Annotated in this window: 54 protein-coding genes and 1 tRNA gene (2 of these 55 cut by a window edge); 32 read left to right on the plus strand and 23 right to left on the minus strand. The window is 65.5% G+C overall.

Going from position 1 to position 56,107, the window contains the following annotated elements; all coding sequences use genetic code 11:
• On the minus strand, positions 1-61 hold the beginning of the coding sequence (locus ACCQ07_RS11835) for a YciI family protein (RefSeq protein ID WP_029819551.1). The gene continues 239 nt to the left of window position 1, outside the view; the window shows 61 of its 300 coding nt (coding positions 1-61); its start codon is at positions 59-61; its stop codon lies off the left edge, out of view.
• A 228-nt stretch (positions 62-289) separates the two neighbouring features.
• Here ACCQ07_RS11835 and ACCQ07_RS11840 point away from each other — a divergent pair, with 228 nt between their 5' ends.
• From ACCQ07_RS11840 to ACCQ07_RS11850, 3 genes are read left to right on the plus strand one after another with little or no spacing between them, the layout of a single operon-like run.
• A complete protein-coding gene (locus ACCQ07_RS11840; RefSeq protein ID WP_372172794.1) occupies positions 290-1,318 on the plus strand; it encodes a segregation and condensation protein A in 1,029 nt (342 codons plus the stop codon).
• A 13-nt stretch (positions 1,319-1,331) separates the two neighbouring features.
• Positions 1,332-2,534 carry an SMC-Scp complex subunit ScpB gene (gene scpB, locus ACCQ07_RS11845; protein ID WP_057681896.1) on the plus strand — a complete coding sequence of 401 codons (1,203 nt, stop codon included), beginning with the start codon at positions 1,332-1,334 and terminating at the stop codon, positions 2,532-2,534.
• A complete protein-coding gene (locus tag ACCQ07_RS11850; RefSeq protein ID WP_372363351.1) occupies positions 2,527-4,170 on the plus strand; it encodes a pseudouridine synthase in 1,644 nt (547 codons plus the stop codon). Before scpB ends, ACCQ07_RS11850 begins: the two co-directional genes overlap by 8 nt.
• Before the next feature lie 341 nt (positions 4,171-4,511).
• On the opposite strand, the gene ACCQ07_RS11855 is transcribed toward ACCQ07_RS11850, so the two are convergent.
• Entirely contained in the window at positions 4,512-4,949 is a 438-nt protein-coding gene (locus ACCQ07_RS11855) for a hypothetical protein (protein ID WP_003487019.1), read from the minus strand.
• Positions 4,950-5,112: 163 nt separating this feature from the next.
• Here ACCQ07_RS11855 and ACCQ07_RS11860 point away from each other — a divergent pair, with 163 nt between their 5' ends.
• Positions 5,113-5,883 (plus strand): glutaminyl-peptide cyclotransferase, encoded by a 771-nt coding sequence (locus ACCQ07_RS11860; protein WP_280514568.1) that lies wholly within the window; start codon positions 5,113-5,115, stop codon positions 5,881-5,883.
• Positions 5,884-5,955: 72 nt separating this feature from the next.
• Here the strand turns inward: ACCQ07_RS11860 and ACCQ07_RS11865 are convergent, their stop codons facing one another.
• Positions 5,956-6,756, minus strand: coding sequence for an amidohydrolase (locus tag ACCQ07_RS11865; protein ID WP_011347683.1), 801 nt, complete (start codon positions 6,754-6,756; stop codon positions 5,956-5,958).
• A gap of 155 nt (positions 6,757-6,911) precedes the next feature.
• Positions 6,912-8,060 (minus strand): pyridoxal phosphate-dependent aminotransferase, encoded by a 1,149-nt coding sequence (locus ACCQ07_RS11870; protein ID WP_031422969.1) that lies wholly within the window; start codon positions 8,058-8,060, stop codon positions 6,912-6,914.
• A gap of 226 nt (positions 8,061-8,286) precedes the next feature.
• Between ACCQ07_RS11870 and ccmA the strand changes: the two genes are divergently transcribed.
• The 11 genes from ccmA to ACCQ07_RS11925 all read left to right on the plus strand — a co-directional run bounded on the left by ccmA (position 8,287) and on the right by ACCQ07_RS11925 (position 17,520).
• Positions 8,287-8,931 carry a heme ABC exporter ATP-binding protein CcmA gene (gene ccmA, locus ACCQ07_RS11875; RefSeq protein WP_008573812.1) on the plus strand — a complete coding sequence of 215 codons (645 nt, stop codon included), beginning with the start codon at positions 8,287-8,289 and terminating at the stop codon, positions 8,929-8,931.
• Positions 8,928-9,623 (plus strand): heme exporter protein CcmB, encoded by a 696-nt coding sequence (gene ccmB, locus ACCQ07_RS11880; protein ID WP_372363352.1) that lies wholly within the window; start codon positions 8,928-8,930, stop codon positions 9,621-9,623. Before ccmA ends, ccmB begins: the two co-directional genes overlap by 4 nt.
• A gap of 94 nt (positions 9,624-9,717) precedes the next feature.
• Positions 9,718-10,470 (plus strand): heme ABC transporter permease CcmC, encoded by a 753-nt coding sequence (gene ccmC / locus ACCQ07_RS11885; RefSeq protein ID WP_008573810.1) that lies wholly within the window; start codon positions 9,718-9,720, stop codon positions 10,468-10,470.
• Positions 10,467-10,637 (plus strand): heme exporter protein CcmD, encoded by a 171-nt coding sequence (locus ACCQ07_RS11890; protein WP_008573809.1) that lies wholly within the window; start codon positions 10,467-10,469, stop codon positions 10,635-10,637. The genes ccmC and ACCQ07_RS11890 overlap by 4 nt, the downstream gene beginning before the upstream one ends.
• Positions 10,634-11,104 carry a cytochrome c maturation protein CcmE gene (gene ccmE / locus ACCQ07_RS11895; protein ID WP_029819560.1) on the plus strand — a complete coding sequence of 157 codons (471 nt, stop codon included), beginning with the start codon at positions 10,634-10,636 and terminating at the stop codon, positions 11,102-11,104. Before ACCQ07_RS11890 ends, ccmE begins: the two co-directional genes overlap by 4 nt.
• 171 nt (positions 11,105-11,275) lie before the next feature.
• Entirely contained in the window at positions 11,276-13,213 is a 1,938-nt protein-coding gene (locus ACCQ07_RS11900; RefSeq protein ID WP_008573807.1) for a heme lyase CcmF/NrfE family subunit, read from the plus strand.
• On the plus strand, positions 13,206-13,808 hold the full coding sequence (locus tag ACCQ07_RS11905) for a DsbE family thiol:disulfide interchange protein (RefSeq protein WP_008573806.1): 603 nt from the start codon (positions 13,206-13,208) through the stop codon (positions 13,806-13,808). The genes ACCQ07_RS11900 and ACCQ07_RS11905 overlap by 8 nt, the downstream gene beginning before the upstream one ends.
• Positions 13,805-14,236 (plus strand): cytochrome c-type biogenesis protein, encoded by a 432-nt coding sequence (locus ACCQ07_RS11910; protein WP_031422978.1) that lies wholly within the window; start codon positions 13,805-13,807, stop codon positions 14,234-14,236. The genes ACCQ07_RS11905 and ACCQ07_RS11910 overlap by 4 nt, the downstream gene beginning before the upstream one ends.
• Positions 14,236-15,249 (plus strand): tetratricopeptide repeat protein, encoded by a 1,014-nt coding sequence (locus ACCQ07_RS11915; RefSeq protein WP_071118377.1) that lies wholly within the window; start codon positions 14,236-14,238, stop codon positions 15,247-15,249. The genes ACCQ07_RS11910 and ACCQ07_RS11915 overlap by 1 nt, the downstream gene beginning before the upstream one ends.
• Before the next feature lie 302 nt (positions 15,250-15,551).
• Complete coding sequence (metX, locus tag ACCQ07_RS11920) at positions 15,552-16,754, plus strand: homoserine O-acetyltransferase MetX (RefSeq protein ID WP_071118378.1); 1,203 nt, start codon at positions 15,552-15,554, stop codon at positions 16,752-16,754.
• Between the two features lie 151 nt (positions 16,755-16,905).
• Positions 16,906-17,520 carry a DUF1294 domain-containing protein gene (locus tag ACCQ07_RS11925; protein ID WP_071118379.1) on the plus strand — a complete coding sequence of 205 codons (615 nt, stop codon included), beginning with the start codon at positions 16,906-16,908 and terminating at the stop codon, positions 17,518-17,520.
• 72 nt (positions 17,521-17,592) lie between these two features.
• Here the strand turns inward: ACCQ07_RS11925 and cydC are convergent, their stop codons facing one another.
• Together cydC and cydD are read right to left on the minus strand one after the other, a co-directional pair.
• Positions 17,593-19,278, minus strand: a complete 1,686-nt coding sequence (gene cydC / locus ACCQ07_RS11930; protein WP_372363353.1) for a thiol reductant ABC exporter subunit CydC — start codon at positions 19,276-19,278, stop codon at positions 17,593-17,595.
• Complete coding sequence (gene cydD / locus ACCQ07_RS11935; protein ID WP_209261587.1) at positions 19,275-21,011, minus strand: thiol reductant ABC exporter subunit CydD; 1,737 nt, start codon at positions 21,009-21,011, stop codon at positions 19,275-19,277. The genes cydC and cydD overlap by 4 nt, the downstream gene beginning before the upstream one ends.
• Positions 21,012-21,162: 151 nt before the next feature.
• Here cydD and ACCQ07_RS11940 point away from each other — a divergent pair, with 151 nt between their 5' ends.
• The 5 genes from ACCQ07_RS11940 (at position 21,163) to ACCQ07_RS11960 (ending at position 25,637) form a co-directional block, all read left to right on the plus strand.
• Positions 21,163-22,785, plus strand: a complete 1,623-nt coding sequence (locus ACCQ07_RS11940) for a cytochrome ubiquinol oxidase subunit I (protein ID WP_218488434.1) — start codon at positions 21,163-21,165, stop codon at positions 22,783-22,785.
• A 16-nt stretch (positions 22,786-22,801) separates the two neighbouring features.
• Positions 22,802-23,953, plus strand: a complete 1,152-nt coding sequence (gene cydB, locus ACCQ07_RS11945; protein WP_011347694.1) for a cytochrome d ubiquinol oxidase subunit II — start codon at positions 22,802-22,804, stop codon at positions 23,951-23,953.
• An 88-nt stretch (positions 23,954-24,041) separates the two neighbouring features.
• Positions 24,042-24,152: a cytochrome bd-I oxidase subunit CydX gene (cydX, locus tag ACCQ07_RS11950; RefSeq protein WP_008573380.1), complete on the plus strand. Its 111-nt coding sequence runs from the start codon at positions 24,042-24,044 to the stop codon at positions 24,150-24,152.
• Positions 24,153-24,211: 59 nt separating this feature from the next.
• Positions 24,212-24,288 (plus strand) — tRNA-Pro (locus tag ACCQ07_RS11955).
• A gap of 83 nt (positions 24,289-24,371) precedes the next feature.
• Complete coding sequence (locus ACCQ07_RS11960; RefSeq protein ID WP_372363354.1) at positions 24,372-25,637, plus strand: CynX/NimT family MFS transporter; 1,266 nt, start codon at positions 24,372-24,374, stop codon at positions 25,635-25,637.
• Here the strand turns inward: ACCQ07_RS11960 and ACCQ07_RS11965 are convergent.
• A complete protein-coding gene (locus ACCQ07_RS11965) occupies positions 25,618-27,531 on the minus strand; it encodes a CocE/NonD family hydrolase (protein ID WP_071117447.1) in 1,914 nt (637 codons plus the stop codon). The two genes, ACCQ07_RS11960 and ACCQ07_RS11965, sit on opposite strands and share 20 nt — an antisense overlap.
• A 323-nt stretch (positions 27,532-27,854) precedes the next feature.
• Here ACCQ07_RS11965 and ACCQ07_RS11970 point away from each other — a divergent pair, with 323 nt between their 5' ends.
• Entirely contained in the window at positions 27,855-30,266 is a 2,412-nt protein-coding gene (locus ACCQ07_RS11970; protein ID WP_372363356.1) for a glycoside hydrolase family 95 protein, read from the plus strand.
• A gap of 100 nt (positions 30,267-30,366) precedes the next feature.
• On the opposite strand, the gene ACCQ07_RS11975 is transcribed toward ACCQ07_RS11970, so the two are convergent.
• From ACCQ07_RS11975 to ACCQ07_RS12030, 12 genes are all read right to left on the minus strand, one after another.
• On the minus strand, positions 30,367-31,611 hold the full coding sequence (locus ACCQ07_RS11975; protein ID WP_008573386.1) for a glutamate-5-semialdehyde dehydrogenase: 1,245 nt from the start codon (positions 31,609-31,611) through the stop codon (positions 30,367-30,369).
• A 159-nt stretch (positions 31,612-31,770) separates the two neighbouring features.
• Positions 31,771-32,925, minus strand: a complete 1,155-nt coding sequence (gene proB / locus ACCQ07_RS11980; RefSeq protein ID WP_136732623.1) for a glutamate 5-kinase — start codon at positions 32,923-32,925, stop codon at positions 31,771-31,773.
• A gap of 13 nt (positions 32,926-32,938) precedes the next feature.
• Positions 32,939-33,199, minus strand: a complete 261-nt coding sequence (locus ACCQ07_RS11985; protein ID WP_008573390.1) for a YciI family protein — start codon at positions 33,197-33,199, stop codon at positions 32,939-32,941.
• Entirely contained in the window at positions 33,196-34,494 is a 1,299-nt protein-coding gene (locus tag ACCQ07_RS11990) for an argininosuccinate lyase (protein WP_011347702.1), read from the minus strand. Before ACCQ07_RS11990 ends, ACCQ07_RS11985 begins: the two co-directional genes overlap by 4 nt.
• 173 nt (positions 34,495-34,667) lie before the next feature.
• Positions 34,668-35,618, minus strand: coding sequence for an N-acetyl-gamma-glutamyl-phosphate reductase (argC, locus tag ACCQ07_RS11995; protein WP_014090340.1), 951 nt, complete (start codon positions 35,616-35,618; stop codon positions 34,668-34,670).
• On the minus strand, positions 35,615-36,226 hold the full coding sequence (locus ACCQ07_RS12000) for a GNAT family N-acetyltransferase (protein ID WP_008573396.1): 612 nt from the start codon (positions 36,224-36,226) through the stop codon (positions 35,615-35,617). Before ACCQ07_RS12000 ends, argC begins: the two co-directional genes overlap by 4 nt.
• Positions 36,227-36,231: 5 nt before the next feature.
• A complete protein-coding gene (locus ACCQ07_RS12005) occupies positions 36,232-37,575 on the minus strand; it encodes an acetylglutamate kinase (protein ID WP_136732625.1) in 1,344 nt (447 codons plus the stop codon).
• Between the two features lie 44 nt (positions 37,576-37,619).
• Positions 37,620-38,720, minus strand: coding sequence for an acetylornithine deacetylase (locus tag ACCQ07_RS12010; RefSeq protein ID WP_008573399.1), 1,101 nt, complete (start codon positions 38,718-38,720; stop codon positions 37,620-37,622).
• A 5-nt stretch (positions 38,721-38,725) separates the two neighbouring features.
• Complete coding sequence (locus ACCQ07_RS12015; RefSeq protein WP_057681908.1) at positions 38,726-39,178, minus strand: GNAT family N-acetyltransferase; 453 nt, start codon at positions 39,176-39,178, stop codon at positions 38,726-38,728.
• Between the two features lie 242 nt (positions 39,179-39,420).
• On the minus strand, positions 39,421-40,659 hold the full coding sequence (locus tag ACCQ07_RS12020) for an argininosuccinate synthase (RefSeq protein WP_029819579.1): 1,239 nt from the start codon (positions 40,657-40,659) through the stop codon (positions 39,421-39,423).
• A 51-nt stretch (positions 40,660-40,710) separates the two neighbouring features.
• Positions 40,711-41,742, minus strand: a complete 1,032-nt coding sequence (locus ACCQ07_RS12025) for an N-acetylornithine carbamoyltransferase (RefSeq protein ID WP_008573404.1) — start codon at positions 41,740-41,742, stop codon at positions 40,711-40,713.
• A gap of 312 nt (positions 41,743-42,054) precedes the next feature.
• Entirely contained in the window at positions 42,055-42,549 is a 495-nt protein-coding gene (locus ACCQ07_RS12030) for a hypothetical protein (RefSeq protein ID WP_029819580.1), read from the minus strand.
• Positions 42,550-42,726: 177 nt separating this feature from the next.
• Here ACCQ07_RS12030 and cysS point away from each other — a divergent pair, with 177 nt between their 5' ends.
• The 3 genes from cysS (at position 42,727) to ACCQ07_RS12045 (ending at position 46,101) form a co-directional block, all read left to right on the plus strand.
• Complete coding sequence (gene cysS, locus ACCQ07_RS12035; protein ID WP_057681909.1) at positions 42,727-44,151, plus strand: cysteine--tRNA ligase; 1,425 nt, start codon at positions 42,727-42,729, stop codon at positions 44,149-44,151.
• Between the two features lie 265 nt (positions 44,152-44,416).
• The gene (locus ACCQ07_RS12040) at positions 44,417-44,854 is read left to right on the plus strand and encodes a SufE family protein (RefSeq protein WP_008573408.1); all 438 of its coding nucleotides are present in this window, start codon (positions 44,417-44,419) and stop codon (positions 44,852-44,854) included.
• A complete protein-coding gene (locus tag ACCQ07_RS12045) occupies positions 44,851-46,101 on the plus strand; it encodes an MFS transporter (protein WP_008573410.1) in 1,251 nt (416 codons plus the stop codon). The genes ACCQ07_RS12040 and ACCQ07_RS12045 overlap by 4 nt, the downstream gene beginning before the upstream one ends.
• A gap of 214 nt (positions 46,102-46,315) precedes the next feature.
• Here the strand turns inward: ACCQ07_RS12045 and dksA are convergent, their stop codons facing one another.
• Positions 46,316-46,804 (minus strand): RNA polymerase-binding protein DksA, encoded by a 489-nt coding sequence (gene dksA, locus ACCQ07_RS12050; RefSeq protein WP_223866281.1) that lies wholly within the window; start codon positions 46,802-46,804, stop codon positions 46,316-46,318.
• A gap of 58 nt (positions 46,805-46,862) precedes the next feature.
• Here dksA and ACCQ07_RS12055 point away from each other — a divergent pair, with 58 nt between their 5' ends.
• The 8 genes from ACCQ07_RS12055 to eutC all read left to right on the plus strand — a co-directional run bounded on the left by ACCQ07_RS12055 (position 46,863) and on the right by eutC (position 54,540).
• Positions 46,863-47,441 carry a hypothetical protein gene (locus ACCQ07_RS12055; protein WP_029819583.1) on the plus strand — a complete coding sequence of 193 codons (579 nt, stop codon included), beginning with the start codon at positions 46,863-46,865 and terminating at the stop codon, positions 47,439-47,441.
• Positions 47,441-47,734 (plus strand): membrane protein insertion efficiency factor YidD, encoded by a 294-nt coding sequence (gene yidD, locus ACCQ07_RS12060; protein WP_011347711.1) that lies wholly within the window; start codon positions 47,441-47,443, stop codon positions 47,732-47,734. The genes ACCQ07_RS12055 and yidD overlap by 1 nt, the downstream gene beginning before the upstream one ends.
• Positions 47,731-49,080, plus strand: coding sequence for a dihydroorotase (locus ACCQ07_RS12065; RefSeq protein ID WP_014090348.1), 1,350 nt, complete (start codon positions 47,731-47,733; stop codon positions 49,078-49,080). Before yidD ends, ACCQ07_RS12065 begins: the two co-directional genes overlap by 4 nt.
• Positions 49,080-49,922, plus strand: a complete 843-nt coding sequence (locus ACCQ07_RS12070) for a M23 family metallopeptidase (protein WP_014090349.1) — start codon at positions 49,080-49,082, stop codon at positions 49,920-49,922. The genes ACCQ07_RS12065 and ACCQ07_RS12070 overlap by 1 nt, the downstream gene beginning before the upstream one ends.
• Before the next feature lie 118 nt (positions 49,923-50,040).
• The gene (locus ACCQ07_RS12075) at positions 50,041-50,541 is read left to right on the plus strand and encodes a VOC family protein (protein ID WP_051370116.1); all 501 of its coding nucleotides are present in this window, start codon (positions 50,041-50,043) and stop codon (positions 50,539-50,541) included.
• Positions 50,542-50,957: 416 nt separating this feature from the next.
• Positions 50,958-52,322, plus strand: a complete 1,365-nt coding sequence (gene eat / locus ACCQ07_RS12080) for an ethanolamine permease (protein ID WP_031423029.1) — start codon at positions 50,958-50,960, stop codon at positions 52,320-52,322.
• Positions 52,319-53,728, plus strand: coding sequence for an ethanolamine ammonia-lyase subunit EutB (locus ACCQ07_RS12085; RefSeq protein WP_372363357.1), 1,410 nt, complete (start codon positions 52,319-52,321; stop codon positions 53,726-53,728). Before eat ends, ACCQ07_RS12085 begins: the two co-directional genes overlap by 4 nt.
• Complete coding sequence (gene eutC / locus ACCQ07_RS12090; protein WP_071117929.1) at positions 53,725-54,540, plus strand: ethanolamine ammonia-lyase subunit EutC; 816 nt, start codon at positions 53,725-53,727, stop codon at positions 54,538-54,540. Before ACCQ07_RS12085 ends, eutC begins: the two co-directional genes overlap by 4 nt.
• 54 nt (positions 54,541-54,594) lie before the next feature.
• Here eutC and ACCQ07_RS12095 read toward each other — a convergent pair whose 3' ends face one another.
• The 3 genes from ACCQ07_RS12095 to ACCQ07_RS12105 all read right to left on the minus strand — a co-directional run.
• Complete coding sequence (locus ACCQ07_RS12095; RefSeq protein WP_008573429.1) at positions 54,595-54,885, minus strand: hypothetical protein; 291 nt, start codon at positions 54,883-54,885, stop codon at positions 54,595-54,597.
• Positions 54,886-54,978: 93 nt separating this feature from the next.
• Positions 54,979-55,860 (minus strand): MBL fold metallo-hydrolase, encoded by an 882-nt coding sequence (locus ACCQ07_RS12100; RefSeq protein WP_372363359.1) that lies wholly within the window; start codon positions 55,858-55,860, stop codon positions 54,979-54,981.
• A 119-nt stretch (positions 55,861-55,979) separates the two neighbouring features.
• Positions 55,980-56,107, minus strand: partial view of a pyridoxamine 5'-phosphate oxidase family protein gene (locus tag ACCQ07_RS12105; protein WP_008573434.1) — the 3' portion only. Its footprint extends 376 nt past the window's final position; only the last 128 of its 504 coding nucleotides appear in the window; the start codon falls outside the window, past its right edge — the gene reads right to left on this strand; the stop codon is at positions 55,980-55,982.

A 56,107-nucleotide genomic window follows, 5' to 3' on the forward strand; every position in this document is an offset into this window, starting at 1 on the left:
GCGCCTGCTGCCGTGCCGCCACTGCGTCGGCCCGGTCATATCCCTCGATTACGTACCACACACGCCACCTCGCCCAAGACTGGAAGATCACCGCACCGATTCTAGCCGCGTCGGCGCTGGACACCGCCCCCGTGCACGCATTACCCTTGGCACCACTGCACACGCAACCGGACGCAGCGGCCCGTCGGCCCAGGCGCAGCGCTCTTCCCGACGACCGATTCGCTGCCCACCGCCGGTCCGCGTAGACGACCTCCTCGCTGTTCCGTCGCCGCATGCCACGCGGCGGACGTTGTATGTGGATTTGTGGGATCGTGCCGGCACAGGCACGACATTGATCGCAATAACTCAAGGCAAAGCCCTGCAGGCGCGGCTTAAGACCGCCGCCGGCGACCGCAAGACCGATGTCGACCTGATGAATTCCGAACTCGCGCACGTCGCGACTCCGCCAGCCACGAGCGCGACGCCACAGCAGCAGGAAATGCCGCTGGCGGTGGTGCATGGGCAACCGGTGCTGCAGATTCCGCAGGATCTGTATATCCCGCCGGATGCGCTGGAAGTCATCCTGGATGCCTTCGAAGGCCCGCTGGACCTGCTGCTGTATCTGATCCGCCGCCAGAACCTGGACATCCTGGACATCCCCGTCGCCGAGATCACCCGGCAATATGTGGACTACATCAATGTGATGCAGGAGCTGCGCTTCGAACTGGCAGCCGAATATCTGGTAATGGCGGCAATCCTGGCCGAGATCAAATCGCGCATGCTGTTGCCGCGCCCTCCCAGCCAGGATGGCGAAGAAGAAGATCCGCGCGCCGAGCTGGTACGCCGCCTGCAGGAATACGAACGCTTCAAGCAGGCCGCCGAGGATCTGGACACCCTGCCCCGCATGGGCCGCGACAGCGCGCCGGTGCAGGCGCATCTGCCCGAGCGCGCAGCGGTGAAGCTGCCGCCGCCGGTGGAGCTGAAAGAAATGCTGATGGCGCTGTACGACGTGCTCAAACGCGCCGAGCTGTTCACCGGCCATGCGATCAAGCGCGAGGCGCTGAGTGTGCGCCAGCGCATGGGCGATGTGCTCAGCCGCCTGGACGATGGCAAGTTCTACCGTTTCGAATCGCTGTTCACTGCCCAAGAAGGCAAGCTCGGCGTGCTGGTCACCTTCCTGGCGCTGCTCGAACTGGCCAAGGAGCAGTTGCTGGACATCGTGCAGGAAGCGCCGCTGGCGCCGATCTACGTGAAGTCGCTGGCGTTGGGCAATACCAATGCGCCGTTGCAATTCTCCAGCGAATTCGACGATAGCGATGCCGCCAACGAACCTATCTGAAGCCGATCACCGAATGGATCAAGCGCTGATCACCCGCATTATCGAAGCCGCCCTGTTGGCGAGCAGCCAGCCGCTGACGCTGGCGCAACTGCAGGGCCTGTTTCCGGAAGAAGAGCCGGCACCGCCCGGCAGCGTGGAGCGCGCCCTGGAACTGCTACGCGAGGCCTGCGCCGAGCGCGGCGTGGAACTGGTCGAAGTGGCCTCCGGCTTCCGCTTCCAGGTCAAGGCCGATGTGCATGGCTGGGTCGCCCGGCTGTGGACCGAGCGCCGCACCAAGTACACCCGCGCCACGCTGGAGACCCTGGCGCTGATCGCCTACCGCCAGCCGATCACCCGCGGCGAGATCGAGCAGGTCCGCGGCGTGGCCGTCAGCAGCAACATCATCCAGGCGCTGGAAGAGCGCGAATGGATCCGCGTGGTGGGCCACCGCGACGTGCCCGGCAAGCCGGCCCTGTTCGGCACCACCAAGGGCTTTCTGGATTATTTCGGGCTCAAGCGATTGGACGAGCTGCCGCCATTGTCTGAGTTGAAGGACATCGCCGAGCTGGAACCGCAGCTGCCGCTGGACCGCGACGGGCAACTGGATGGCGCCGTGCCCGCGGCGGCAGCGATGGACGCGGCGCGGGATCAGGCCGATGCAGATCAGGCTGACGCCGAGGGCGGCGATACGGCTGCGGGTACTGACGATGCGGATGCTGGCGGTACCGACGCGGATGTGGAAGCCAACGCTGGCGCTGCGGCTGACGACAGCGGCACCGGCGCTTCGCAAGATAGTTTGGAAACGGACGAGGCCGACGCCTCGGCGAACCCGGCCAGCAACACCGAAGCACCGGGCGATCACCAGGCCGACGCCGAGCACGATACCGGAATTGAAAGTGACGCCGACGCCGACCTGCATGCACAGCAATCGCCTGACGATGCCGCAGTCGACCAGCAACACCACGGTCTCGATGAGGCGATCGACACCGAAGCGGTCGACGAAGTAAACGACCAGACACCGCAACACCCCGAGCATGGCTCGGCGCACGAGAAGAACACGCAGGACCCAGACGACGCCCGTGAGGGCGACCCCGACACCGCGCCGGGAACGCGCGCGGATGCAGTGAACGAAGACGAAGACAACGCCGTCGCGACGACGACCGTGGCTGTTGACGAAGCCGATTCCGACCCAGAGGCCGACCCGCAACGCGGCGGCCGGAGCCAGACACATGAGTGACACCCCCCGCAAGCTGTCGTTGAACAAGCTTTCTCTCAAGCGCGACAGCGCGCCCGAAGCGCCCAAGCTGGAAGAGCGCCTGCACAAGGTGCTGGCCCAGGCCGGCCTGGGTTCGCGCCGCGCGCTGGAACAGCGCATCGCCGACGGCCTGATCAAGGTCAATGGCGCCGTTGCGCAGACCGGCATGTCGGTGCGCAGCGGCGACAAGATCGAGTTGGACGGCCGCAGCTTCGTGGCCAGCGCGCTGACCGAGCCCTCGCGCGTGCTGATCTACAACAAGCCCGAAGGCGAAGTGACCACGCGCGAAGATCCCGAAGGCCGCCCGACCGTGTTCGAGTCGCTTCCGGTTTTGAAGGGCTCGCGCTGGATCGCCATTGGCCGCCTGGACATCAACACCACCGGCCTGCTGCTGCTCACCACCGACGGTGAGCTGGCCAACGCGATGATGCACCCCTCCTACGAGGTCGAGCGCGAATACGTGGTGCGCGTGCGTGCGCCGGAAGGCGAAGAAAAAGTCTCCGATGCCATCATCGAGCGCCTGTCGCGCGGCGTGCTGCTGGAAGACGGTGGCGCCAAATTCGACGAGATCGAACGCATCGGCGGTACCGACTCGCACGACTGGTTCCGCGTGGTGGTCAAGGAAGGCCGCAACCGCGAAGTGCGCCGCCTGTGGGAATCGCAGGGTTGCCAGGTCAGCCGCCTCAAGCGCAGCCGTTACGGCAAGATTTCGCTGCCGCGCGAGCTGCTGCGCGGGCACTCGGTGGAAGTGGCGCAGGACAAGGTCGACGCCTTGCGCGCCGAGCTGAAACTGGAAGAAGGCGCGCCGTCGGCACTGACCCTGCAGCCGGTGATCGGCCAGCGCCGCGCCGCCAAGTCGACCGTGCACGTCTCACGCGATGGCCGCAGCAATGCCTACGTCAACGGCCAGACCTCTGGCGCGGATGAAGGCCGCGAACTGCGGCGTTTCGACAACTTGCGCGAAGATCGCGGCCGCGGCGGTCGCGGCAAGCCCGGCGGTTTCAGGGGCGGCCTGACAGTCAGCGGCGAAGCGGCCGCCAAGCAATCGCAGCAGCGCCCGTTCAAGCAGCGCGGCCCGGCCAAGGGCGACCGCGGCGCGTTGCCAGACGGCAACCCGGCCGCGTTCCGCAGCTGGTATGTGCCAGATGGCGTGAGCACCGGCCCGAGCGGCCACCGCAATGCCGGCCCGAGCGGCCCGGGCACCGGTCAGGCACGCCCGTATGCCAAGAAAGGACCGGGTGGTGCGCGACCGGGCGCTGGCGGTCCAGGCGGCGCCCGCCCGGGTGGTCCGGGACGCGGCGCTGGCGGCGGACAGGGTCAGTCGCAGGGCCAGGGGCAACGCAAGCACCCGTATGGCCAGCCGGGCAACGCACCGAGCTTCCCCTCCGATCACGCCAACCCGGGCTTCAGCCCGTACGGTGCCGCACGCCCTGCTGGTCGCCCGAGCGGTGGGCGACCGGGTCCGGGTGGTAATCGCGGCCCCGCGTCTGCCAACCGTGGCCCCGGCGGTCCCGGTGGCGGCGCTCGCGGCCCGGGTGGCGCACCGCGTGGCCCCGGCGGCCGTCCGCCGGGCGGCGGCAATCGTCGTCCTCCCGGCGGCGGTAATCGCGGTCGTTGAGCGTCAACCGATCCGCGTATAAAAAACGGCCCTGCAAAGGGCCGTTTTTATGTGGAGGACGGTATAGGACATCGACTGAAGCAGAGAAGCTGCCGCGTATCCGGTCGTGCAGTCGTTTAACGAAAGCCCCCCCCCCTTGCAGCGCCATCGCGATGCAGACACTGCACGCACCGCTTGAATGAGCGCGATCCGATGCTGCGACCTGGCTCGGCCCCACGACTGCGCGGCCTTCGGGTGGGCACGACCGTTGCTCGACATCGACACCTGCCACCTGTGCACTCCGGTGTTGGGCGCGCAGTGCACGCCCATCCGGGGACAGCTCGCTCAGCTTGTTACCGCTCTTACTTGCGACGCTCGATCACGAAGTTACCCACGTTGACACCCAGGTCCACGCCCTCGCCTGTGCCTGCCAGCGCAAGCGAGATATCGCCCTTGGTGACGACCTGTGCGGTACTGGACTTCACGACGCCCGCGTGCGCTTCGGCGGCGGCATACGTGCCGAACAGGTCGTTGAGGCTATAGGCACCGCTGAAGGTGCCGCGGCCGCCGACGATCTTGGATTTACCGACCGTCAGGCCACCGCCTTTGCTGGAGATCTTGACCGGAATGACCGCACCGTTATCGCACTTGATGGTGCCGGTACCGCTGGCGGTTTTGTAGAACACCGACCAGCCGGACAAGTTGAACGACAGCTGGCAATCGATGTTGCCGGCGGCCTGCGCCTGCGGAGCCAGCGTGGCGGCGCCAAGCAGCGCGATGAGCGAAAGTGACTTGATCATGTGAGCAGTGCCAGTGGTGGACGTGGCGCGAGACTAGCAGCGCCGATGTGGCAGCCGCGACAAGATTCCAGCGCGGCGCAGGCGTTTGTTCAGCGGGGTCTTAGCTAAGTCCGACAGGGCAACAGAGCTGCCGCCTGCGGCCGCGACATGGGATGATTGCCGCATGCCACGCACCGTCTACAGCCTGCTCGCCAGCGCACTGCTGCTGCCCGCCCTCGCCCACTGCGGCGAGGCGATTCCCACCCAGGGTTACACCGTCGTCAAGACCTATCCGCACGACACCGCTGCCTTTACCGAAGGCCTGTTCTATCTGGACGGGCATCTCTACGAGAGTACCGGCGAGCTGGGCCAGTCCAGCGTGCGCAAGGTCGATCTGGACAGCGGCAACGTCCTGCAGCAGGTCAATACGCCGCCGCCTTTCTATGGCGAAGGCATCGTGGCCTGGAAGGATCGCCTGATCCAGCTGACCTGGCGCAATCAGCGCGGCTTCGTCTACGACCTGGCCACGCTGGCACCGCGTACCCAATTCACCTATTCCGGCGAGGGCTGGGCGCTGACCAGCGATGATCGCCAGCTCTATATGAGCGACGGAACCGCCAACATCCGCCGGCTGGATCCGCAGAGCCTGAAACAGATCGGCAGCATCGAGGTCACCGCCCGCGGCAAGCCGCTGGACAACCTCAACGAGCTGGAATGGGTCAAGGGCCAGTTGCTGGCCAACGTGTGGCTGACCACCCGCATCGCACGCATCGACCCCGCCAACGGCAAGGTCATCGCCTGGATCGACCTCAAGGCACTGGTGCCAGACCCGGACACCTTGACCGACCACACCAATGATGTCCTCAACGGCATCGCCTACGACGCCGAGCACGATCGCTTGTTCGTCACCGGAAAGCGCTGGCCGAAGATCTACGAGATCAAGCTGGCTCAATAGCCGGGATTGGGGATTGGCGACAGCGGCCGGGCTTGCAACTGCCCGGCAGCAGCTTGTGCCGATCCCGGATCGCTAATCCCCAATCTCGAACCGATCTGCATCCAACATCGCGGGAAAACGGGCGCGGTGCTCGGCCAGCGCAGTTGCGCTGATGGTGGTGGTGACCACCTGCTCGCGTTCGCGGATTTCCACCTGCGGCTGACCGAGGAAATCGATCACCGCGCTGTCGCCGGCGTAATGCAGTTGGTTGCCATCGATGCCAATCCGGTTGACCGCCGCCACGAAGCACAGGTTTTCGATCGCGCGTGCGCGCAGCAACGTCTTCCACGCGTAGGCGCGGGCGGACGGCCAGTTGGCGACGAACACTTGCAGATCAAAATCCATCTGCCCCGGGCGTTCGACATCGAAGCGGTTGCGGCAGAACACCGGAAACCGCAGGTCGTAGCAGACCTGCGGATTGATCCGCCAACCCTTCCATTCCACCGTCAGCCGCTCGCGCCCGGCCGCATAACGCAGATGCTCGTTGCCGAAGCGAAACAGGTGGCGCTTGTCGTAGTACTGCAACGCCCCATCGGGCGTGGCCCAGAGCAGCCGGTTGAATACCCCGGCGTCGGTACGCAACTGAACGCTGCCGGTCACCGCTGCACCCAGGCGTGCGGCTTGCGCACGCACCCACGCCACGGTCGGCCCGTCCATCCCTTCGGCCTTGTCGATGGCGTCGTTGGAGAATCCGCTGGTGAAGGTTTCCGGCAGGATCACCAGATCGGTCTGCCCGGCCAGCGGCTCCAGCAGCGCAGCGTAATAGTCGCGGTTACCGGCCGGGTCATGCCAGCGGGTGTCGCCTTGGATCAGGGAGATGCGCAGGTCATGCATGGTGAGACTCGGGAAAGGAGAATCGGGAATGGAGAATCGGGAATCGAAAAGCGGTTTAATGAGGGCGTTATGTCATCGAGCCAGTGCGAATTTAGATCAAAAAGCGGCCGGCCGTTCTTACGATTCCCGAATCCCGAATCCCGATTCCCGGCTCGTCAGAGCCTACGCAGGCGCTCGATCGCCGCATCCAGCGTCGCATCGTTCTTGGCAAAGCACAGCCGCGCCAGGCGCTGCCCTGCAGGCGCGTTCTGGTAGAACGGCGACAATGGGATCGCGGCCACGCCCTTCTCGATCGTCAGCCACTTCACGAATTCGGTATCGGGCAGATCGCTGATGGCTGAGTAGTCCACCAGCTGGAAGTAGCCGCCGGGCACAGGCAACGGCTTCAAGCGCGTGGCCAGCAGCCGTTCGCGGAAGCGGTCGCGCTTGGCTTGGTAGAACGCGCCCAGTTGCTCGTCGTGTTCGGGCTCGTCGCGGATCATTGCAGCGAAGGCGTGCTGGGCCGGACCGAAACTGGTGAAGGTGTTGTACTGGTGCACCTTGCGGAATTCGGCCGTGAGCGCCGGCGGTGCGATGGCGTAGCCGATCTTCCAGCCGGTGCAATGGTAGGTCTTGCCGAAGCTGGAAATCACCAATGCGCGCTCGCGCAGTTCCGGCCAGCGCAGCACCGATTCGTGCCGGCGGCCATCGAACACGATGTGTTCGTAGACCTCATCGGACAGCAAAAAGATGTCGGTGCCGCGCAACAGCTCGGTCAGCGTCTGCATGTCCTCGGCCGACAGCATCGCGCCGGACGGGTTGTGCGGCGAGTTGATCATCAACAGGCGCGTCTTGGGGGTGATCGCGGCGCGTAGCGCAGCCCAGTCGACCGCAAAGGTCTGCGGGTGCAGCGCCACATGCACGGCACGTGCGCCGGCCAGATCGATCGCCGGCTCGTAGCAGTCGTAGGCCGGGTCCAGCACGATGACCTCTTCGCCGGCGCGCACCACCGCGTGGATGGCGTTGAAGATCGCCTCGGTGGCACCGCTGGTGACGGTGATCTCGGTGTCGGCATCGACCTGCGCGCCATAGCAGCGCTGTGCCTTGCCGGCGATGGCCTGGCGCAACGCGGCCACGCCGGTCATCGGTGGATACTGGTTGTGGCCGGCCGCCATGGCCTTGCTCAGTTCGTCGACCAGCCGCTGCGGCACCGCGAAATCGGGAAAGCCCTGGCCCAGATTGACCGCGCCGTGCTCGGCCGCCAGCTGCGACATGACGGTGAAGATGGTGGTGCCCACCTTGGGCAGCTTGGTCGTGAGGGGCATGGTGCCTGTCCGGACAAGAAACGGGGGACCGCGAGTGTACGCAAAGCCGCCAGCCGGTTGCGCCCGGACGCTGCAAAACAGCGTTCCCTGACACATCGCGGCGCCTGCGGCGATGCCGCAGGCGTCCCCGGCATGCCACCATCGTCGCTACAATGCGCGCCCGGTCCGGCGCGTGCCTGCCCCGGCCCTTCCCCATGCCGTCCTGCGACCCGAGCCTGCTGCACCGATGATCGAACCGCTGCACACCGCACCGCCGCTGCTGGCGGCGCACGCCCTGGCCTTCAGTCGCAACGAGGAGCCGGTGTTTGGCCCGCTCGATTTCCATGTCGATGCCGGCGAAGCGTTGCTGGTGCAAGGCGACAACGGCGCCGGCAAGACCACGTTGCTGCGCGTACTGGCTGGCCTGCTGCACGTGGAGCGCGGGCAGATCCAGATCGATGGCAAGACCGCCAAGCGCGGCGACCGCAGCCGCTTCATGGCCTACCTCGGCCACCTGCCCGGCCTGAAGGCCGACCTCAGCACGCTGGAAAACCTGCACTTCCTGTGCGGCCTGCATGGCCGTCGCGCCAAGCAGATGCCCGGCAGCGCGCTGGCGATCGTCGGCCTGGCCGGTTACGAAGATGCGCTGGTGCGGCAATTGTCGGCTGGCCAGCGCAAGCGGCTGGCGCTGGCACGGCTATGGCTGTCGCCGGCACCACTCTGGTTGCTGGATGAGCCGTACGCCAATCTGGATCTGGATGGCATCACCCTGGTTAACCGAATGATCTCCGCGCATCTGCGCGGCGGTGGCGCGGCGCTGGTCACCACGCACGGTGCGTATGCAGCGCCACCGGTGCGCACCCGCATGCTCACGCTGGAGGCTGCGGCATGAGCACGCATTCGCCGCAACCCTCGCTCTGGCAGGCGGCCCGCGCCCTGCTTGCCCGCGACCTGCACCTACTGTGGCGACGCCGTAGCGATGCATTGCAGCCGGCACTGTTCGCATTGCTGATCGTGGTGTTGTTCGCGTTGGGACTGGGCGGACGCCCGGACCTGCTTGCGCAGGCCGCGCCGGCGGTGCTGTGGCTGTCGGTGTTGCTGGCTGGCCTGCTGTCGCTGGACGCCTTGTTCCGCAGCGATGTGGAAGACGGCTCGATAGAGCAGTGGCTGCTGGCACCGGTGCCGTTGGCCTGGTTGATCGCAGTGCGCGTGCTGCTGCATTGGGCGACCAGTGCGCTGCCGCTGATTGCCGTGACGCCGCTGCTGGGCGAATTGCTGCACCTGCCGCATGACCAATTACCTGTGCTGCTGGCATCGTTGGCGCTGGGAACGCCGCTCCTGAGCCTGCTCGGCGCTGTCGTTGCGGCACTGACGGTGACGATGAAGCGCTCTGGTATTCTCGTGGCCTTGCTGGCGTTGCCGCTGTACGTGCCGGTGCTGGTGTTTGGTGCCGGCAGCGTGGCGGCCAGCGGACAAGGGCAGGATGCGGTGGGTGCGTTGTTGTTGTTGGGCGCCGGACTGGTGATCGGCGTGGTCCTGGCACCGCTGGCTGCGGCGGCCGCGATCCGCATTTCGTTGAGTTGAGCGCTGCACTCGATGCATCGTCGATAGCACGTCCCGCACAACGCGTTGTTGCTGTTTCGAGAGCCAATGCCATTCCAAAGGCTACTGCCATCGCATGAACGTCGTCGTCCGCTGGTTCCACCAACTCGCATCGCCCCCGATCTTCGACCGTTTTACTGCGCGCTGGGCGCCCTGGTGCTACGCGCTGGCCGCGTTGCTGCTGGGCGTGGGCATCTGGCAGGCCTTGTTTGCGGTGCCGGCGGATTACCAGCAAGGCGACAGCTTTCGTATTCTCTACATCCATGTGCCGAGCGCGTGGATGAGCCTGTTCGTGTTCGGGCTGATGGCGCTGTATGCGGCCATCGCGTTGATCTGGCGCATCAAGATCTGCGAGATCCTGGCGATGGCGTGCGCGCCGATCGGCGCTGCGTTTACCGTAATCACCTTGCTGACCGGCAGCATCTGGGGCAAACCGATGTGGGGCGCCTGGTGGGACTGGGACCCGCGCCTGACCACCGAATTGATCCTGCTGTTTCTGTATTTGGGCGTGATCGGCCTGTATCACGCCATCGACGACCGCCGTCAGGCGGCGCGCGCGGCGGCGTTGCTGGCCATCGTCGGGGTGGCGCTGCTGCCGGTGATCCGCTATTCGGTGGTGTGGTGGAATTCGCTGCATCAGGGCCAGAGCATCCGCCTGCTTGGGCCGTCCACCATCGACGCAAGCATGCTGCTGCCGCTGTGGTTGATGGTGATCGGCACCAAGTTCTGGTTTGTCGGGTCGCTGTTGACGCGCGCGCGCGCCGACAACCTGCGCCGCGAGGCGGGCAAAGCCTGGATCGTGCGCGATGCGCAGGAGAGTGCGGCATGAGCTACCTGCCTTACGTCATCGCCGCCTATGCGGTGTTCGTGCTGGTGCTGCTGTGGGACCTGATTGCCGGCCGTTGGCAGGTACGTCGCGCCCTGAAGACCGCCCAGGCGCGCCGTCTGCGCGAGCGCAAGCGCGCGGTGCCCAGCGATGCGGAGCTGATCCGGTGAACCCGCAACGTCGCCGCCGCCTGTGGCTGGTGCTGGCCTTGGTGCTGGCCGGCGGGCTGGCAACCACGCTGGTGGCCATGGCCTTGCAGCGCAACGTGGCCTACCTGTACACGCCCTCGGAAGTGCTGCGTGGCGATGCCGGCGCGCATTCGCGCTTCCGGCTTGGTGGCATGGTCGAAAAAGGCTCGTTCAAACGCGCCTCCGGCGCATTGGAAGCGCAATTCCGCGTCACCGATGGCGATGCGCAATTGCCCGTCAGTTACGACCGCATCCTGCCGGACCTGTTTCGCGAGGGGCAGGCAGTGGTGGCCACCGGCCGCATGCAGAACGGCATCTTCGTCGCCGAAGATGTGCTGGCCAAGCACGACGAAACCTATATGCCGAAGGAAGTCGCCGACAAGATGGGCAGCGCGCATCGCAAGCACGATGTGCCGGCCGCTGCGGGCCAAGCTGGAGAGCTGCATTGATGGCGTGTGTCAGGAGATCGGCATTCCTGCAGACAGGTGGCTTGCGCGGCGGGTGCGTGGCTAACGATGTCACCGTGCGTTGGCAAGCAGGTGCAACCGCTGCAGTGATGCGGACTCTGCAATGCACCTGCCGTCGTGGCACGGACCCACGCTCGACAACGCGCCGACCCGATGCTTCCTGAACTCGGGACGTTCCTGCTGGTGCTGGCCCTGCTGGTGGCGCTGGTGCAGGCCGTGGTGCCGCTGGCAGGCGCACAACGCGGACGCAGCAGCTGGATGGCCGTGGCGCGGCCGGCAGCGCTGGTGCAGCTGGCACTGATCGCATCGGCCTTTGCCGTGTTGACGCATGCCTTCTTGGTGCAGGATTTTTCGGTGCGCTACGTCGCCGAGAATTCCAACAGCCTGCTGCCGGTGATGTACCGCTATTCGGCGGTGTGGGGCGCGCACGAAGGCTCGCTACTGCTGTGGACGCTGGTGCTGGCGTTGTGGACCGGCGCGGTGGCGATCTGGTCGCGGCAGCTGCCGGCGCATGTGATCGCGCGCGTGCTCGGCGTCATGGCGCTGGTGAGTATTGGGTTTCTGGCGTTCCTGCTGTTCACCTCCAACCCGTTTGCGCGGTTGTTTCCGGTGCCGCCGGAAGGTGGCGACCTCAATCCGCTGCTGCAGGATCCGGGGCTGATCGTCCATCCGCCGATGCTGTATTGCGGCTACGTCGGCTTTGCGGTGCCGTTCGCGTTCGCCATCGCCGCGCTGCTGGAAGGCCGTATGGATGCGCGCTGGCTGCGCTGGACGCGGCCGTGGACCAATGTCGCCTGGTCGATGCTCACCGTGGGCATCGCGCTCGGTAGCTGGTGGGCGTATTACGAGCTGGGCTGGGGGGGCTGGTGGTTCTGGGACCCGGTGGAGAACGCCAGTTTCATGCCGTGGCTGGTGGGCACCGCACTGCTGCATTCGCAGGCGGTGACCGAAAAGCGCGGCAGCTTCGCCAGCTGGACCTTGTTGCTGGCAATCGCCGCCTTCGCGCTGTCGCTGCTGGGCACCTTCCTGGTGCGCTCGGGCGTGTTGACCAGCGTGCATTCGTTCGCCGCCGACCCGTCGCGCGGGCTGTTCATTCTGGTATTCCTGCTGGCCGTGGTCGGTGGTTCGTTGCTGCTGTATGCGCTGCGCGCGCCGCTTCTGTCGGTGGCGGACGATCCGCGTCGCGCATTCGCCGGCAGCTCGCGCGAAACCCTGCTGCTGTTGAACAACCTGCTGCTCACCTGCGCCTGCGCCATGGTGTTGCTGGGCACCTTGTACCCGCTGCTCGCCGATGCGTTGGGACTGGGCAAGTTGTCGGTCGGCCCGCCCTACTTCGGCACCTTGTTCGTGGTGCTGATGGCGCCGCTGGTGGCGCTGCTGCCGTTCGGCCCGCTCACCCGCTGGCAGCGCGAACAGGCCTCGCGGCCGGTGGCGATGCTGGCGCCGTGGGCAGGCCTGGCGCTGGCGGCCGGCGTGCTGGCCTGGTTGGTCGCGCCGCAGGGACAGTTGAAAGCCGCCTTCGGTGTCGCCGGTGCAGCCTGGGTGCTGCTGGGCACCGCGCGGTTCCTGTGGACGCGGCGGGCGGCCAAGGGGCGCAGATTCACCGCCGAGATGCTGGGCATGGTGCTGGCGCACCTGGGCGTTGCGGTGTTCCTGTCCGGTGCCCTGCTGGTGGAGGGATTGAGCCTGCAGCGCGAAGTGGCGCTTGCGCCCGGGCAGCAGGTACAGATCGGCCGCTATGCCCTGCATTTCGACGGGCTGGAAGAACTGCGCGGGCCCAATTACGTGGCCGACCGTGCCAACCTGCAGGTGCTCAAGGACGATGCGCCGGTGGGCGCGCTGCAGGCCGAAAAGCGCCGCTACGCCAGCGGTGGCCAGACATTGACCGAGGCGGCGATTCGTCCTGGCCCGTTTGGCGACCTGTATGTCGCCCTTGGCGAACCGCTGGGCAACCAGGCCTGGGCGGTGCGTGTCCACCTCAAACCGTTCGTCCGCTGGATCTGGCTGGGAGCGCTGCTGATGGCGCTTGGCGGCCTGGTGACCGCGGCCGACCGGCGTTTTCGTCGTTCTCCGGAGATCCAAGATGGTTGAGTCACGTTCGCCCCGCCTGCCCACTGCGGTTCTCGTGGGCGCCATCGTGCTGCTGCTCGCCCTGGCAGCGCTGCTGGTCTACGCGGTGGTGCGCTCCGGTCAGGACGATCGCGATGCCCTGCCCTCTGCGTTGATCGGCAAACCGGCGCCGGAATTCGCGCTGCCGCTGCTGCACGACCCGGCCATCGTGGTGCATGCGCGCGAATTGCGCGGCGCGCCGTACATCATCAACGTGTGGGGCAGCTGGTGCCCGGCCTGCCGCGAAGAACACCCGGTATTGAGCCGCTTCGCACTGACCAAGCGCGTACGCGTGATCGGCTACAACTGGAAAGACGAGCGCAACGATGCGCTGCGCTGGCTCGAACAACTCGGCAACCCGTATCTGCTGGTGGTCGCCGATCAGGATGGCCGCACCGCCATCGATTTCGGCATTGCTGCCGCGCCGGAAACCTTCTTGGTCGACGGGCGTGGCGTGGTGCGCTGGAAGTACAGCGGCATGCTGACCCAATCCATCATCGACACCCAGTTGATTCCGGCGCTAAGCAAGATCGAACGTTCGCCCACCGCCGCACCGGACCTGCACGCCAAACAATGACCCGCTGGCTGCTGACGCTAGTGTTACTTCCCTGGCTGGCATTCGCCCAGCCGGTCGGCGACCCGGCGCCGCTGCGCTATGCCTCGGCCGAAGAGGAGGCGCGTTTTCACGCACTCACCGCCGAGTTGCGCTGCGTGCAGTGCCAGAACCAGTCGCTGGCCGATTCCAACGCGCAGATTGCGCAGGACCTGCGCCGCGAGGTGCTGGCGCTGATGCACGAGGGCCGCAGCGATGCGCAGATCCGCCAGTTCCTGGTCGCGCGCTATGGCGAGTTCGTGCTGTATCGCCCGCGGGTGGAGTCGCGCACCTGGCTGCTATGGTTCGGTCCGCTGCTGGTGTTGCTGCTGGGCGCGGGCGCCGTGGTGCGGGTGGTACGCAAACGCAGCGTGGCCGCGCCTGTCGTGCCTGCCGATGAGCAGGAGTGGTGATGGCCGGCTTTATCGTCGCGGGGATCGTGATTGCGCTACTGGCCTTCGGCGTGGTGTTGCGCCCGCTGTGGCGCGAAGCGCGCGGCCTGGCCGCAAGCGTGGCAGTGTTGCTGCTGGCCGCGAGCACGGCGTTGTACTGGCTGGTCGGAACGCCTGGCGCCATTACGCAGCCGACCAATCGCCCGGCCACGCCACGTTCGCTGGATGAAGCCATCGTGCAGCTGCGCGCGGCGCTGGCCAGTCACCCCGAACAGGCCGAGGGCTGGGTGTTGCTGGGGCGCTCACTGTCCAGCCAGCAGAAATTTGCCGAAGCGCGCGATGCCTTCGCACGCGCGGTCGCACTCCGTCCGGACGAAGCGGACGTGCTGGTCGCCGCGGCGCAGGCGCGCATGCTTGCCGACGACAGCGGCCGCCCGGACCCGGAAGCCATGCGCCTGCTCGAACACGCGCTGGCGGTGCAACCGGACCACCAACGCGCGCGCTGGTTCCTGGGGGTGGTGCAGCGCCAAGCCGGTGAGCCGGCCAAGGCCAGTGCGACATGGGAGCCACTTTTGCGCGTGGTCGATGCCTCCACCCGCCCCGGCCTGCTCGAACAGATCAATGCCGCCCGACAGGACGCCAGGCTTGAGCCGCTCCAGGCACCGGCTGCGCCTACCGCCGCCGCAGCGAGTGGCAAACGCCTTCAGGTGCGCGTGACGCTGGATGCCGAATTCGCCAAGCGCGCCGGACTGCCCGGCGATACCAGCGTGTTCGTGATCGCGCGCGCGGCCGACACGCCGATGCCGGTGGCGGTGGAAAAACACGCGCTGCGCGAGCTTCCATTGACCATCACGCTGGATGATGGCGACAGCCCGATGCCGACGCGCACGCTGTCGTCGCTGGGCAACGTACAGCTGCTGGCACGGCTCTCGCGCAGCGGCAACGCCATGCGCCAGGCCGATGACGTGGAGAGCGCTCCGGTGACGGTCGCACTGCCTGCGGCCGCGCCGGTGGAACTGGTGATCGGCCGCTGATGGCTGACGCATTGCGTGTGATGGGCGAGGTCATCGACCTAACTGATGCGGGCAAACACTCGATCTTCGTGCAGCCATGCCGCTGTACTGAAGGTACATCACGCCTGCATCGACACAGATCGAGCGGCGTTTGCGATTGCCTGCTGAGCCGGATGTTTCGTTGTCTACATGCGCATGCAGACGAATGTACGCACCGCCGGCCAGCAGCCTAATCGCGTATCAAATGAGCGCCCCTCGCTTCGTGTATTTCCCATCTCACATGCCCCCCAGCACCCTCGCGCAGTGCCAGCTAGAATTGGCCCATGACTGAATTCATCCCTGCCGGCACGCTGTACCACGCCCTGCCCTCGCCGTTTCCGATGAAACGCGGTGGCGTGCTGCATCAGGCACGCGTGGCGTACGAGACCTGGGGCACGCTGGCCGCAGATCGCAGCAACGCGATCCTGATCGTCACCGGCCTGTCGCCCAATGCGCACGCGGCGGCAAACCAGGCCAACTCCGAGCCGGGCTGGTGGGAAGCGATGCTGGGCCCGGGCAAGCCGATCGATACCGCACGCTGGTTCGTGGTCTGCGTCAATTCCTTGGGCAGTTGCAAGGGCTCGACCGGGCCGGCCTCGGTGAACCCTGCAACCGGCGCGCCGTATCGGCTCACCTTTCCGGATTTGTCGATCGAAGACGTGGCCGATGCCGCAGCCGATGTGGTGCGCGCACTGGGTATCGCGCAACTGGCCTGCCTGATCGGCAACTCGATGGGCGGCATGACCGCGCTGGCGCTATTGCTGCGTCATCCCGGCATCGCGCGCAGCCATATCAATATCTCCGGCAGCGCGCAGGCATTGCCGTTTTCGATCGCGATCCGCTCGTTGCAACGCGAGGCGATCCGGCTGGATCCACACTGGAACGGCGGCCACTACGACGATGCCCGCTACCCGGAATCGGGCATGCGCATGGCGCGCAAGCTCGGCGTGATCACCTATCGCTCGGCGCTGGAATGGGACGGCCGTTTCGGCCGCGTGCGACTGGATTCCGAGCAGGCGGCAGATGATCCGTTCGGGCTGGAATTTCAGGTGGAAAGCTATCTGGAAGGCCACGCGCGCCGCTTCGTGCGCTTCTTCGACCCCAACTGCTATCTTTACCTGAGCCGCTCGATGGACTGGTTCGACCTGGCCGAGCATGTCGACGAGCAACCGGCTACCGACTCTGCCATCGACCACGCCCATGCAGATGCCCTGCCCGCCTCCGCCAAGCCGCAGACCGGCGTCTCGACCGCCGACACGGTGCTTGCCGGCCTGGCGCGTATCCGCGTCGCGCGTGCGCTGGCGATCGGTGCCAACACCGACATCCTGTTCCCGGTGCAGCAGCAGGAGCAGATTGCCGACGGCCTGCGTGCCGGCGGCGCCGATGCGCACTTCATCGGCCTGGATTCGCCGCAAGGCCATGACGCGTTCCTGGTCGATTTCGCCCGCTTCGGCCCAGCGGTCCGCGATTTTTTGCAGGACTGTTGAGTTCCTTGAACGTCGCTCTGCGCCGCCGGATCTCGGCCGATGCTGCTGGAAGATGACGACCGTCACCGCTGTTTTTTCCGGCTGGGCAGTTGATGCGTGATATGCGCGCAGATCGCACCGGCAAGCCACACCATCCAACAGAGCAACGCGAATGCGCTATCAGGGACGTCTCAGCGACTGGAATGATCACAAGGGCTTTGGCTTCGTCACGCCCCATGGTGGTGGCGACCGCGCATTCGTCCATATCAGCGCATTTGCACAGCAGACGCGTCGCCCGCGCGATGGGGAGATCATCACGTATGCAATCGAACGCGATGCGCACAAACGCCTGAATGCCACGCAAGTGCGGTGGGCAGACCGTACCACCGCCGCCAGGACCGAACAGCGTCGCAGCGGCTTGCCACGCAAGACGCTGGCTGCGGTGTCGATGCTCGCGTTGGCGGCGGCCACGCTGATGCACGTGGTACCGGTGATCGTCCCGCTCTGGTACGCGGCGGCCAGCCTGGTCACCCTGCTGATCTATGCGATGGACAAGTCGGCCGCGCAACGCAATCAATGGCGCATACCCGAATCCAGCTTGCACCTGCTGGCGCTGATCGGTGGTTGGCCAGGTGCATTGCTGGCGCAGGAAATCTACCGGCACAAGTGCAGCAAGGCGGCGTTTCAGCTGAGGTTCTGGCTCATGGTTGCGTTGAATGTCAGTGCACTGGTACTGGCAGTGACCGAGACCGATCTGATGGCCGCGCTTGCGGTGCTGTTTGATTGAACGCGATCAACAACGCGCGGCCAGGCGATCAACGCCCATCCTGTGACCACGTTCGAGGACCTCGTTGATCGGCTATGCGTTCTGGTCGAGCAACTCCAGCGTTCCCTCACGCATCCGGTAATGCCGTTGCACGACACCGGGCGGCAGCGCGTCGTGGGTGATCATCACCAGCGAGCGTTCGCCGAGTGCGGCGGCCAGGTCGACCAACAGCGCGTGGGCGGTATCCACGTCCAGACCATCGGTGGGTTCGTCGAGCAACAGGATCGGGGCATCGCGCAGCAGTGCCCGCGCGAGGGCGAGCCGGCGTGCCTGGCCGGCAGACAGCGTGGCGCCGTTTTCGCCAACCCAGGTGTCCAGACCGTCGTTCGCGCTGGCCCACGCGCCCAGGCGCACCTGTTGGAGCACCTGCCACAGTGCGGCATCATCGGCAGCGGCGTCGCCGATGAGCAGGTTGTCGCGCACGCTGCCGGCAAACACCGGCGCGTTCTGTGGCAGCCAGGCGATACGCTGGTGCCATTGCGCCTGTGCGAGGTGGCGCAGGTCGATGCCCGCGTAGCGCAGCTGCCCGGCCTGCGGATCCCACAGGCGCAGCAACAACGCCAACACTGTGCTTTTACCGCTGCCGCTATCGCCACTGATGGCAATGCGCTCGCCCGGCGCCAGGGTCAGATCGAGCGCGTGCAGCACCGGGCGCACGCTACCGGGCCAGGCAAACGACACCTGCTGCAATTGCAACGTGCCGGTGCGCGGCACGTCGATCGCGTGCGCCGGATCGCTCACCGATGGCGCTTGATCGACGATGGCCTGCAGGCGCCCGGCGGCAACGCGTGCGCTTTGCAGCGCCTGCAATGCCAGCCCGGCACCGGCCCAGACTTCCAGCAACGCCATGGTCAAAAACACCAACCCCGCAGCGAGCTCGGCGGCGATCAGCCCGCGTTCGGCCGCGCCAAGTGCCAGCCACAGCATGCTGGCCAGCCCCAGCCCGCCGCAGAGCGCATGCAGCAGGTTGCCGGTGATCAGCCGTCTGCGCTGGATGCGATCGCCGCCGGTGACGGCGGCGGCGGCGGCGTCGCTGCGCTGCAGCCAGGCGCCCTGCGCGTCGACCGCAGCAAGGTCGGCCGCGCCCTCCAGGCCTTCGAAGGCCTGCGTGCGCAAGGCCGTGCGCTGCTGCGCACGCAACTGCTCGCGCTGCGCGCCGCCGCGTGCCACCTGCCACGGCACCAGCCCGCCGATCAGCACGCCAAGCACCAGCAACAAGCACGCAGCGGGGAGATAGATCAGCGCAGCGGCGGCGACACCACCTAACCAGATGCCGAGCAATGCGGCCAGCGGTGCCAACGCGCGCACGCTCAGGCCGTCGACCTCGCCGATGTCGGACATCAACCGCGCCAGCAGATCGCCGGTCCGGGTGGCCGACAATCGCCCGGGCGCCAGCGGCAAGGCGCGGCGAAAGAACCACACCCGCAGATCGCGGGCGATGCGCAAGGTGGCATCGTGCCCGATCAACTTTTCGCCGTAACGCGACACGATACGCGCGAAGGTCAAGGCGCGAATGCCGGCCGACGGCGAGAAGAAGTTGAAACCGGTCCCCATGCCGGCAACGCCTGCCAGCGCAGCGGCGGTCAGGAAGCTGCCGGACAAGCCCAGCAGGCCGACACCGGCAAGCATGGTGACCAGCACCAGCACTGCCGACAACAGCAGGCGCCAGGCATGCAGACGAAACACATCGCGCAAACGATCAGGCTGGGGGCGGCTCATGGTGCCTCCAGCGTGACCGGCACGCCGCGCAGATCGATCACCGTGTCGGCCCAACGCATCGCCGCAGCGCTATGCGTCGCCAGAACGACCGCACGGCCGCGCGCAAAGATGCCCAGCGTCCGCAGCAATTCCGCTTCGGTGTCCGGGTCCAGAAAGGCGGTGGGTTCGTCCAGCAGCAACACCTCCGGCTCGCGCAACAACAATCGCGCCAACGCCACGCGGCGGGCTTCGCCACCGGACAAACCAAAGCCACGCTCGCCGATCACCGTGTCCAGGCCGGCCGGCAAGTGCGCTGCAAAGCGCAGCACCTGCGCCGCCTCGGCCACCGCGTGCAGGCGCGCATCGCTGGCCTGCGGGTCGGCCAGGCGCAGGTTGTCGGCGATGCTGGCGTGAAACAGGTAGGGCCGCTGCGTGGCATATCCAATGCGCGCCCCCGGGCGCACGGCCACGCTGCCCGCCTCGGGTGCAAGCCAACCGGCGAGTCCTTCCAGCAGCGTGCTCTTGCCGCTGCCGCTGGCACCGATCACCGCAACGCGCTGGCCGGGCTCCAGCGTCAGCGCGAACTCCTGGACCACCACCTGCGGCGCGCCGGCAGGACGCAGCACCAATCCACGTGCCTGCAACAAGGGCGCATGCGCTTGCGCCGGCTCCAGGGCACGTGCGGGTAGCACGGCGGTGTGCGCGGCGGCAGCCGGCTGGAAACCCTGCAGCAAGCGCTCGGCTTCGGCCACGGCAGCCAAGGCGTTCGCGCGGTCATGGTAATGCGCGGCCAGGCGCCGCAGCGGTGCGAAGAATTCCGGCGCCAGCAAGAGGCAGAACATGCCGGCACCCAGCGACGGCATACCGTGCAGATGGAGCATGCCCAGATAGCTCAAGCCGAAGTACAGCGCTACGATCGCAACGCTGACGGAGGCAAAAAACTCCAGCACGGTGGAGGACAGGAATGCGATGCGCAACACCTTCAGCGAGCGCTCGCGCACGCCCTCGGCAGCGGCGGCAATGCCCTGCAATTCAGCCTGGCCGCGGCCATACACGCGAAGCAATCCCAGGCCCTTGAGGCGATCGGCAAAATGCCCGCCCATGCGCGCCAGTTCGCCGAGTTGTTCGCGCCCTGCGGCCTCGGCGCCCCAGCCCACCAGCATCATGAAGAACGGAATCAGCGGCGCGGTGAGCAGCAACACCAGCCCGACCACCCAATCGACCGAAAACACCGCGATCAGAATCAGCGGCGGCACCAGCACCATTTCGATGCGAGCGAGCTGGTAGCCGACGAAATAGCCTTCCAGCGCATCGGTATGCGCCAGGCTCAACTCGCCCAGTTCGCCACTGCGTTGCCGGCGCAACCATAGCGGCCCGTGCTGCACCAGGCGTTGCGCAATGCGTGCGCGCAGTTCGCGCTTGGCCACGTCGGCCACATCGCCGGTCAACGATTGCGCCCAGGCATTGAGTAGCGCGCGCCCGATCAGCGCAACCAGCAACCCCGCGCCCACGTTGCGCAATTGCGCCATTGCCAGGTGCTGCACCAGTACCGCCTGTACCAGCCAGGCAATCGCAGCCGATTGCACAAGCAGCAACGCACCCGACAACGCCACCGCCACGCCGGCGAGCCGCCGCGCGCGCGTGGCCGATGCGGCCAGCGCATCCAGCCAGTGGCCGCGTTGACGGCGCTGGGCGGGCGTTTCGCTGGCTTGCACGCTGGGCTGGCTCACGTCGCTCTTCTGAAGACTGCGCATTGCACGCGATTGTAAGTCGCCGCCTCCCGGTCGGGGATGGACAGTGTGACGCACCTGTTCAGGACCGCATTGATTTGGATCAACGCGGCCGGCGCGATGGCGGCAGATGATCGCCACATTCCTTACCGACCCTCAACCAGGCCCACCCGCCATGATCGACTCGACAGTTGTCGAACTGTCGCGGCTGCAGTTCGCAGTCACCGCGATGTACCACTTCATCTTTCCACCGCTCACCATGGGTCTGTCGTTCCTGCTGGGCATCATGGAAAGCGTCTACGTCATGACCGGCAAGCAGATCTGGCGGCGCATGACCATGTTCTGGGGTGTGCTGTTCGGCATCAACTTCGCCATGGGTGTCGGCACCGGCATCGTGATGGAATTCGAATTCGGCATGAACTGGTCGTACTACAGCCATTACGTGGGCGACATCTTCGGTGCGCCGCTGGCGATCGAGGGACTGATGGCGTTCTTTCTGGAAGCCACCTTCTTGGGCCTGTTCTTTCTTGGCTGGAATCGCCTGAGCAAGGTACAGCACCTGATCACCACCTGGCTGGTGGCGCTGGGCAGCAACTTCTCCGCGTTATGGATCCTGATCGCCAACGGCTGGATGCAGAATCCGGCCGGCGCGGTGTTCAACCCCGACACCATGCGCATGGAGGTGGTGGATTTCGTGGCAGTGCTGTTCAACCCGGTGGCGCAGGCCAAGTTCGTGCATACGGTGAGTGCCGGCTACGTGCTGGGCGCGGTGTTCGTGATGTCGATCAGTGCGCTTTATCTCTTGCGAGGCAAGCATATTGAAATGGCACGGCGTTCGTTTGCGGTGGCTGCAGCGTTCGGCCTGCTGTCGTCGCTGTCGGTGGTGGTGCTGGGCGACGAGAGCGGCTACGCCGCCAGCGAACACCAGAAGATGAAACTGGCCGCCATCGAAGCGATGTGGGAAACCGAAGCCGCACCGGCCGACTTCACTGCATTCGGCATTCCGAACCAGACCACCCATCGCAACGATTACGCCATCAAGATTCCGTACCTGATGGGCTTGATCGCCACGCGTTCGCTGGATGAGCCAATTCCAGGCATTCTCGAACTGGTCGGCCGTGCCGAACACCGCATCCGCGGCGGTCAGATCGCCTACGGCGCACTGCAACGCATCCGCGCCGACAAGAACGACGCCCAAGCACGCAAGGTTTTCGATGCGCACTGGCAGGACCTGGGCCACGGCCTGCTGCTCAAGCGCTATCGCGACGATATCGGCAACGCCACGCCGGAGCAGATTGCCCAGGCCGCGATGGACACCGTACCGCGCGTGCTGCCGCTGTTCTGGACCTTCCGCATCATGGCCGCCATCGGCATGTATCTCATCGCGTTTTTCGCTGTCGCCTTCTGGTTTGCCTGCAAGCACAACTTCCAGGAAAAACGCTGGTTCCTGAGCTTGGCCCTGTGGACGTTGCCGCTGCCGTGGATCGCGATCGAATGCGGTTGGTTCGTTGCCGAATACGGCCGCCAGCCGTGGGCGGTGGAAGGGGTGCTGCCCACGTTCTACGCCGCCTCGGGGCTGGACCTTTACGAGATCGTGATGACGCTGGTGGGCTTCACCGCGCTGTACACGACGTTGCTGGTGATTGCGATCAAGTTGTCGCTGAAGACCATCAACAAGGGACCGGAGGTGTTGTTCCCACCGATGCTGCCCAACGCATTGCCCGCCGCCCTGCAGGACCATGCCCCGTCGCGTCACGCACCGCTGAGTTCCGGTGCCGTGGCCGGCAGCGCACCGTAAGCAAAGGAGAGACATCATGGATTTCGTATTGCTCGATTACACGACCCTGCGCGTGATTTGGTGGCTACTGCTCGGCGTGCTGCTGTCCGGCTACGCGGTGATGGGCGGCTTCGATCTGGGCGTGGGCGCGCTGCTGCCGTTCGTCGCCAGCAACGATGCCGAACGCCGGCTGGTGATCAACACCGTCGGCCCGGTCTGGGAAGGCAACCAGGTGTGGTTGATCCTGGGCGGCGGCGCGATCTTTGCCGCGTTTCCGCCGTTGTATGCAGTGAGCTTCTCCGGGTTCTATCTGGCGATGTTCCTGATCCTGTTCGCGCTGATCCTGCGCCCGGTCGGTTTCAAGTTCCGCGGCAAACTGGTGAGTCCGCGCTGGCGCAGCACTTGGGACTGGGCGTTGTTCGTCGGCGGCTTCATTCCGGCGCTGATCATGGGCGTGGCGGTCGGCAACGTGCTGCTGGGTGTGCCGTTCCACTTCGACGACAGCATGCGCACGTTCTACACCGGCAACCTGCTCGGGTTGCTGACGCCGTTCGCATTGCTCGCCGGCTTGCTCAGCGTGGCGATGCTGCTCGCGCATGGCGCCGCGATGCTGGTGCTCAAGACCGATGGACCGGTGGCCGAGCGCGCGGCACGTTTCGGCGGCATCGCCGCGCTGTGTGCGCTGGCACTGTTTGCAGCAGGCGGCGCATGGGTGGCGCTGGGTCTGCCCGGCTATGCGGTGACCTCGGTGCTGGCCACCGATGCGGCCACCAACCCGCTCGGCAAGACCGCTGCGCTCACCGCCGCGGGCGGCTGGTTGCACAACTACAGCAGCATGCCGGCCACATTGATGGCGCCGCTGGTGGGCCTGGTCGGGCTTGCGATGAGCGCGGTGTGCTTACGCCTGCGGCGCGGCGGCCTGGCCTTCATCGCCTCCGGCAGCGCCATCGTCGGCATCGTGTTCACGGTGGGCTTTGCGTTGTTTCCGTTCCTGCTGCCCTCTTCCAGCGCGCCAAGCGCGAGCCTGACGGTGTGGGACGCATCCAGTAGCCGTCTGACGTTGTGGATCATGTTGCTGGCCACTGCCGTGTTCATGCCGATCGTGCTGGCGTACACGAGCTGGGTGTATCGCGTGCTCAAGGGCAAGGTCACCGACGATGCGGTCACGGCCAATCCCAACGCGTACTGAGCGCCGCGGCAGCGATCGCAGTGCCTGCGCTGCCGTTGCCGCACCGCGCGCCACCATCATCCTGTTCAACGATTCGAGGAGCACACCAATGTGGTATTTCGCATGGATACTTGGCACCGGCCTGGCGGCATTGGCCGCGGTGCTCAACGGCATGTGGTTCGAAGCACGCGAGCCCGAGCGTGGCGAGCCGCCTCAGTAAAATAATTTCATCAGATGCTTGCCGATTCCCCATTCCCTATGTAACATACGCGGCTCCTTCGGGGTGTAGCTCAGTCTGGTAGAGCGCTACGTTCGGGACGTAGAGGTCGCAGGTTCGAATCCTGTCTCCCCGACCAGTTTCAAAACACAAACCGGCCTTGTGCCGGTTTTGTGTTTTCAGGCGTCGTTGCACGCACGTGCGCGACGCGGATGGTCTGTCATGTCTGTTGTCACTGCCGCGTCTTCTTCGTCCGCCCAGTTGCGTGGTCGCGGCCTGGTGCTGGCCGCGATCCTGCTGTCCGCATTCAACTTGCGCACCGCGGTGACGTCGCTGACGCCGCTGCTGGAACGCATTGCCGACGAGTACGCCTTCGGCGCGCCCACCATGGGTGCGCTCGGCATGTTGCCGACCGCAGCGTTCGCACTCACCGGCGTGGCAACGCCCGCATTGCTGCGCCGTTTCGGCTTGCTGCGCGTGGCGCTGTTGTCGATGGCGCTGGCCACGCTGGGGTTGGTGCTGCGCCCGCTGCTGCCGGGCACCGCCGGGTTGCTGGTCGGCTCGCTGGTGGCATTGGCCGGTATGGGCATGGGTAACGTGGTGCTGCCGCCGCTGGTGAAGCGTTACTTCGGCGACCGCGTGGGCCGGGTGAGCACGCTGTATATCACCGTGCTGCAGGTCGGCACGCTGCTGCCGGCCCTGCTGGCAGTGCCGGTGGCCGATGCGCTGGGTTGGCGTAGTTCGATGGTGGCGTGGGTGCTGCCGGCCCTGCTGGCAACGGCGGCGTGGGCCCTGGTGCACGCCAACCATCGGCGCATCCGCGCCACCGGCCCGGCACCGGTCACACCCACGCCCGAAGCCGAAGGCCGCGTCGCGCGTACGGCGCTGGGTTGGAGCATGGCGGTGACCTTCGGCATGACCTCGCTGGTGACCTATTCCATGTTCACCTGGCTGCCGACGCTGCTGCGCGAAGCCGGTGCATCGCCTGCGTTCGGCGGCACCATGGTGGCGTTGTTCGCGGCATTGGGCATGGTCGGCGCGCTGACCATGCCGGCGCTGGCGGTGCGCATCCGCAATCCGTTTCCGATCGTGCTGCTATGCGCAGCCTGCCACCTGGTCGCGTTCGCCGGGCTGTGGTGGGCGCCGCTGGCCGCACCGGTCCTGTGGGTGACCCTGCTCGGCCTGGGGCCGAGCACCTTTCCGCTGGCGTTGGTGTTGGTGAATCAGCGCAGCCGCACGGCGGCCGGTTCGGCCGCGCTGTCCGGTTTCTCGCAGGGCGTGGGCTATGCGGTGAGCTGCCTGGGGCCGTTCCTGTTCGGCTGGCTGCACGCGCACAGCGGCGGCTGGACCTCCCCGTTCGTGTTCCTGGTCATCTGCCTGCTGGTGCAGCTGGCCGCCGCCTGGGTAGCCTGCCGCCCGCAGTTTCTGGAAGATGCGTGGACGCCGCCGGCACGCGGCGCCCGCGCGCTCAACGTACCGGCAGACTGATGTAGCTGGGCTGCTCGGGGGACACGTACACCCGCTGCGTGGCCTTCTGATAATCGCCGGGCTTGGCGAAGAAGATATTGGGCACGTAGGTCTGCGGGTTGCGGTCGTACAGCGGGAACAGGCTGGACTGCACCTGCACCATCACCCGGTGACCCGGCTGGAAGGTGTGGTTGGCGGTTGGCAGGCCGAACTGGAATGCCAGCGGCTGATTGGAGGCCAAGGGTTTGGGCGTGCTGAAGCTCTCGCGGTAGCGGCCGCGGAAGATCGCCAGCGACACCGGCAACTCGTAGCCGCCCATCTTCGGGTTCGACGCCATCTCCTCCGGATACACATCAATCAGCTTCACCACCCAATCGCTGTCGCTGCCGCTGGTGGAGGCCTGCAGATGCACTTCGGGGGCACCGGCGATCTGCAGCGGCTCGGTCAGCGGCTCGGTGACGAAGGTCAGCACGTCAGGGCGGCCATCGACAAAGCGCTGGTCGTGCACCAACCAGGTGGTCCACATCGCGCGGTCGGCAAAATCCACCGGGCGCGGCACGAACGGCACCGGCTTGGCGGGGTCGGACACGTACTCTTCAAAGCCCGCCTGCCCGGCCACCGGTTGCTGGAACGACAACTTCCCGCCGGCCTGCAGATACAGCGGCCTGTTGGACGAGGCGCAGCCCTTGTCGCAACTGCGCGGCCATGCCTTGAGGCGGTCCCAATGGTTTTCGCCGGTGTTGTAGATGAACACCGGCGGCGTGTCTGCCTTGGGCGCGCCATCGACCAGGTACTGGTCCAGGAACGGGCGCAGCACCTCGGAACGGAACTGGCGCGCGGTATCGCCTTCGAAATTCAGCGCGCCCAAGGCACTGCCGTCGTAGTTCACCTGACTGTGGCGCCACGGGCCCATCACCAGGTAGTTGAGCGTATTGCGCTTGTCGCGCGGCTCCATCGCCGCGTAGCTGTGGATCGCTCCCCACATGTCTTCCTGATCCCACAGGCCTTGCAGCCACATCGTGGGCACCTTCAGCGGCGTGCGCGCCATTACCTTGTCGAGCGCCTGCTCCTGCCAGAACGCGTCATAGGCGGCGTGTTCGGTGAGCTTGTGCCACCACGGCAATTGCTCCAGACCTGCGGCCTTGGCGAAGTCGCCGGCCGAGCCGGCCTGCAGGAAGTTGCTGTAATCGTCGTGCCCCTGACGCGCGATGCCGGCGCCCTTGCCGCGCTTGCTGAGCTGGCCGGTGAAATAATCGAAATTCACCTGGCGGAACGCGCCGTAATTGAACCAGTCGTCGCCCATCCAGCCGTCGATCATCGGGCTTTCCGGCACCGCCACCTTCAACGCCGGATGCGGGTTGGTCAGTGCCATCACCACGGTGAAGCCTTCGTAGGACGAGCCGATCATGCCGACCTTGCCATTGGTTTCCTTGACGTTCTTCACCAGCCAGTCGATGGTGTCCCAGGCATCGGTGGCATGGTCGACCTCGCTGGGATTGAGCGGCCCACGCAGCGGGCGCGTCATCACGTAATCGCCTTCGGAACCGTATTTGCCGCGCACGTCCTGAAACACACGGATGTAGCCGCCTTCCACGAAGACGTCGTCGCCGGCAGACAGCAGGTCCTTTATATGCGGCGAGGCCAGCCGTTCGGTGCGGCCACTGGCGTCGTAAGGCGTGCGTGTCAGCATGATCGGTGCGTTCCTGGCGCCCTTCGGCAGCACGATCACCGTGTGCAGCTTGACCCCATCGCGCATCGGAATCATCACCTCGCGCTTGATGTAGTCGTTGCTCGCATCGGCAGCCACGAACGGCTTGCCGGTGATGTCCGGCGTCATCGGCGAGGTTTGCGTCATCGCGGTGCCGGTGGCGGCGGCAATGGCGGTGGCTAGCAGGCAGGCGGCAAGGCGGCGCATGGAATCTCCGGCAGCAACGGTGGGCAGGATGAACAACTGCAGCAGCGTAGGCACAGACAACTGGCTTGCGGGAGTGTCGAAGGTACCGGGTCGGCCACGCTGCGGCGCGCACGTGCTGCCGATTGGCGGCAAGGCAGCGCCTTGGTGCTGTCCTGAAATGACCATGCCGTGCGTTGCATCCCTTGCACCCTAGTCTTGGATCGGTGCGCGCAAGCCAGCACCAAGCCAACCAAACGTCATTGGCCGACCGGCAAATCGCACGCTTCCGCAGGCGCGGCAGATGCTTTACAACGTTTGATCCCACGATTGCAGCGACCGCTCGTATGCGCGATATCCCCTCACACGCCTGCGCTGACCCACACCGCCGCCGTCTGCTTACCCACCTCGGTGCGGCCGCGCTGTTGCCGTTGCTCGGCCGTGCAGGCGGTAGCGACGCGACCACGCCACCGGTACGCCCCACCCGTTCGCCGTTGCTGCCGCCCGAGCAGGCGCTGCGCCTGCCCTATGCGGCACCTGCCGCCGATGCGCAGCTGTTGCGTGAAGGACTGCCGATCGGCAATGGCCGGCTCGGTGCGCTCTGCGGCGGGGCTCCTGCCTGCGAGACGCTGTTCGTTTCCGAAGGCAGCCTCTGGTCGGGCGGCAGCAACGCAGCGCTGCAGGACGATGGCCAGTTTGCGTATACCAAGGAAGATTTCGGCAGCTTCATGCTGCTGGCCAAACTGTTCGTGGAACTGGAAGGGCATGCGCAGGCGCAGGTGTCCGATTACCAGCGCGAACTGGACATGAGCAACGGCTGCGTACGCGTGCGCTATCGCATCGGCGAGACGCGTTATACGCGCACGCTGTTCGCAAGCCACCCGGATGCGGCCATCGTGTTGCGCCTGGATTGCGAAGGCGCAGGCAGCCACCGTGGCCGCATTCGCCTGATCGATACGCATGCCGGCGCCGGTCGCGCCGACGGCGACGCTGGGCTGCGCTTCGCCGGCCAGCTCGATAACGGCCTGCGCTATGCCGCAGCGCTGCGCGTGCACAGCGACGATGGCAGTCTCGAAACAGGCGACGGCCTCCTGCAGTTTCGTGACTGCCGTGGCCTGACCATCGTGTTGTGCGGCGACACCGATTACGCCGCCGATGGCGCACGCGGCTGGCGCGACCCCACGCGCGACCCGCTTGCGCGGGCGCGCCACCGCGCACAGGCCGCCGCTTCAGTGCCTGCGGCGCTGTTGCTGGATACCCATGTCGCCGATCACCGTGCGCTGTTCGACACGTTGCAGGTGGAGCTTGGCCAGTCCAGCGATGCGCAGCGCGGCCTGGAAACCTGGCAGCGAATCCAGGCCCGCGCCGCGGCACCTTCGCTCCCCGACCCGGAACTGGAAGTGGCCTATCTGCAATTTGGCCGCTATCTCACCATCGCCGCCTCGCGCGATGGATTGCCCACCAACCTGCAGGGTTTGTGGCTGGAAAACAACGAGCCGCCCTGGATGAGCGATTACCACAGCGACGTCAATCTGCAGATGAACTACTGGCTGGCAGATCCTTCCGGGTTGGGCACCTGCGTCGATGCGCTGACACGCTATTGCCTGGCGCAGCTGCCGTCGTGGACACGCATCACCCAGGCTCACTTCAACGACCCGCGCAATCGTTTTCGCAATACCTCCGGCAAGATCGCCGGCTGGACCGTGGCCATTTCCACCAATCCGTTCGGCGGCAATGGCTGGTACTGGCATCCGGCAGGCAACGCGTGGTTATGCGACAGCCTGTGGCAGCACTACGAGTTCACCCAGAACCGGGACGACCTGACGCGCATCTATCCGCTGCTCAAGGGCGCCTGCCAATTCTGGCAGGCGCGCTTGATCGCAATGGAGGTCACCGATGCCGACGGCCGCACTCGACAGTGCCTGGTCGACGATCATGACTGGTCGCCCGAGCATGGTCCGGAAAATGCGCGCGGTATTGCCTACGCGCAGGAACTGGTATGGACGTTGTTTGGGCAATACCGCCAGGCCAGCGCCCTGCTTGGCCGCGACGCGGCTTACGCCGCGACCGTCGCCACGCTGCAGCAGCGTCTGTACCTGCCGGAAATCAGCCCGCTAAGCGGCCAATTGCAGGAATGGATGTCCCCCACCGACCTGGGTGAAGCCCATCACCGGCACCTGTCGCCGCTGATGGGTTTATTCCCCGGCCATCGCCTGCACCCGGATCTGGGGCCGCCCGCGCAGGTGGAAGCAGCGCGCAGGCTGTTGGAAGCGCGCGGGATGCAGAGCTTTGGCTGGGCCTGCGCGTGGCGGGCGCTGTGCTGGGCAAGACTGGGCGATGCGGAGCGTGCTTATGCGCTGGTGCTGACCAATCTGAAATCCTCGATCGGTCACAGCAATGGCACCGCGCCGAATCTGTTCGATATCTACGATCTCAGCCAGCACGGCGACCCCACCCTTGGCGGGGTGTTCCAGATCGATGCCAACTTCGGCACCCCGGCCGCAATGCTGGAAATGCTGCTGTATTCGCGCCCTGGCCAGATCACGCTGCTGCCCGCACTGCCCAAGGCCTGGGCCGCGCAAGGCCGCGTTACCGGCCTGGGCGCACGCGGTGGATTCACGGTGGACATGGCGTGGCGCAACGGCGTGCCGACGCAGGTCAGCGTGCGCAGTGTCGGCGGCACCCGCACCCGCATTGCCTGGGGCGCCCAGGCGCACGACATTACGCTTGCACGCGGCCAAGTGCGGCGCGTGCTGTGAGCCGGCCCCGCAGGCCGGCAGCGCCTGCAGCATGACGCCGTTGCAGGCGGCGTCTGTGTGGCGGCCGTTGATGGGTGTTCGCTAGGGGTGCCCAGCGTTCCTAATGCCGCACCTGGCCTTCGCCACGCACCACGAAGCGCTCCACCGTCAGCGCTTCCAGGCCCATGGGGCCATAGGAATGCAGGCGTGTGGTGGAGATGCCGATCTCCGCGCCCAGGCCCAGTTCACCGCCATCGGAAAAGCGCGAGGAGGCGTTCACCATCACCACCGCAGAGCGTAGCGACTGCACGAATCGCTCGGCGTTGTCGGCATCCTGCGTGGCGATGACTTCGGTGTGGTCCGAGCCGTACTGGCGGATGTGCGCCAGCGCCGTGTCCAGGTCCGGCACCACGCGGATGGCCAGAATCAGATCCAGGAATTCCGCGGCATAGTCGTCGTCGCTGGCAGCAGCGATGTCCGGCAGCACCGCCTGCGTCGCCGCATCGCCACGCAGTTCCACCTTGCGTTCGCGCAATGCCTGCGCGGCAAGCGGCAAGAAGCGCTCGGCGATGCCTGCATGCACCAGCAAGGTCTCCAGCGAATTACAGGCCGACGGCCGCGTCGCCTTGCCATCGATCAGCAGGCGCAGCGCAAGCTCCATCTCGGCGGATGCATCCACAAACAGGTGGCACACCCCCTTGTAGTGCTTGATCACCGGCACGCGCGCGTGCTCGGCGACAAACCGGATCAGGCCTTCGCCGCCGCGCGGAATCGCCAGATCGACGATGTCGCTGAGCTGCAGCAGTTCCAGCATGGTCTCGCGGCGCAGATCCTCGACCAGGGTCAGCGCCGCGTCCGGCACATTGGCCTCGCGCAAGGCCCGCTGCAGTGCGCGCGCAATGGCGGTATTGGAATGGATCGCCTCCGAGCCACCGCGCAGGATCACGCCATTGCCGGCCTTGATGCACAGTGCCGCAGCGTCGGCCGTGACGTTGGGCCGCGCCTCGTAGATCATCGCGATCACGCCCAGCGGCACACGCACCTTCTGCACGCGAATCCCGTTGGGGCGCACATCTTCGCGGGTGATCCGACCCACCGGGTCGGGCAGCTGCGCCACCTCGCGCAGTGCGGCCGCGATGCCGGCCAGGCGCTTGTCGTCCAGCGCCAGCCGATCGAGCATGGCACTGCCGGTGCCCTTGGCACGCGCGGCCTCCAGATCGCGCGCATTGGCGGCCAGAATCGCCGCCGCATCGGCTTCCAGCGCGGCCGCCATCGCGTCCAGCAAGGCATGCTTGGCCGGTGCAGACAATTGCGACACCACCTGCGCGGCGTCACGGCATTGCAGAGCGAGCGTTTTGATGGTCATTTGGGAGCCGGGATTGGGGAGTCGGGATTAGGGATTGGCAAAAGCGGGCGACACGGTTTTATCACTACCAGGGGTCAGTCGCTGGGACGAAGAGGCAGAGGTCTAGGGACGCAGTGCACACGCTGTTGCGAATCCCAAATCCCAAATCTCGAATCCCGGCTACAACAGCACCAGATCATCGCGATGCACCACGTTTTCGCCGTAACTGTAGCCGAGCACGTTCTCGATCTCGCGCGAGTGGCGGCCTGCAATACGACGGATATCCAGGGCCGAATACTGGCTGACGCCGCGTGCCAGACACTGGTCGCCCGCGGTGTCGCGCAGACGAATCTCCACCATGTCGCCGCGACGGAAATCGCCCTGCGCGCCGGCCACGCCGCCTGGCAACAGCGAGGCGCCCTTGCCGGTCAGGGCCGCTGCGGCGCCGTCGTCGATGAGGATCGCGCCCGCTTCCACCGGTGCGTGCCGCAGCCAGTATTTTCGCGCAGCGATGCGCGTGCGCGCGGCGTGGATGCGCGTGCCACGCAGGCGGTCCTGCGCCAGGGCGCGCACCACCTCGCCACTTCGGCCGTTGAATAGATAGGTTTCGATGCCGGCCGCACCGGCCTTTGCTGCGGCTTCCAATTTGGTGCGCATGCCGCCGGTCCCCACGTTGCTGCCGCTGCCGCCGGCCATCGCCAGGACTTCAGGGGTGAGCTCGGGCACATCGTCGAGCGGGCGCGCCAACGGGTTGCTGCGTGGGTCGGCGCTATACAACCCATCGATGTCGGTGGCGATGAACAACGCGTCGGCATCGACCAGCGCAGCCACGATCGCGGCCAGGTTGTCGTTATCGCCCAGCTTCAACTCATCCACCGAGACGGTGTCGTTTTCGTTGATCACCGGCAGCGCGCCCAGCCGCAGCAACTCGCCCAAGGTGGCACGCGCGTTGAGATAGCGGCGACGGTTGCGCAGGTCGTCATGCGTGAGCAGTACCTGCGCCACCGGCCGCTCGAAAAAGCGCTGCCATAACGCAATCAGCTGCGCCTGACCCAAGGCGGCCAGTGCCTGCCGCGCCGCGATCGGTGCGCCGACATCCGCCGCTTTGGGCAGGATGGCGCGACCAGCGGCCACCGCGCCCGACGAGACGATCACCAGCTCGCGCCCGGCTGCCAGATTGGCGGAAACGAACTGCGCCAGACCCAGCGCGAAGCGCGGGGACAGGCCACCGCCATCGGCGGCGAGCAGGCTGCTGCCGACCTTGAGCACCGCACGGCGCCACGGCGGCAGCGCCTGCTGGGTAAACGGCGACAACGTGCTGGCAGGCGTGCTCATGGCAATGGCGTCCTCAGTGCGTGTTCCACTCATACACGGTCAGTGCAGAGGCATCGCGCAGCACCAGCGGGTCGCGCGCAACGATCTGCTGCGCCTGTTGAAGCGTGGCCACGTTGACCAGCACATACGCGCCACCGCTGCGATCGCTGAAGCCGCCGGTCAGCTCGAGCTGCCCGGCGGCGCGCAATGCATCGAGAAAGTCCAGATGCGGCTGCACCACATCGGCGGGAAACCCCGGCTTGCGCAGCGCAAGCACCAGATAGCGGGTCGTCATGCGCGCAGCGCCTGCCAGCGCGCCTGCAGCACATCCAGTTGCAGGTCGGCTGCCGCACCGGGCGACACGCGCGCAGCCAGGCTGCCTTCCGGCGTGCGTCCCTGCCCTGCGGTCTCGGCGGCCTGCGCTGCGGCCTTGTAGGCCTCGCGGAACGGCACGCCGGCTACCGCGGCTTCCACTGCCACATCGGTGGCATACATGCCCGAATCGATGGCTGCGCGCAGTTTGTCCGGGCGCCATTCCAGATTGGCCAGCAAGGCCGGCAGCAGTTCCAGCGCTGCAAGTCCGCGGCCAAAGCCGTGCACGATCGCGCCCTTGCTGCTCTGCAGATCGCGGTGATAACCCGACGGCAGCGACAGCAGCTGTTCGATCTCGGTGCGCGCTGCCGCCACGCTGGCATGCGTTGCGCGCATCAGCTCGATCACGTCCGGGTTGCGCTTGTTCGGCATGATCGAACTGCCGGTGGTGTATTGGGCCGGCAAGGCGACAAACGCGAATTCGCCACTGGTGAACAGCGACAGATCCCAGGCGATGCGGCGCAGATCCAGCGTGGCGCTGCCGAGCGCTTCGAGCGCGGCCAGTTCGTACTTGCCGCGCGAAAGCTGGGCGTAGATCGGCGAGACCAACAGGCGTGCAAACCCCAGTTCGGCGGTGGTATGCGCACGATCCAGCGGCAGATTCACGCCATAGCCTGCAGCGGTGCCGAGCGGGTTGCTGTCGACCAAGCGGACGGTGTCGTCGGCGCGCACGGCGTTGTCGATGAAGGCTTCCGCCCAGCCCGCCCACCACATCCCGGCCGATGACACCACCGCCCGTTGGATGTGCGTATAACCGGGCACCGGCAGCCCGGCCTCGGCCTGTGCGCGGTCCAACGCCACCTTGGCGATCTCCGCGCTGAGCGTGGCAACGCGCTGCAGCTTGTCCTTCAGCCACAGCCGCGTGGCGACCAGGATCTGGTCGTTGCGGCTGCGGCCGGTGTGGATCTTGCGGCCTGCATCGCCCAGACGCTCGGTCAATCGCGCTTCGATGGCGGAGTGGCAATCTTCGTATTGCGCATCGAGCACGAAGGCGCCGCTGCGAAAATCGGCGGCCAGCAGGTCGAGCTGTTCGCTCAAGCCGCCCAGCTCCTGCAACGACAAGATGCCGATGTGCTGCAGCCCCTGCGCATGCGCCTTGCTGGCAGCGATGTCGTACAGGAAGAATTCGCGATCCAGGATCACATCGTCGCCGGCCAGGAAACTCTGGATCTTGGCGTCAACGGCAACGCCAGGTTTTTGCCACAACAGATTGGTCATCGGAAAGCGTCTCGAGTAAGTCGTCCAGTTTCGATCCCCGCACATGGATGCGCGGGCTGTTGCGAGGAACTCGCTTCGTTGAATCCCCGCACATGGATGTGCAGGCTGTTGCGAGTGACTCGCTTCGTTGAATCCCTGCACATGGATGTGCAGGCTGTTGCGAGGGACTCGCATCAACGAATTGCCATCAACTCGTCCCAGCCCAGCGCAAGGTTGAGGTTTTGCATCGCCTGCGTTGCCGCACCCTTGAGCAGATTGTCCAGGGTCGCCACCACCACCACGCGCTTGTTGCCGGGCGCCAGCGTTACTCCGCCAATCTGCACATCGTGCTTGCCGGCGATGCGGCTCACCCAGGGCGCCTCGTCGACGATTTCGATCAACGGCTCGTCGGCATAACGCTGCGTATAACGCGCCTGGATCTGCTCGCGCGTCAGCGGCTGCTGCAGCCACAGGTTGACGGTCATGGTGATGCCGCGGAAATGCGGCGCCACGTGCGGCATGAACTCCACCGGCACGCCAAGCTGCGCAGACACCTCGCGCTCGTGCATGTGGTTGGTCAGCGCATACGGCATCACGTTATTGGAGAGCAACGCAGGATTGTTCTTGTCCGAAGGCGTGGTACCCGCGCCCGAATACCCGGAGACACCGAAACACTGCGGTGGCCCGGCCAGCTGGTCGAGCAGTGGCGCGATGGTCAGCTGCATCGCGGTGGCATAACAGCCCGGGTTGCTGATGCGTTTTTGCCCGGCGTAACTGCCGCGCGTCAACTCAGGCAAGCCGTAGTACCAGGCCGGATCGAAGCGATAGTCGGCCGAAAGATCGATCACCAGCGTCTGTGGCGCTGCCGCGTCGATCGCGGCGACAAAGGGCTCTGCCTTGCCATTGGGCAGCGCCAGGATCACCACGTCGGCCGCCTTGGCGGCCACCGCGTCGGCATCCAGGTTCTCGTAGCGCAGCTGGCCCTGGTAGGCATCGTTATGCTCGGCCACGGGCTGCCCGGCCAGCTCGCGCGAGGACACGAAGCTCAAGTGCAGCTGCGGATGCGCCGCCACCAGTTTGATCAATTCCGAGCCGGTATGCCCGCGGGCGCCGACAATGCCGATGGTCTTTTGTTCAACAGTCATGCGTTTGCTTCCAGGCGGAACTGCAGGTGGCGTTTGACCCCGGCCCATTCCGTATCGATGATGGAAAACACCACGGTATCGCGCGGCGTACCGTCGGCGTGGCGGGCGTGGTTGCGCAGCACGCCGTCCTGTTTTGCACCCAGCCGCGCGATCGCCGCGCGCGAGGTATGGTTGAACCAGCTGGTCTCGAACACCACGCTCAGGCACCCCAATGTTTCGAAGGCGTATTGCAGCAGCATCAGCTTGGTTTCGGTGTTGACGCCGCTGCGCTGCACGCGTGGTGCGTACCAGGTGTAGCCGATCGACAGCCTGGGCACTGCGGCATCCAGCGCGTAGTAGCGCGTGCAACCGACGATGTCGCCGGCCGCATCGCGCACCACATATGGCAACGCCGCGCCATCGGCGCAGGCGGCCAGGGCCGCAGCGATATACGCCTCGACCTGCTCCGGTGCGGGCACGCTGGTGTACCACAGCCGCGATAGCGCGCCGTCGCCCACCACCTCACGCAACCCATCGGCATGCGCTGTCTGCAGCGGCTCCAGGCTCGCATGCCGTCCACGCATGTTCGGCTGCTCGCGCCAACGTGCTGGCAAGGTGACGACGCTCATCGCAGTCAGCCCAGCAAGGTCGGCTGACGCGTCGCGCAGTGCGCAACGCAATGCTGGATCTGCTCGAAGTTTTCCAGCCCGTACCAGAACACCTTCCACTTCTCCTGCTTGATGCAACCGTCGGATTCGGCGTAGTAAAAGATATTGACCTGGTTGTTATGGCGCGAGCGCCAGAACAGCTGCGGGGTCTCTTCGCGCATCACATTCCATACCGCCCGGCCAAGACCTTCGCCCTGCGCATCGTCGAGCACGGCGAACTTGTCCAGATAGGTCAGCCTGCCCGCACCGAACTGGCCTTCGTCGGTCAGGATCACCGCCGCGCGGTAGTTTTCGCTGACATACGCGCGCAGCAACGTGGTGGTCTCGAAATACTCCGGCACCAGCGTGCGGCCGAAGCTGGATTCGATCAGCGACTTCAGGCGAGGCAGATTCAGTTCGTCCCAGGAGGTGGCGCGCAGCACGCGCTCGCCGCGCCGCACCAGCGTGCCCGAGCCCTTGTGGGTGAACAGCTCCTTGGCCAGGTCCGACGGCCGGGTGATCGACACCGACGATTCCAGCGGCAGGCGATCGAGCAAGTCCTTGATCTGCTCGATCTTCACCCGCATGCCGCCGTTGATCCACGGCTGCTGCATCAGGTGGTCGAACTCGGTAGACAGGTTGATCGAATCGATCAACTTGCCATCGGCATCCAGCAGGCCGCCGGTGCCGGTGAGAAAGATGATCTTGTACGGCTGCAGCTCCTGCACCAACTCGTTGGCGGCAAAATCCGCATTGACGTTGAGGATCTGCCCGCTGGGCGTTTCGCCCAGGCTGGTGATCACCGGGATGGAGCCGGCCTGCAGACTGGCTTCGATCGGCGCCAGATTCACCGCCTTGACCTCACCGACCAGGCCGTAGGTGTCGCGATCCAGATACTCGGCCTCGAACACGCCACCGGTGATCGAGGTCGCACGCGCGCCGTTTTGCTGCAGCGCTTCCACCAGTTTCAGGTTGGAGGCCTGGAACACCTTGCGCACGATCGCCAACGCTTCGGGCGAGGTCACGCGCAGTCCGTTGACAGTGTGCTTTTCGATGCCGGCGGCAGCCAGCTCTGCATCCAGCTGCGGGCCGGCGCCATGCAGCACGATTGGGGTCAGCCCCACTTCCTGTAGGAACGACAACGACGAGGTCAGCGCGTCCAGATCGTCGCGCAACACCGCGCCCCCCACCTTGACCACCGCAAAGCGCTTGGCATCGAGCTGCGAAAACCGCTTGAGGTATTGGCTGATTTCCTTCGCACTGGCCATGCTGGAGAGCAGGCGCACGATGGTCTGGCGGGTTTGTTTGTGGGGTTGTGCGGAAGGGGACATTGCCGTGTTCGAAAGAGGAAAGGGAGCGCCAGGCGCGTGTCGGTTCAATGCGAACCGTTGATGATGCGATGGACCGATTCGGCGTAACCCTGCAACTGCGCCAGCGTCACGAATTCGTCGGCGGTGTGCGCCTGGGCGATGTCGCCCGGACCATACACCAGCGCGGTATAGCCGCCGGCCGAAAACAGCGAGGCCTCGGTCCAGAAGTCCACTGCGTTGCCGATCGGCAGGTCCAGCGCATCGGCCACATCGCGTGCGGCCAAGCGGCGTTCTTCCGCGCGTGCGATGTCGCCCGACGGCAGGCTCGGCCCGCGGAAGGTTTCTTCGAAATGCGCTGCCGCCGGTTCGGCGAAGCCGGCAAAGCTTGCCAGCAGTCCATCCACGTCCATCGACGGCAACGGACGAAAGCCGAAGCGCACTTCGGCTGCCGGCGCGATCATGTTGGCCTTGATGCCCCCCTCGACGCGGCCGATGTTGAAGCGCAATCCGGTCAACCCGCCGAAGCGCGCATGCGCCAGCGATTGCACATGGTCCAAGGCATTTGCGCCCCAGCGCATTGCCTGATGGAGCGCGCTGGCCGAGGGATCCTGCTTGCCCGATGCATGCCCTGCGCGCCCGGCAAACCGCATCAGCACCGAACTGATGCCACGATGCGCCAGCACCGCTTCGCCCATGGTCGGCTCGGCCACCAGGACAGCTTCGTACGGCACGCCGCGCGCCAGGAACGCGGCGATGCAGCGCGGATCATTGGCCTCTTCGTCCGAAGAAAACAGGAACGCGGCATCGCCGTTACCGGCATTGGCCGCGGCAACCAGCGCCGCCGCCGCGCCCTTGATGTCGCACACGCCCAGGCCCACCACGCGGTCGTCCAGGCGCCGCATCGCGTGCGGGTCGGCGCTCCAGTGCGGCGAATCCGGCACGGTATCCAGATGCACGTTGAACAGGTACTTCGGCGTGCCGCGCACCGCGTACAAGCTCACCGCCCCTGCACCGTGATCGACCACCTCGACCTGGAACCCCGGCAGCTGCGCGCGCAGATAATCGAAGATGCCGCCTTGCGCGGCAATCGCACGCGGCGGATTGCGGGTGTCGAATGCCACCAGCGCCTGCAGGTGGTCGAGCGTGGAGGTGAGCAGGTCAGTCATGTGGGTCAGGCAGCCGTGGTGGTGGTGCGGTAGAGATCGGGATAGGCGATTTCCATCAACGCCTGCGGCCGTGCCGGCGCGGCGAAGCCGTGCTGTGCGTACAGCGCATGCGCATCGGAGGTGGCGAGCATGAAGCGGCGAAGACCTTGCAGATGCGGATGGGCCATCACTGCTGCCACCAGTTGCTTGCCATAGCCGCGCCCACGGTATGCATCGAGCACGAACACATCGGCGAGATAGCCGAAGGTGGCACCGTCGGTGATCACGCGCGCGAACGCCACCTGCCCTACGCCCGCGCAATAAGCGCCGAAACACAGCGAGCCGGCGATCGCCCGCTGCACCGTGTCCAGCGGGATGCCCAGGCACCAATAGGCCTGCTCGCTGAGGAAGCGATGGATCAACGGCAGATCGAGTTCCTGCTTGTCGGTACTGATGCGTAATGCGGGCATGGGTTCCATCGCAGTGGCCCTCTTCTCCCACCGGGAGAAGGTGCCCCGAAGGGGCGGATGAGGGGCGCCTCACGAAACTTCGCGAAGCAACCAGGTTGAACGCGTCGCCACGCGCCCAGATGGAGAACGATGGAGGCAATGCTGCAGTAGTTCCCCATGACTGGCGCGTGGCGACGCGTTCGTCATGATCGATCTTGGAGGTTTCTGCGGCACCCCCAAGCCCCTCTCCCCGGGGGGAGAGGGGCTTTTGCTCAGCGGTTGACCTGCGCGTACAGCGTCGAGCTCATCCCGAACAGCTTGATGAAGCCTTCCGCTTCTTCCACGCCCCAGTCGGCCGATTGCGCGTAGGTCGCACCCTTGGTGTTGAGCAGGTGCGGCGAGCGTACCGCCACCGCATCGACGCGGCCGCCGCGGGTTTCCAGCGTCACCTCGCCATTGACCTTGGACTGCGAGGACTTCAGGAACGCCTCGATATCGCTCTTGAGCGGGTCGTGATAGAAGCCTTCGTACACCAGCTCCACCCATTTGCGCGCCACGTCCGGCTTGAAGCGGTTCTGCTGCTTGGTCAGCACCGCATCTTCCAGTGCACGGTGCGCGGTGAGCAGCGAAATCAGGCCCGGCGCTTCGAACACGATGCGGCCCTTCAAACCGATCACGGTGTCGCCGGTATAGACGCCGCGGCCCACGCCGTATTGCGCAAACAAGGTGTTGAGCTTGGCCAGGATCTTGGCACCCGGCAGCGGCTTGCCGTCCAGTTCCACCGCTTCGCCTTCGACGAACTTCAGCGTCACCGTCAACGCCTCGCTCGGCCAAGCACTGCGCGGCGCGCACCAGCCGCGCGCGCCCTCGCCCGGCGCTTCCCAACGATCGATCTCGCCGCCGGACATGGTCAGGCCCAGCAGGTTCTCGTTGATGGTGTAGGCCTGCTGTTTGGCACGCACGCCGAAACCACGCGCTTCCAGATACTTCTGCTCATAGGCGCGGGTCTGGGTGTGCTCTTTCTGGATCTCGCGGATCGGCGCCACGATCTGGTAGTCGCCCAGCGCCTTCACTGCCAGGTCGAAACGCACCTGATCGTTGCCCATGCCGGTGCAACCATGCGCAATGATGCGCGTGCCCAATTCTTCGGCACGCTTGAGCGCAGCATCCACGATCAGGTAACGGTCGGACACCAGCAACGGGTACTGGCCCTGGTATCCCTCGCCCGCCCACACGAACGGCTTGACGAAGCCTTCCCAGATCGCCGGGCCACCGTCCACGGTGACGTGGCTGGCCGCGCCCAATTCGGCGGCGCGCTTCTCGATGAACTCACGCTCTTCGGCATCCACACCACCGGTGTCGGCAAACACGGTGTGCACCGCATAGCCGCGCTCCTGCAGATACGGAATGCAGAAGCTGGTGTCCAGACCACCGGAAAACGCGAGAACGATGTCCTTGGTGCCGGGAGTCGGGAGTCGGGATTCGGGATTGGTGGAAGCAGCGCTCATCATTGTTCCTTAGTACGTAAATGTGGGGGCCAAGGGTGTTGCTGTTGCGATTCTCTAATCCCGATTCCCGATTCCCGCTTGCGAAGCAAGCGCCGCCATGATCGCCTTTTGCACATGCAGGCGATTTTCGGCTTCATCGATGGCGATGCAGTTGGGCGAATCCATCACCGCATCGGTCGCCTTGACGTTGCGGCGCAGCGGCAGGCAGTGCGAGAACACGCCGTTGTTGGTCAGCGCCATCTTGCGTTCGTCGACGATGAAATGCTGGTACTGGTCGCGGATCGGCTTTTCTGGTTCCCAGTTGCCGAAGAACGGCAACGCACCCCAGCTCTTGGCGTAGACGACATCGGCGCCGGCGTAGGCGCTGTCGATGTCATGGCTGACCTGCAGCGAGCCACCGCTTTCGGCCACGTTTTGCGCGGCCCAGTCCATGTAGCGCTGATCCAGGATGTAGTCCGGCGTCGGGCACAGCAGGGTCACGTCCATGCCCATGCGCGTGGCGATGGTCAGCGCCGAGTTGGCCACCGCTGTGTTCAGCGGCTTGGGGTGGTAGGTCCAGGTCAGCACGTACTTCTTGCCACGCAGATCCTGGGTACCGAAGTGTTCCTGCAGCGCCAGCGCATGCGCCAGCTCCTGGCATGGGTGGGTGATCGTTTCCATGTTGATCACCGGCACCGGCGAATACTTGGCAAAGCTCTTGAGCACCTGGTCTTCGCGGTCCTTGGACCAGTCCACGAACTTCGGAAACGCGCGCACGCCGATCAGGTCGACATAACGCCCCAGCACGCGCGCCACTTCGGCGATGTGCTCTTCGGTGTCGCCGTCCATGACCGTGCCCAGATTGAACTCGATCGGCCACGCATCCTTGCCCGGCTGCAAGACCACCGCATGCCCGCCCAACTGAAATGCGCCCAGCTCGAAGCTGGTACGGGTGCGCATGGACGGGTTGAAGAACACCAGCGCAATCGACTTGCCCTTCAGCTCGCTTCCCAGCTTGTTGCGTTTGAACAACGCGGCCTGGGTCAACAGCGCGTCCAGCTCGGCGCGGCTCCAGTCCTGGGTGTTCAAGAAGTGCTTCAGTGACATCGATCGATCCTTTGCTGCGTGCTACTGCTGCGTTGGTCCGCCAGGAGCGACGGGGTGCGCGACATGCGCGTTTCTTGCCGTTGAAACTTTTGTGACGCCAAAACGAAAAAACCCAGCCTGGGGGCTGGGTCTTCAACGTCGGAACAGCAAACGCCCCGGCTTACCCAGCGAAAATGTGGGATTCCGGTCGGCGGGCACGCGAGGTCATGCCGGAGGCCATCCGGGCGGCGCTGGTGTCGTGCTGAAAGGCGTTTGCTTGCATAGGGCGCGAATCCTCGCACGCATGTGGGCACGGCGCAACCGCTGCGCATCTCAGCGCGGCGGCGCGACGATGGCGTCGGGAATGTACGGCGTCACTGAGACCCGGATGCGCAGCCGATTGCCCGGATCTTCGGGCAGGCGCGAACGGTATTTGGTGCCCTTGTAGACATAGTCCACGTCGAAGGCGATCGGCCGGCGGAACTCGCGCGGCACTTCCACCACCTTGCAGTTGCGCCGCGTGCTGGTCGGCGGCACCGCAGCGGGCGCGGCCGGTTCGGGGCGACGCGAGAACATTTCCTTGACCGAATCGACCATGCGGTTGATGCGGCCCTCGTCCTCGGCCGGCGCTGCCGCAGCCTGTGCCGCCTGCTCGGCTTCGCATTGCTCTTCGATACGCGTGGCGCGAAGCGTCTGGTAGACCGGCTCGACATTGAGCACCTGCGCATAATCCAGTTTCACGTTCTCGATCACCACGACCCGGTTCTTGGGGTCGGGCTCTGCCGCATACGCCGGAATCACTTGCCCGGCAAACGTACACAGCAGCATGAAGAACGGAGAAGGTCGCATCAGTACCGGGAACGCGCAGCCAGGCAGTACGTAAGTGTATGGAGCTTGCGGCCGCCTGGGCTGAACGCAACCCATCCGGTGGCCATCGTCGGGCTGGCGATTCGCCATCCCGCCACAACGGGCTAGAATCGCGCGATTGCCCTTTTTCGGATGCCGATGAGCCTGCGCCTGCACAACAACCTGACGCGGCGGGTCGAGCCGTTTGCGCCGCTCGATCCGTCCAGCCCCACCCTGTACGTCTGCGGTCCCACCGTCTACAACTACGCGCATATCGGCAACGCTCGCGGCCCGGTGGTCTTCGATGTGCTTGCCGCGTTGCTGCGCCGACGCTACGGCGCGCTGCGCTACGCGCGCAACATCACCGACGTGGACGACAAGATCAACGCCGCCGCGCAGGCGCAGGGCGTGCCGATTTCGACGATCACCGACCGCTTCGCGGCGATCTACCGGCAGGACATGGCAGCGCTCGGCGTGGCTCCACCGGACATCGAACCGGAGGCCACCACGCACATCCCGCAGATCGTGGCGATGATCGAGCAGCTGATCGCCACTGGGCATGCCTATGCCGCGGAAGGCCACGTGCTGTTTTCGGTCTCCAGCTTCGAGGACTACGGCAAGCTCTCGCGGCGCGACCCGGACGAAATGTTGGCCGGCGCGCGCGTGGACGTGGCGCCATACAAGCGCGACCCCGGCGACTTCGTGCTGTGGAAACCCTCCAGCGACGACCTGCCCGGCTGGCCATCGCCCTGGGGCCGCGGCCGGCCGGGTTGGCATATCGAATGCTCGGCGATGGCCGCCGCCCATCTGGGGCCGACCATCGACATCCACGCCGGCGGTGTGGACCTGCAGTTCCCGCATCACGAAAACGAGATTGCGCAGAGCGAGTGCGCGCATGGCGGTGCCACCTTTGCGCGCTTCTGGCTGCACAACGGCATGCTCAATTTCAGCGGCGCGAAGATGAGCAAGTCGCTGGGCAATATCGAAACCGTGCACGAGCTCATCGCCAGGCATCCGCCCGAAGCGCTGCGCTATGCGCTGTTGAGCGCGCACTACCGTCAGCCGCTGGACTGGTCGGATGGGTTGATCGAGCAGGCCAAGAACACGCTGGACCGCCTGTATGGAACGTTGCGGGATCTGGCTGCGCTGGAAGCCGAAAGCGGCAGCGATCTGGCGGTATCCATGACGATTCCCGCCGAGGTGGAGTCCGCTCTGGATGACGATCTCAACACGCCGCTGGCCTTGTCCGTCATGGCAAGCATCGCCTCCGATGCGCGTGCATTGCGCAGCGACCTGATGCAAAGCGGCCAAGCATCGGCGCGCATGATCGAGCTGCATGCGGCGCGCGCCAAGTTGCTCGGTGCCGGAATGGCACTGGGGTTGCTGCAACAAGACCCGGCTGCATGGTTCTCGCGCGGCACCGACGCCGGCGACGATGCACGCATCACCGCATTGGTGGAAGAACGCAGCGCGGCGAAGAAAGCCAAGGATTTCGCCCGCGCCGACGCCATCCGCAAGCAACTTGCCGAAGAGGGTATCGTGCTGGAAGACACGCCGCAGGGCGTGCGTTGGAAGCGTGCTTGATCCTTCTCTCGTCTTCCTGCGGGAGAAAGTGCCCCCGCAGGCGGATGAGGGTGCGCTGCGGCGACAATCAACCGTCGGTCATGGCAAACGCGTCGCCACGCGCCAGCCAGAAAGAATGACCGACGGCCCTCGCAGGCTGCCCCGCCCTGGCACCTGGTGAAAGATGCAGTGGCCACAGCGCTCCAAGGCCAGGTGCCAGTGGCGCACACCGTGCCTTCTCGCCCCGCGGGAGAGGGACTTGATCGAATTGATTCTGGATTTTTAGATGACCACCTCCCCCTTCCCGCTTGAACCGACTGCTACCGAGGCGCAGGCCGCCATTGCCGAGGAATTTTCCTTCTTTGGCGACTGGTCCGAGCGCTACCAGTACCTGATCGACCTTGGCCGCAAGTTGCCCGCCTTCCCGGAACAGTGGAAAACCGAAGAGCACCGCCTGCACGGCTGCCAATCGATGGTCTGGATCGTGCCGGAGGGCAACGCCGAGCGGCTGGATTTCCATGCCGTCAGCGATTCGGCCATTGTCTCCGGGCTGATCTACCTTGCGCTGCGCGTGTATTCCGGGCGTAGCGCGCAAGAGATCCTGGCTACCGAGCCTGACTACATCGCCGGGATCGGCCTGGCCAAGCATCTGTCGCCGACCCGCAGCAACGGCGTGGCAGCGATGCTGGCCTTCATCCGCGATACCGCGCGCGCGCAGCAGTGAGCACGCCCGCCCCATCGCCCGCCGATTCGCTGCGGACGCTGCTCGCCCATCCAGGCTTCGGCCTGGTGCTGCTGTACCGCGTGGCGGCGATGCTGTCCTACCAGATCGTCGCGGTGACGGTCGGTTGGCATATTTACGAAATGACCGGCAACCCGCTCTCGTTGGGGCTGATCGGCCTGGCGGAAATCCTGCCGTTCTTCTGCATCGCCCCCTTTGCCGGCTACCTGGTCGATCACCTGCCGCGCCGCCGGCTGGGCATGGTCGCCGTGCTGGGCTTGGTCGCAACCGCGCTGTTGCTGTTGGCGATCACGCAAGGCTGGCTGCCGGTCAAAGGCGTGTGGCCCATCTATGCCGCCATCTCGCTCACCGGCGCGGCGCGCTCTTTCTTGTCGCCGGTCTACAACGCATTGTTCGCACGGGCGCTGCCGCGCGACGCATTCGCACGCGGCGCCAGCATCGGCAGCGTCACCTTCCAGGCCGGCATGGTGATCGGCCCGGCGCTGGGCGGCGTGCTGGTCGGCTGGGGCGGCAAGGGCCTGGCCTACGGGGTCGCCGCCAGCGTGGCGATGCTGGCGATCCTGGCGTTGGCTTTGTTACGTGTCAGCGAGCCGGTCAGCGCCGGCCCGCGTGCGCCGATCTTCCGCAGCATCGCCGAAGGCGCGCAGTTCGTACTGTCCAACCAGATCATGCTGGGCGCCATGGCGCTGGACATGTTCTCGGTCCTGCTTGGCGGCGCGGTGTCGATGTTGCCGGCCTTCATCCACGACATCCTGCACTACGGCCCGGAAGGCCTGGGCATCCTGCGCGGTGCGCCGGCGCTGGGTTCGATCGTGGTTGGCGTGTGGCTGGCGCGGCACCCGCTGCAGCGCAATGCCGGACGCGTGCTGCTGCTGTCGGTGGCCGGCTTCGGGCTCTGCACCATCGCCTTCGGACTGTCGCGCCATTTCTGGCTGTCAGCGGCGATCCTGCTGGTGTACGGCATGTGCGATGGCGTCTCGGTGGTGGTGCGCCAGACCATCCTGCAGTTGGCCACCCCCGATGCCATGCGTGGCCGGGTGTCTTCGATCAACGGCATCTTCATCGGCTCGTCCAACGAGTTGGGCGCGTTCTACGACGGCGTCATGGCGCGCCTGGTCGGCCTGGTGCCGGCGGTGGTCATCGGCGGCTGCGTCACCCTGGGCGTGGTGGCCACCACCGCCTGGAAGGCGCCGCGCCTGCGCAAGCTGGACCTGCGCGATCTGCAGTGAGCGGCGCGATCGCGTGATTGCCGGTGCCCACTGCGCCGCTGTGGTGGCAAGGGGCTCGTGTTGCGGACCGCGCTCACGTGCCGCATGCAGCTGCGTGCGGCGGCGTCTCGCCAATGGGCGCTGCCTGACTCTCGGCCAGGCGCCAATACAACGAATCAGGCGACCATAAAAAACCCCGCACATGGCGGGGTCTTTCGGTGAGCCAGGCGGACGATCAGTCGCCCTGCTGCTTCTGCAAGTGCTCCCAACGCTCCTGGGCATCGATGGTGCGCTCGGCAGTCAGACGCGCTTCCAGGCGGTCCAGGCCAATCTCTTCACCGGTGTCCACGCAGTAGCCGTAGTCACCGTCTTCCAGACGCTTGAGCGTGCTGTCGATCTTGGAAATCAGCTTGCGGGCGCGATCACGGGCACGCAGTTCCAGCGAGTTTTCGGTCTCGCGGGTGGCACGTTCGGCTTCGTCGCCGATGTCGCGCACTTCTTCGCGCAGGTTTTCGATGGTCTGCTTGGATTCCTCCACCATCTCGTTGCGCCAGCTCTGCAGACGCTGGCGGAAATATTCCTGCTGCAACTTGTTCATGTACTCCTCGTCCGCGGAAGGCTTGTAGCCCTGCGGCAGGATCGGGCGACCGGTTGCTTCGTCGGTCTTGTACTCGACGACCTTGTACTTGGTCTTGGGAGCCGCGCTGGACGGCTTGGACGTCACGGCCACGGCCACCTTGCCGACCGGACGGGTCGCAGCAGGCTTGGCGGGGGCTTCGGTTTTGGTTGGCGTTTTTGCGGAAGATTTCGAAACGGGCACGGGATTCTTAGATGACGGGGTCGCAGGCTTTGCCGGCTTCGCAGGGACGGCCTTGGGGACCGGTGCGGGCGCGGGCTTTTCAGCCTTGACCGGGACTGACTTGGCCGGAGCCGGCTTGGTGGCCGGCTTCGGTACGGACTTGGACGCCACCGGCTTGGCAGCCGGTTTGGCGGCAGCCGGAGCTGCCTTTTTCGCCGCCGGCTTGGCAGCACTCTTGGCGACGGGTTTCACTGACTTGGGGGCTGCGGACGCGGTGGTCTTGGAAGCCGGCGCCGGCTTGGCAGCGGCCTTCTTCGCAGGTGCCTTCTTCGCGGGTGCCTTCTTGGCAGCCGGCTGCTTGGTCGGCGGTTTTGCGGCCGGTTTCGCAGCAGCGGACGTCGCTGCCTTTTTCGCAACGGGTTTGGCGGACTTCTTGGCGGCCTCTACGGCCTTTTTTGCAGGTTTTTTAGCAGCCACGAAACGCTCATCCTTGGTTCCCCCGGGGCCCGGGAAAGCGGGCCTTTATAACGTACCCCGCGGACCCCCGGCAACCACCTATTAATGCAAGTGGCATATCATTGGCAAGTGATCTCACGCCTGCTCATCGCGCTGCTACGCGTCTACAAGCTCGTCATCAGCCCCCTGCTCGGGCCGCGTTGCCGTTTTGCACCAAGCTGCTCGGACTACGCGATGACAGCCATCGGCCGCTTCGGCCCGCTGCGCGGCAGTTGGCTTGCCGCGCGCAGGCTCGGCCGCTGTCATCCCTTCCATCCGGGCGGATTCGATCCGGTGCCCGATGCACCCGCCTCGCCCTCCCCGTCTTCTTCCTGCAGCTGCAAAGGACCCCATCCATGAGCCGAACCGTCATCGTCAACGCCCGCCTGGTCAACGAAGGCAAGGAGTTCGACGCCGATCTCCTGATCGAGGGCGGCCGCATCGCCAAGATCGACAGCAAGATCGCCCCTGCCGCTGGCGATACCGTCGTGGATGCCGCCGGACGCTGGGTGCTGCCAGGCATGATCGACGACCAGGTGCACTTCCGCGAACCTGGCCTGACCCACAAGGGCGACATCGCGACCGAATCCGGCGCCGCGGTGGCTGGTGGCCTGACCAGCTTCATGGACATGCCCAACACCAATCCGCCGACCCTGGATGCCGCCGCACTGCAGGCCAAGTACGACGCCGCTGCCGGGCGCGCCTGGGCCAACTACGGCTTCTACATGGGTGCCAGCAACGACAACCTGGCCCACATCCAGTCGCTGGACCCCAAGACTGCACCGGGCATCAAGGTGTTCATGGGCGCCTCCACCGGCAACATGCTGGTCGATAACCCGGAAACGCTGGACGCCATCTTCCGCGACGCACCCACGCCGATCATCACCCACTGCGAAGACACCCCGACCATCGACGCGACGATGGCGCAGTACAAGGAAAAGTATGGCGATGCGCTGACACCGGAGATGCACCCGGACATCCGTTCGCGTCAGGCCTGCCTGAAGTCCTCGCAGCTGGCGGTTTCGCTGGCGCGCAAGCACAACACCCGCCTGCACGTGCTGCACATTTCCACCGCCGACGAGCTGTCGCTGTTCGAAGCCGGCCCGCTGGTCGATGCCGATGGCAAGCTGCGCAAGCGCATTACCGCCGAGACCTGCATCCACTTTCTGCGCTTCGATCGCAGCGATTACGCACGACTGGGCAACCTGATCAAGTGCAACCCCGCGATCAAGGACGCCGAAGATCGTCTGGCGCTCATCGATGCGCTGGCCGAAGATGTCATCGACGTGCTCGCCACCGACCACGCCCCGCACACCTGGGAAGAAAAGCAAAAGCCCTATGCGCAGGCGCCCTCGGGCCTGCCGCTGGTGCAGTACGCGCTGGTCGCGGCACTGGAGCTGGTGCACGAAGGCAAGTTGCCGATCACCCGTATCGTGCAGAAGTTCGCGCATGCGCCGGCCCAGTTGTTCGATGTGCAAGAGCGTGGCTTCCTGCGCGAAGGCTATTTCGCCGACCTGGTGATGATCGACAACACCCCGTTTACCGTGAAGCGCGAGCAGGTGCTGTCCAAGTGCGGCTGGTCGCCATTCGAGGGCACCACCTTCCGTTCGCGCATCGCTGCGACGTGGGTCAACGGCCAGCAGGTGTGGGATGGCGAACAGCTGGTGGGCAGCGCTGCCGGCCAGCGCCTGACCTTCGACCGCTGATGCGCGCAGCCCTGTTTGGTGCCTGGTTGATCCTGGCGCCGGTCGCGCTGGTTGCAGGTCGCGCCCAAGCGCAGGGTGCGGCCGCCGCAACTGATGTCGTATTTCCGCAAAGCGCGTCGCAAGGCGCGCTGGTGATCGGCAAGGTGCCGGCAGGCAGCAAGGTGCAATATGCCGGCCGCAACTTGCGTGTGAGCGGTTATGGAAGCGTCGTGTTCGGGATCGGCCGTGATGCGACCGGGCCCTTGCAGGTGCAGATCACCCAACCCGATGGCAGCACGCGCACCGTGAGCATCGCAGTAACGCCGCGCGACTGGCCGGTGGAACGCGTCAATGGCGTGCCGCCGAAGACGGTCAACCCGCCGGCCGAGATTGCCGCGCGCATCAAACGCGAACAGGCGCAGGTCACGGCGGCGCGCGACCGCGATGACGCACGCACCGATTTCGCCCAACCCTTCATCTGGCCGGTGCAGGGACGTATCAGCGGCCGCTTCGGCAATGCACGCGTGTACAACGGCCAGCCGGGCGCCGGCCATTCGGGCATGGACATCGCCGTGCCCACCGGCACCCCGGTGAAGGCACCGGCTGCCGGCGTGGTGACGTTCGCGGCGCCGGACCTGTATCTCACCGGCGGCACGGTGCTGCTGGATCACGGCTTCGGGGTGAGCTCGAATTTCCTGCACTTGTCGCGTATCGACGTGAAGGTGGGCGACCGGGTCGAGCAAGGCCAGGTGATTGCCGCGGTTGGTGCCACCGGGCGTGCCACCGGGCCGCATCTGCATTGGGGAATGAACTGGTTCGACACCCGCATCGATCCGTTGCTGGTGCTTGAGCGGACGAAGTAGAGCGTTCGAAAGATCGCCTCTTTGACGTGCGGTGGCATTGAAGACGCTGTTCTACGCTTCCTAGAAGAGCCTGCTTGGCCAGCCCGGTCTTCTGCTGACTCGAGTTTCCCTCACACAAATTATCGCGTCCCGGACGTACTGGAACGGAGCCGCAACAGTGGATGGCAATGCAGGCGTGGCCAACGTTGATCACATCGGGTTTGCCGTTTCATCTCTTGACGAGGCGATCCGGTTCTGGACCGAGGCCCTGGGGTTTACGCTCGAACGACAGGCACAGATGGGCGGCGATTTCCTGCATCAGGTCACCGGCGTGGATGATCCGAGCGTGCGAACGGCAATCGTGAAGGCTCCGGACGGATTCATCGTCGAGTTGCTGCAATATTCCAAAGGCCGTCGGAATGGGCAGTCGCCGGACAGCGCGGGTGCGATCGGGGCCGCCCATCTGGCGCTGACCGTCCGGGACATCCATGCGGCCATTTGCCGTGTCGAGGCGGCCGGATGGAAGGCGAAGGGCAAGCCGCTGCCGATTCCGGGAGGTCCGAGAACAGGAACGCTCACCGCCTACGTGTCCGGTCCCGACCATATTTCCATCGAGTTCATGCAGCCCGCTGGACCGTGACAGAACCGGCGCGCCCCGACTACCGGCGCAGTCGTCAGGGGGATGACACCGAATGGTCGCATCCCGCCCCGTTGATGGACCATGATCCCGATCCGCCTTAGCGTGCGGCTGCAGAGTCATTCTGCGATGACCCCACTATTTGATGCATCGCGACCACTGGATCAGGCCCCCTCAATTTAACAACGGGCCACACCCTGCGACGCCAGAAGAAAAACGCAACCCACGATCATTGCGCCGGAACGCTACACACCCGGTCGGCGGCGACCTACCCGTCGTGCTTGTGTTCGCCAGCGGGCTTTGCGGTATAACCGAAACGACCGTCGTGCGTCGCTGCAGGTGGACGCTTGGGCTGCCGACGGTCGGTCCGTCGCTTCGGCGTCGGGCGTGCTTCATCTCCCCTCCCCCGACTGCAGGAGATGTGCGACATGCGCAACGAGCACCTCAAACCGACCCTGGGTACCTGGCAGTTGTGGGGCATCGCGGTGGGGCTGGTGATTTCAGGCGAGTATTTCGGCTGGAGTTACGGCTGGGGCACCGCCGGTACGCTCGGCTTTCTGGTGACCACGCTGCTGGTCGCAGTGATGTACACCTGTTTCATCTTCAGCTTCACCGAATTGACCACCGCCATTCCCAATGCGGGCGGGCCCTTCGCCTACAGCCTGCGCGCGTTCGGGACCTATGGCGGCATGCTGGCAGGCCTGGCCACGTTGATCGAATTCGTCTTCGCGCCGCCGGCTATCGCGATGGCGATCGGCGCGTATCTGAATGTGCAGTACCCCACGCTGGATCCGCGTCTTGCAGCGGTTGGCGCCTACCTGGTCTTCATGAGCTTGAACATTGTCGGCGTGGCGATTGCAGCCACCTTCGAGCTGATCGTGACCTTGCTGGCGGTGATCGAACTACTGGTGTTCATGGGCGTGGTGGCGCCGGGTTTCAGCGTGGCGCGCTTTGCCGCCAACGGCTGGGCCGGCAGCGACGGCTTCGGGCCGGCGGCCATTTCCGGTATCTTCGCTGCGATCCCGTTTGCGATCTGGTTCTTCCTGGCGATCGAAGGGGCGGCGATGGCGGCCGAAGAAGCCAAAGACCCCAGGCGCACGATTCCGCGCGCCTACATCGCCGGCATTCTCACCCTGGTGGTGTTGGCGCTGGGCGTGATGGTGTTTGCCGGCGGCGTCGGCGACTGGCGCCAGCTGTCCAACATCAACGATCCGCTGCCGCAGGCGATGAAGGCCGTGGTCGGCAACAGTTCCACCTGGTTGCACATGTTGGTGTGGATCGGCTTGTTCGGGTTGGTGGCGAGTTTCCACGGCATCATCCTGGGCTATTCGCGTCAGTTCTTTGCGCTGGCGCGTGCCGGTTTCCTGCCACATGGGCTGGCCAGGCTCTCGCGTTTTCGCACGCCGCATCGCGCCATCCTGGCTGGCGGCGTCATCGGCATTGCTGCTATCTGCAGCGACAGCGTGGTCAAGATCCAGGGCATGTCGTTGACCGCAGCGATGATCACCATGTCGGTGTTCGGCGCGATCGTGATGTATGTGATGAGCATGCTCAGCCTGTTCAGGCTGCGTCGCGCCGAACCGGGATTGGAGCGTAGTTTCCGCGCACCGGGGTACCCGGTGGTGCCGGCCATTGCGCTGCTGCTGGCGCTGGTGTGCCTGGTGGCGATGGTGTGGTTCAACCCGATTGTGGCGTTGATCTTCCTGGGCCTGCTGTTGTTCGGCGCGGCGTGTTGCGTCCTGAGCCTGCGCACGCAACACACGCCTGTGGCCAGCGCCGGATGAGCGGCTTTGCCTTCACCGCAGGCGGCGAACGCTTTCAGTTTGCCGATCTGAAGCAGCTGCTGGCCAAGGCGACGCCTGCGCGCTCCGGCGACCAGCTGGCCGGTCTTGCCGCCGACTCCGGTCTGCAGCGCGTGGCCGCACAGATGGCGCTGGCCGATCTGCCGCTACGGCACTTCCTCGACGAAGCAGTGGTACCGTATGAAGCAGACGAAGTCACCCGGCTGATCATCGACCAGCACGATGCCGCTGCATTTGCCGCCGTGGCGCATCTCACCGTGGGCGGCTTTCGCGATTGGCTGCTGAGTGCGCAGGCCGACGAAGCTGCATTGACCGCGTTGGCACCCGGCCTGACGCCGGAAATGGTGGCCGCGGTGTCCAAATTGATGCGGGTGCAGGACCTGATCCTGGTGGCGCAGAAAACCCGGGTCGTCACCCGCTTTCGCAACACGCTGGGGTTGCGCGGACGCCTGTCGACGCGCCTGCAGCCCAACCACCCCACCGATGATGCAACCGGCATCGCCGCCAGCGTGCTCGACGGCTTGTTGTACGGCAACGGCGATGCGGTGATCGGCATCAACCCGGCCAGCGACAGCCTGGCCGCAACCACGGCCCTGTTGCGCATGCTCGATGCGGTGATCAGTGGGTATCAGATTCCCACGCAATCGTGCGTGCTTGCGCACATCACCACCACCATCGAAGCGATCGGCCGCGGCGTGCCGGTGGATCTGGTGTTTCAGTCCATCGCCGGCACCGAGGAGGCCAATGCCAGCTTCGGCATCAACCTGGCCTTGCTGCAGGAAGGGTATGAAGCGGGCCTGTCGTTGCGGCGCGGCAACGTCGGCGACAACGTGATGTACTTCGAAACCGGCCAGGGCAGCGCGTTGTCGGCCAATGCGCACCACGGCGTGGATCAGCAGACCTGCGAGGTGCGCGCCTATGCGGTAGCGCGCCACTACAAACCGCTGCTGGTAAACACCGTGGTGGGCTTCATCGGGCCGGAATATCTCTACGACGGCAAGCAGATCGTCCGCGCCGGGCTGGAGGACCACTTCTGCGGCAAGTTGCTCGGCGTGCCGATGGGCTGTGACATCTGCTACACCAACCATGCCGAAGCCGATCAGGACGACATGGACGTGTTGCTCACCCTGCTCGGCACTGCCGGCATCAACTTCATCATGGGCATCCCCGGCTCGGACGATGTGATGTTGAACTACCAGACCACCTCGTTTCACGATGCGCTGTATGCGCGCCAGGCACTCGGCCTGCGCGCCGCACCCGAGTTCGAACAGTGGCTGGAGCAGCACGACATCCTGCGGCTGCGCGATGGCCGCTTCGAGCTTGGCAGCGAGGTACCGGCGCCATTTCGGCGTGCATTGGCACAGGCCAGCGGTAGAGCGGCGCCATGAGCGCCCCCTCAACACCGCCCCGCGATGCCTGGGCGCACCTGCGCCAACTGACGCCCGCGCGCATTGCGCTGGGCCGGGTGGGGACCAGCCTGCCTACGGACGCGCACCTGGAGTTCCAGCTGGCGCATGCGCAGGCACGCGACGCGGTGCATTTGGCCTTCGACCCGGCACCGCTGCAGGCCGCGCTGGAGCAACGCGGGCGCAGCAGCATCCTGCTGCAGAGCGCTGCCACCGATCGTCATCAGTATCTGCAACGTCCCGATCTGGGAAGGCGCCTGGCCGAAGATGCCGCCGCCCAGCTACGCGGCCTCACGGCCGTGCATGGCGGCGGACAGGATGTTGCGGTGGTCATCGCCGATGGGCTGTCTGCGCTGGCCGTGCATCGGCATGCCGCGCGCATGCTCGACCAGATCGATGCACTGGCATCGCAGGAAGGCTGGTCGCTCGCGCCGGCGGTGCTGGTGGCGCAAGGGCGCGTGGCGATCGGCGATGAGGTCGGCGAACTGCTCAACGCACGCGCCGTGATCGTGCTGATCGGCGAAAGGCCGGGCCTGAGCTCGCCCGACAGCCTGGGCCTATATCTCACCTACACGCCCCGCGTCGGGCTCACCGATGCAGCGCGCAACTGCATTTCCAACATTCGCGCCGAAGGGCTGAGTTACGCCGAGGCGAGCCACAAATTGGCGTATCTGCTGCGCGAGGCATTTCGCCGCAGACTCTCTGGCGTGCAGTTGAAAGACGAAGCCGAACAACCTGCGTCGCTGGCAGGGCCTGCCGACATCGCGCCGCGCACGTTCTTGCTGCCTGACTGAACTGCGCGGCGTGTGCTGACCAGGAGTCACACCGCGCAATTCGCAATCAATCCATCACTTCAATGCCCCATCCTGCGTGTTGCTGGCGGCATAGGTGCTGGTCTGCAGTTCGTTGTCATGCGGATGACGTAAGGCGTTGCGTACATCATCGGGAAGCTTGTCGACATCCAGCATCACCTTTCCCGAGTGCACATCACGCACCACCGAGGCAGGCAGCACGAAGTCGCCGCCATTTTCGATATTGATGACCAGTTCGTCCCCATCGTTGCGGATGTCGCGGACGGCACCGACGCCGACTTCGCCGTCGCGTAGAAATACCATCTGGCCAATTTCGATCTGCTGCATGTTCAATCTCCTGGAATGGCGTCATCACGCAAGCGCGCTGTGCCGGTGGCAGATCATCGCGCTGCGGTGCGTTGGCGCGTGGTGAAGCGCGGATCACTGCGGCGTGGGTGCGTGCAGCAAGGCGCCGCTCGGCAGGCGGGCCGGCTGCCCGACGATACGCTCGAACTCGCTCACATCGTGCGAACAGAACACCTCCACCTCACCTGCATGCTGTTGCCGTAGAGCGCGCAGGCGCTGCTGGTTACTCAAGCGCGCGGCGCGGTCCTTCTCCAACATCCATTGATATGCGCGCAGCCCTGGCGTGCAGTAAGGCGCGTCCGGATCCATTTCGCGATGGAAGAAATATGCATCGCCTGCCAGCAGCAGCCATCGTGCCGGCGTGTGCACCGCAACCGCGGCATGACCCAGCGTGTGCCCGGGAAGCGGCACCATCAGCAGCTCTGGCGGTAATCCATGCAGGTCGCGCACGCACTCCAGCCCCATCCAGCGCTCGCCTGCTGCACCGTCGTAGGTGCGCCACTGCCCGCGCTTAGACCACTGTTGCGGACGAAAGCGTTGGCGATCCATCCAGGTGCGCTGTGCCAGTGCGGCATCGCGTTCGCTCGTCATCATGTGCACGCGCGCATGCGGAAAGTCGTCCAGCCCGCCGGCGTGGTCGAAATCCAGATGGGTCAGCACGATGTGCCGCACATCGCGCGGGTCCAGCCCCAGCCGTTGTATCTGCCGGATTGCGGTCATCTCCTCGCGCAAGTCCGGCTTGACCAAGGCCAGAAAAAACCGACTCAGGCGCGCACCTGGCTCGGCCACATCGCGCAGGCCGAAACCGGTATCGATCAGTACCAACCCGGCGCTGGTTTCCACCAACAAGCAATGGCAACACAGATGGCCGCGATCCAGGACGCCTGGCGTACGTCCGTCCATGAGATGGCCGCCCAGCGGACAGGTGGAGATGCAGTTGAGGTGATGCACGCGCATCGGCACGCTCCGCTTGGCGGGCCAGCGTGGCAATGCGGCCGTCGCACAGCGGTGAGCGGAGCAAATCGCGCAACCAGTGCGCACACGCCACCTTGACGGTGGCGCGTGCGCCCCAGATTTCAGCGCAGCGGAACGTCCGCCACCTTGTCCTGATAATCCTTCTTCGGGTCGACGCCCAACAACACCTTGATCCCTGCCAGCAGGCTCGACTCGTTGAGCCAGATCTGCGCATGGTCGGCGTCCAGGC

This window comes from Xanthomonas sp. NCPPB 3583 (assembly GCF_041475715.2).
Classification (GTDB): Bacteria; Pseudomonadota; Gammaproteobacteria; order Xanthomonadales; family Xanthomonadaceae; genus Xanthomonas; species Xanthomonas euvesicatoria.

Bases quoted from the DNA above. Each gene is read 5' to 3' on its own strand.
- scpB (WP_057681896.1), top strand. From the start codon at position 1,332: ATGGATCAAGCGCTGATCACCCGCATTATCGAAGCCGCCCTGTTGGCG.
- ACCQ07_RS11850 (WP_372363351.1), top strand. From the start codon at position 2,527: ATGAGTGACACCCCCCGCAAGCTGTCGTTGAACAAGCTTTCTCTCAAG.
- ACCQ07_RS11855 (WP_003487019.1), bottom strand. From the start codon at position 4,949: ATGATCAAGTCACTTTCGCTCATCGCGCTGCTTGGCGCCGCCACGCTG.
- ACCQ07_RS11860 (WP_280514568.1), top strand. From the start codon at position 5,113: ATGCCACGCACCGTCTACAGCCTGCTCGCCAGCGCACTGCTGCTGCCC.
- ACCQ07_RS11865 (WP_011347683.1), bottom strand. From the start codon at position 6,756: ATGCATGACCTGCGCATCTCCCTGATCCAAGGCGACACCCGCTGGCAT.
- ACCQ07_RS11870 (WP_031422969.1), bottom strand. From the start codon at position 8,060: ATGCCCCTCACGACCAAGCTGCCCAAGGTGGGCACCACCATCTTCACC.
- ccmA (WP_008573812.1), top strand. From the start codon at position 8,287: ATGATCGAACCGCTGCACACCGCACCGCCGCTGCTGGCGGCGCACGCC.
- ccmB (WP_372363352.1), top strand. From the start codon at position 8,928: ATGAGCACGCATTCGCCGCAACCCTCGCTCTGGCAGGCGGCCCGCGCC.
- ccmC (WP_008573810.1), top strand. From the start codon at position 9,718: ATGAACGTCGTCGTCCGCTGGTTCCACCAACTCGCATCGCCCCCGATC.
- ACCQ07_RS11890 (WP_008573809.1), top strand. From the start codon at position 10,467: ATGAGCTACCTGCCTTACGTCATCGCCGCCTATGCGGTGTTCGTGCTG.
- ACCQ07_RS11900 (WP_008573807.1), top strand. From the start codon at position 11,276: ATGCTTCCTGAACTCGGGACGTTCCTGCTGGTGCTGGCCCTGCTGGTG.
- ACCQ07_RS11905 (WP_008573806.1), top strand. From the start codon at position 13,206: ATGGTTGAGTCACGTTCGCCCCGCCTGCCCACTGCGGTTCTCGTGGGC.
- ACCQ07_RS11910 (WP_031422978.1), top strand. From the start codon at position 13,805: ATGACCCGCTGGCTGCTGACGCTAGTGTTACTTCCCTGGCTGGCATTC.
- ACCQ07_RS11915 (WP_071118377.1), top strand. From the start codon at position 14,236: ATGGCCGGCTTTATCGTCGCGGGGATCGTGATTGCGCTACTGGCCTTC.
- metX (WP_071118378.1), top strand. From the start codon at position 15,552: ATGACTGAATTCATCCCTGCCGGCACGCTGTACCACGCCCTGCCCTCG.
- ACCQ07_RS11925 (WP_071118379.1), top strand. From the start codon at position 16,906: ATGCGCTATCAGGGACGTCTCAGCGACTGGAATGATCACAAGGGCTTT.
- cydC (WP_372363353.1), bottom strand. From the start codon at position 19,278: ATGAGCCGCCCCCAGCCTGATCGTTTGCGCGATGTGTTTCGTCTGCAT.
- cydD (WP_209261587.1), bottom strand. From the start codon at position 21,011: ATGCGCAGTCTTCAGAAGAGCGACGTGAGCCAGCCCAGCGTGCAAGCC.
- ACCQ07_RS11940 (WP_218488434.1), top strand. From the start codon at position 21,163: ATGATCGACTCGACAGTTGTCGAACTGTCGCGGCTGCAGTTCGCAGTC.
- cydB (WP_011347694.1), top strand. From the start codon at position 22,802: ATGGATTTCGTATTGCTCGATTACACGACCCTGCGCGTGATTTGGTGG.
- cydX (WP_008573380.1), top strand. From the start codon at position 24,042: ATGTGGTATTTCGCATGGATACTTGGCACCGGCCTGGCGGCATTGGCC.
- ACCQ07_RS11960 (WP_372363354.1), top strand. From the start codon at position 24,372: ATGTCTGTTGTCACTGCCGCGTCTTCTTCGTCCGCCCAGTTGCGTGGT.
- ACCQ07_RS11965 (WP_071117447.1), bottom strand. From the start codon at position 27,531: ATGCGCCGCCTTGCCGCCTGCCTGCTAGCCACCGCCATTGCCGCCGCC.
- ACCQ07_RS11970 (WP_372363356.1), top strand. From the start codon at position 27,855: ATGCGCGATATCCCCTCACACGCCTGCGCTGACCCACACCGCCGCCGT.
- ACCQ07_RS11975 (WP_008573386.1), bottom strand. From the start codon at position 31,611: ATGACCATCAAAACGCTCGCTCTGCAATGCCGTGACGCCGCGCAGGTG.
- proB (WP_136732623.1), bottom strand. From the start codon at position 32,925: ATGAGCACGCCTGCCAGCACGTTGTCGCCGTTTACCCAGCAGGCGCTG.
- ACCQ07_RS11985 (WP_008573390.1), bottom strand. From the start codon at position 33,199: ATGACGACCCGCTATCTGGTGCTTGCGCTGCGCAAGCCGGGGTTTCCC.
- ACCQ07_RS11990 (WP_011347702.1), bottom strand. From the start codon at position 34,494: ATGACCAATCTGTTGTGGCAAAAACCTGGCGTTGCCGTTGACGCCAAG.
- argC (WP_014090340.1), bottom strand. From the start codon at position 35,618: ATGACTGTTGAACAAAAGACCATCGGCATTGTCGGCGCCCGCGGGCAT.
- ACCQ07_RS12000 (WP_008573396.1), bottom strand. From the start codon at position 36,226: ATGAGCGTCGTCACCTTGCCAGCACGTTGGCGCGAGCAGCCGAACATG.
- ACCQ07_RS12005 (WP_136732625.1), bottom strand. From the start codon at position 37,575: ATGTCCCCTTCCGCACAACCCCACAAACAAACCCGCCAGACCATCGTG.
- ACCQ07_RS12010 (WP_008573399.1), bottom strand. From the start codon at position 38,720: ATGACTGACCTGCTCACCTCCACGCTCGACCACCTGCAGGCGCTGGTG.
- ACCQ07_RS12015 (WP_057681908.1), bottom strand. From the start codon at position 39,178: ATGGAACCCATGCCCGCATTACGCATCAGTACCGACAAGCAGGAACTC.
- ACCQ07_RS12020 (WP_029819579.1), bottom strand. From the start codon at position 40,659: ATGATGAGCGCTGCTTCCACCAATCCCGAATCCCGACTCCCGACTCCC.
- ACCQ07_RS12025 (WP_008573404.1), bottom strand. From the start codon at position 41,742: ATGTCACTGAAGCACTTCTTGAACACCCAGGACTGGAGCCGCGCCGAG.
- ACCQ07_RS12030 (WP_029819580.1), bottom strand. From the start codon at position 42,549: ATGCTGCTGTGTACGTTTGCCGGGCAAGTGATTCCGGCGTATGCGGCA.
- cysS (WP_057681909.1), top strand. From the start codon at position 42,727: ATGAGCCTGCGCCTGCACAACAACCTGACGCGGCGGGTCGAGCCGTTT.
- ACCQ07_RS12040 (WP_008573408.1), top strand. From the start codon at position 44,417: ATGACCACCTCCCCCTTCCCGCTTGAACCGACTGCTACCGAGGCGCAG.
- yidD (WP_011347711.1), top strand. From the start codon at position 47,441: ATGCAAGTGGCATATCATTGGCAAGTGATCTCACGCCTGCTCATCGCG.
- ACCQ07_RS12065 (WP_014090348.1), top strand. From the start codon at position 47,731: ATGAGCCGAACCGTCATCGTCAACGCCCGCCTGGTCAACGAAGGCAAG.
- ACCQ07_RS12070 (WP_014090349.1), top strand. From the start codon at position 49,080: ATGCGCGCAGCCCTGTTTGGTGCCTGGTTGATCCTGGCGCCGGTCGCG.
- eat (WP_031423029.1), top strand. From the start codon at position 50,958: ATGTGCGACATGCGCAACGAGCACCTCAAACCGACCCTGGGTACCTGG.
- ACCQ07_RS12085 (WP_372363357.1), top strand. From the start codon at position 52,319: ATGAGCGGCTTTGCCTTCACCGCAGGCGGCGAACGCTTTCAGTTTGCC.
- eutC (WP_071117929.1), top strand. From the start codon at position 53,725: ATGAGCGCCCCCTCAACACCGCCCCGCGATGCCTGGGCGCACCTGCGC.
- ACCQ07_RS12095 (WP_008573429.1), bottom strand. From the start codon at position 54,885: ATGCAGCAGATCGAAATTGGCCAGATGGTATTTCTACGCGACGGCGAA.
- ACCQ07_RS12100 (WP_372363359.1), bottom strand. From the start codon at position 55,860: ATGCGCGTGCATCACCTCAACTGCATCTCCACCTGTCCGCTGGGCGGC.